48 protein-coding genes and 2 tRNA genes (1 of these 50 only partly in view) are annotated in these 56,805 nt (G+C 68.5%); 36 read left to right on the top strand and 14 right to left on the bottom strand.

The window, feature by feature from the left end:
• Positions 1 to 588 carry the 3' portion of a FadR/GntR family transcriptional regulator gene (locus ASD35_RS21455; RefSeq protein WP_056876964.1) on the top strand. It extends 111 nt beyond the left edge of the window, so the window shows 588 of its 699 coding nt (coding positions 112-699); the start codon falls outside the window, past its left edge; the stop codon is at positions 586 to 588.
• An 8-nt stretch (positions 589 to 596) separates the two neighbouring features.
• Here the strand turns inward: ASD35_RS21455 and ASD35_RS21450 are convergent, their stop codons facing one another.
• The gene (locus tag ASD35_RS21450) at positions 597 to 1,535 is read right to left on the bottom strand and encodes a MoxR family ATPase (RefSeq protein WP_056877468.1); all 939 of its coding nucleotides are present in this window, start codon (positions 1,533 to 1,535) and stop codon (positions 597 to 599) included.
• A 22-nt stretch (positions 1,536 to 1,557) separates the two neighbouring features.
• Between ASD35_RS21450 and ASD35_RS21445 the strand changes: the two genes are divergently transcribed.
• Entirely contained in the window at positions 1,558 to 2,493 is a 936-nt protein-coding gene (locus ASD35_RS21445) for a histone deacetylase family protein (RefSeq protein ID WP_056876963.1), read from the top strand.
• Positions 2,494 to 2,551: 58 nt separating this feature from the next.
• Complete coding sequence (locus ASD35_RS21440; RefSeq protein WP_056876962.1) at positions 2,552 to 3,850, top strand: mechanosensitive ion channel family protein; 1,299 nt, start codon at positions 2,552 to 2,554, stop codon at positions 3,848 to 3,850.
• 4 nt (positions 3,851 to 3,854) lie between these two features.
• Here the strand turns inward: ASD35_RS21440 and ASD35_RS21435 are convergent, their stop codons facing one another.
• From ASD35_RS21435 to ASD35_RS21420, 4 genes are read right to left on the bottom strand one after another with little or no spacing between them, the layout of a single operon-like run.
• On the bottom strand, positions 3,855 to 4,868 hold the full coding sequence (locus ASD35_RS21435) for an NAD(P)-dependent alcohol dehydrogenase (protein ID WP_056876961.1): 1,014 nt from the start codon (positions 4,866 to 4,868) through the stop codon (positions 3,855 to 3,857).
• Positions 4,869 to 4,876: 8 nt separating this feature from the next.
• Positions 4,877 to 5,734 carry a PHB depolymerase family esterase gene (locus ASD35_RS21430; protein ID WP_056876960.1) on the bottom strand — a complete coding sequence of 286 codons (858 nt, stop codon included), beginning with the start codon at positions 5,732 to 5,734 and terminating at the stop codon, positions 4,877 to 4,879.
• Between the two features lie 53 nt (positions 5,735 to 5,787).
• Positions 5,788 to 6,246, bottom strand: a complete 459-nt coding sequence (locus tag ASD35_RS21425; RefSeq protein WP_056876959.1) for a GNAT family N-acetyltransferase — start codon at positions 6,244 to 6,246, stop codon at positions 5,788 to 5,790.
• A gap of 37 nt (positions 6,247 to 6,283) precedes the next feature.
• A complete protein-coding gene (locus ASD35_RS21420) occupies positions 6,284 to 7,822 on the bottom strand; it encodes a fumarate hydratase (protein WP_056876958.1) in 1,539 nt (512 codons plus the stop codon).
• 111 nt (positions 7,823 to 7,933) lie between these two features.
• On the opposite strand from ASD35_RS21420, the gene fumC reads away from it, so the two are divergent.
• Complete coding sequence (fumC, locus tag ASD35_RS21415; protein WP_056877467.1) at positions 7,934 to 9,325, top strand: class II fumarate hydratase; 1,392 nt, start codon at positions 7,934 to 7,936, stop codon at positions 9,323 to 9,325.
• Between the two features lie 13 nt (positions 9,326 to 9,338).
• On the opposite strand, the gene ASD35_RS21410 is transcribed toward fumC, so the two are convergent.
• On the bottom strand, positions 9,339 to 9,923 hold the full coding sequence (locus ASD35_RS21410; RefSeq protein WP_056876957.1) for a TIGR00645 family protein: 585 nt from the start codon (positions 9,921 to 9,923) through the stop codon (positions 9,339 to 9,341).
• A 118-nt stretch (positions 9,924 to 10,041) separates the two neighbouring features.
• On the opposite strand from ASD35_RS21410, the gene acs reads away from it, so the two are divergent.
• Both acs and ASD35_RS21400 read left to right on the top strand, forming a co-directional pair.
• On the top strand, positions 10,042 to 12,003 hold the full coding sequence (gene acs / locus ASD35_RS21405) for an acetate--CoA ligase (protein WP_056876956.1): 1,962 nt from the start codon (positions 10,042 to 10,044) through the stop codon (positions 12,001 to 12,003).
• Between the two features lie 354 nt (positions 12,004 to 12,357).
• Positions 12,358 to 13,059 (top strand): long-chain N-acyl amino acid synthase, encoded by a 702-nt coding sequence (locus ASD35_RS21400; protein WP_157275693.1) that lies wholly within the window; start codon positions 12,358 to 12,360, stop codon positions 13,057 to 13,059.
• Between the two features lie 36 nt (positions 13,060 to 13,095).
• On the opposite strand, the gene ASD35_RS21395 is transcribed toward ASD35_RS21400, so the two are convergent.
• Both ASD35_RS21395 and ASD35_RS21390 read right to left on the bottom strand, forming a co-directional pair.
• A complete protein-coding gene (locus tag ASD35_RS21395; protein WP_056876954.1) occupies positions 13,096 to 13,839 on the bottom strand; it encodes a response regulator transcription factor in 744 nt (247 codons plus the stop codon).
• Positions 13,840 to 13,935: 96 nt separating this feature from the next.
• The gene (locus ASD35_RS21390; RefSeq protein ID WP_056876953.1) at positions 13,936 to 14,919 is read right to left on the bottom strand and encodes an NADPH:quinone oxidoreductase family protein; all 984 of its coding nucleotides are present in this window, start codon (positions 14,917 to 14,919) and stop codon (positions 13,936 to 13,938) included.
• Positions 14,920 to 15,010: 91 nt separating this feature from the next.
• Between ASD35_RS21390 and surE the strand changes: the two genes are divergently transcribed.
• The 6 genes from surE to ASD35_RS26780 all read left to right on the top strand — a co-directional run bounded on the left by surE (position 15,011) and on the right by ASD35_RS26780 (position 21,633).
• Positions 15,011 to 15,757 carry a 5'/3'-nucleotidase SurE gene (surE, locus tag ASD35_RS21385; protein ID WP_056876952.1) on the top strand — a complete coding sequence of 249 codons (747 nt, stop codon included), beginning with the start codon at positions 15,011 to 15,013 and terminating at the stop codon, positions 15,755 to 15,757.
• The gene (locus ASD35_RS21380; protein ID WP_056876951.1) at positions 15,754 to 16,554 is read left to right on the top strand and encodes a protein-L-isoaspartate(D-aspartate) O-methyltransferase; all 801 of its coding nucleotides are present in this window, start codon (positions 15,754 to 15,756) and stop codon (positions 16,552 to 16,554) included. Before surE ends, ASD35_RS21380 begins: the two co-directional genes overlap by 4 nt.
• Before the next feature lie 63 nt (positions 16,555 to 16,617).
• A complete protein-coding gene (locus ASD35_RS21375) occupies positions 16,618 to 17,505 on the top strand; it encodes a peptidoglycan DD-metalloendopeptidase family protein (RefSeq protein ID WP_056876950.1) in 888 nt (295 codons plus the stop codon).
• A gap of 42 nt (positions 17,506 to 17,547) precedes the next feature.
• Positions 17,548 to 18,558 carry an RNA polymerase sigma factor RpoS gene (rpoS, locus tag ASD35_RS21370; RefSeq protein WP_082580330.1) on the top strand — a complete coding sequence of 337 codons (1,011 nt, stop codon included), beginning with the start codon at positions 17,548 to 17,550 and terminating at the stop codon, positions 18,556 to 18,558.
• A 33-nt stretch (positions 18,559 to 18,591) separates the two neighbouring features.
• A complete protein-coding gene (rlmD, locus tag ASD35_RS21365) occupies positions 18,592 to 19,944 on the top strand; it encodes a 23S rRNA (uracil(1939)-C(5))-methyltransferase RlmD (RefSeq protein ID WP_056876949.1) in 1,353 nt (450 codons plus the stop codon).
• A 162-nt stretch (positions 19,945 to 20,106) separates the two neighbouring features.
• Positions 20,107 to 21,633: a glycoside hydrolase family 5 protein gene (locus ASD35_RS26780; RefSeq protein WP_082580329.1), complete on the top strand. Its 1,527-nt coding sequence runs from the start codon at positions 20,107 to 20,109 to the stop codon at positions 21,631 to 21,633.
• A 60-nt stretch (positions 21,634 to 21,693) separates the two neighbouring features.
• Here ASD35_RS26780 and ASD35_RS21355 read toward each other — a convergent pair whose 3' ends face one another.
• Positions 21,694 to 22,386: a Bax inhibitor-1/YccA family protein gene (locus tag ASD35_RS21355; RefSeq protein WP_056876948.1), complete on the bottom strand. Its 693-nt coding sequence runs from the start codon at positions 22,384 to 22,386 to the stop codon at positions 21,694 to 21,696.
• A gap of 92 nt (positions 22,387 to 22,478) precedes the next feature.
• Here ASD35_RS21355 and ASD35_RS21350 point away from each other — a divergent pair, with 92 nt between their 5' ends.
• From ASD35_RS21350 to ASD35_RS21325, 6 genes are all read left to right on the top strand, one after another.
• Positions 22,479 to 22,880: a heme-binding protein gene (locus ASD35_RS21350; RefSeq protein WP_056876947.1), complete on the top strand. Its 402-nt coding sequence runs from the start codon at positions 22,479 to 22,481 to the stop codon at positions 22,878 to 22,880.
• A gap of 167 nt (positions 22,881 to 23,047) precedes the next feature.
• A complete protein-coding gene (gene carA, locus ASD35_RS21345; protein WP_056876946.1) occupies positions 23,048 to 24,208 on the top strand; it encodes a glutamine-hydrolyzing carbamoyl-phosphate synthase small subunit in 1,161 nt (386 codons plus the stop codon).
• Between the two features lie 10 nt (positions 24,209 to 24,218).
• Positions 24,219 to 24,860 carry a leucine efflux protein LeuE gene (gene leuE / locus ASD35_RS21340; protein ID WP_056876945.1) on the top strand — a complete coding sequence of 214 codons (642 nt, stop codon included), beginning with the start codon at positions 24,219 to 24,221 and terminating at the stop codon, positions 24,858 to 24,860.
• A 15-nt stretch (positions 24,861 to 24,875) separates the two neighbouring features.
• On the top strand, positions 24,876 to 28,166 hold the full coding sequence (carB, locus tag ASD35_RS21335) for a carbamoyl-phosphate synthase large subunit (RefSeq protein WP_056876944.1): 3,291 nt from the start codon (positions 24,876 to 24,878) through the stop codon (positions 28,164 to 28,166).
• Positions 28,167 to 28,244: 78 nt separating this feature from the next.
• A complete protein-coding gene (gene greA, locus ASD35_RS21330) occupies positions 28,245 to 28,721 on the top strand; it encodes a transcription elongation factor GreA (RefSeq protein ID WP_056876943.1) in 477 nt (158 codons plus the stop codon).
• Entirely contained in the window at positions 28,721 to 29,167 is a 447-nt protein-coding gene (locus ASD35_RS21325) for a DUF4149 domain-containing protein (RefSeq protein WP_056876942.1), read from the top strand. Before greA ends, ASD35_RS21325 begins: the two co-directional genes overlap by 1 nt.
• Here ASD35_RS21325 and ASD35_RS21320 read toward each other — a convergent pair.
• Positions 29,145 to 29,621 carry a YhbY family RNA-binding protein gene (locus ASD35_RS21320; RefSeq protein ID WP_056876941.1) on the bottom strand — a complete coding sequence of 159 codons (477 nt, stop codon included), beginning with the start codon at positions 29,619 to 29,621 and terminating at the stop codon, positions 29,145 to 29,147. The genes ASD35_RS21325 and ASD35_RS21320 overlap by 23 nt on opposite strands.
• 20 nt (positions 29,622 to 29,641) lie before the next feature.
• On the opposite strand from ASD35_RS21320, the gene ASD35_RS21315 reads away from it, so the two are divergent.
• The 11 genes from ASD35_RS21315 to phoR all read left to right on the top strand — a co-directional run bounded on the left by ASD35_RS21315 (position 29,642) and on the right by phoR (position 41,422).
• Positions 29,642 to 30,316, top strand: a complete 675-nt coding sequence (locus tag ASD35_RS21315; protein WP_056876940.1) for an RlmE family RNA methyltransferase — start codon at positions 29,642 to 29,644, stop codon at positions 30,314 to 30,316.
• Between the two features lie 85 nt (positions 30,317 to 30,401).
• Positions 30,402 to 32,306: an ATP-dependent zinc metalloprotease FtsH gene (gene ftsH / locus ASD35_RS21310; protein ID WP_056876939.1), complete on the top strand. Its 1,905-nt coding sequence runs from the start codon at positions 30,402 to 30,404 to the stop codon at positions 32,304 to 32,306.
• A 44-nt stretch (positions 32,307 to 32,350) separates the two neighbouring features.
• Positions 32,351 to 33,193, top strand: a complete 843-nt coding sequence (gene folP, locus ASD35_RS21305) for a dihydropteroate synthase (RefSeq protein ID WP_056876938.1) — start codon at positions 32,351 to 32,353, stop codon at positions 33,191 to 33,193.
• Between the two features lie 12 nt (positions 33,194 to 33,205).
• Entirely contained in the window at positions 33,206 to 34,537 is a 1,332-nt protein-coding gene (gene glmM / locus ASD35_RS21300; RefSeq protein ID WP_056876937.1) for a phosphoglucosamine mutase, read from the top strand.
• A 288-nt stretch (positions 34,538 to 34,825) separates the two neighbouring features.
• Positions 34,826 to 35,830, top strand: a complete 1,005-nt coding sequence (gene pstS / locus ASD35_RS21295; protein ID WP_235538412.1) for a phosphate ABC transporter substrate-binding protein PstS — start codon at positions 34,826 to 34,828, stop codon at positions 35,828 to 35,830.
• 152 nt (positions 35,831 to 35,982) lie between these two features.
• Positions 35,983 to 36,942 carry a phosphate ABC transporter permease subunit PstC gene (gene pstC, locus ASD35_RS21290; protein ID WP_082580401.1) on the top strand — a complete coding sequence of 320 codons (960 nt, stop codon included), beginning with the start codon at positions 35,983 to 35,985 and terminating at the stop codon, positions 36,940 to 36,942.
• On the top strand, positions 36,939 to 37,802 hold the full coding sequence (gene pstA / locus ASD35_RS21285) for a phosphate ABC transporter permease PstA (protein WP_056876934.1): 864 nt from the start codon (positions 36,939 to 36,941) through the stop codon (positions 37,800 to 37,802). Before pstC ends, pstA begins: the two co-directional genes overlap by 4 nt.
• A gap of 12 nt (positions 37,803 to 37,814) precedes the next feature.
• On the top strand, positions 37,815 to 38,600 hold the full coding sequence (gene pstB, locus ASD35_RS21280) for a phosphate ABC transporter ATP-binding protein PstB (protein ID WP_056876933.1): 786 nt from the start codon (positions 37,815 to 37,817) through the stop codon (positions 38,598 to 38,600).
• Between the two features lie 14 nt (positions 38,601 to 38,614).
• Positions 38,615 to 39,322, top strand: a complete 708-nt coding sequence (phoU, locus tag ASD35_RS21275) for a phosphate signaling complex protein PhoU (protein WP_056876932.1) — start codon at positions 38,615 to 38,617, stop codon at positions 39,320 to 39,322.
• Between the two features lie 14 nt (positions 39,323 to 39,336).
• Positions 39,337 to 40,038: a phosphate regulon transcriptional regulator PhoB gene (gene phoB / locus ASD35_RS21270; RefSeq protein ID WP_056876931.1), complete on the top strand. Its 702-nt coding sequence runs from the start codon at positions 39,337 to 39,339 to the stop codon at positions 40,036 to 40,038.
• A gap of 16 nt (positions 40,039 to 40,054) precedes the next feature.
• Entirely contained in the window at positions 40,055 to 41,422 is a 1,368-nt protein-coding gene (gene phoR, locus ASD35_RS21265; RefSeq protein ID WP_056876930.1) for a phosphate regulon sensor histidine kinase PhoR, read from the top strand.
• Here phoR and ASD35_RS21260 read toward each other — a convergent pair.
• The 4 genes from ASD35_RS21260 to trxA form a co-directional block, all read right to left on the bottom strand.
• Positions 41,416 to 43,056: a hypothetical protein gene (locus ASD35_RS21260; protein ID WP_056876929.1), complete on the bottom strand. Its 1,641-nt coding sequence runs from the start codon at positions 43,054 to 43,056 to the stop codon at positions 41,416 to 41,418. The genes phoR and ASD35_RS21260 overlap by 7 nt on opposite strands.
• Before the next feature lie 125 nt (positions 43,057 to 43,181).
• The gene (locus tag ASD35_RS21255) at positions 43,182 to 43,436 is read right to left on the bottom strand and encodes a type B 50S ribosomal protein L31 (RefSeq protein WP_056876928.1); all 255 of its coding nucleotides are present in this window, start codon (positions 43,434 to 43,436) and stop codon (positions 43,182 to 43,184) included.
• A 130-nt stretch (positions 43,437 to 43,566) separates the two neighbouring features.
• Entirely contained in the window at positions 43,567 to 44,832 is a 1,266-nt protein-coding gene (rho, locus tag ASD35_RS21250; protein WP_056876927.1) for a transcription termination factor Rho, read from the bottom strand.
• Positions 44,833 to 45,077: 245 nt separating this feature from the next.
• Positions 45,078 to 45,407, bottom strand: coding sequence for a thioredoxin TrxA (trxA, locus tag ASD35_RS21245; protein ID WP_056876926.1), 330 nt, complete (start codon positions 45,405 to 45,407; stop codon positions 45,078 to 45,080).
• A 157-nt stretch (positions 45,408 to 45,564) separates the two neighbouring features.
• On the opposite strand from trxA, the gene ASD35_RS21240 reads away from it, so the two are divergent.
• From ASD35_RS21240 to ASD35_RS21210, 7 genes are all read left to right on the top strand, one after another.
• Positions 45,565 to 48,120 carry a PD-(D/E)XK nuclease family protein gene (locus ASD35_RS21240; RefSeq protein WP_157275692.1) on the top strand — a complete coding sequence of 852 codons (2,556 nt, stop codon included), beginning with the start codon at positions 45,565 to 45,567 and terminating at the stop codon, positions 48,118 to 48,120.
• Positions 48,117 to 51,311 carry an exodeoxyribonuclease V subunit beta gene (locus ASD35_RS21235; protein WP_056876924.1) on the top strand — a complete coding sequence of 1,065 codons (3,195 nt, stop codon included), beginning with the start codon at positions 48,117 to 48,119 and terminating at the stop codon, positions 51,309 to 51,311. Before ASD35_RS21240 ends, ASD35_RS21235 begins: the two co-directional genes overlap by 4 nt.
• A 15-nt stretch (positions 51,312 to 51,326) precedes the next feature.
• Positions 51,327 to 51,403: transfer RNA gene (locus ASD35_RS21230), tRNA-Pro, on the top strand.
• Between the two features lie 198 nt (positions 51,404 to 51,601).
• Positions 51,602 to 52,363 carry a hypothetical protein gene (locus tag ASD35_RS21225; protein WP_235538411.1) on the top strand — a complete coding sequence of 254 codons (762 nt, stop codon included), beginning with the start codon at positions 51,602 to 51,604 and terminating at the stop codon, positions 52,361 to 52,363.
• Positions 52,360 to 54,357, top strand: coding sequence for a peptidylprolyl isomerase (locus tag ASD35_RS21220; RefSeq protein ID WP_056876922.1), 1,998 nt, complete (start codon positions 52,360 to 52,362; stop codon positions 54,355 to 54,357). Before ASD35_RS21225 ends, ASD35_RS21220 begins: the two co-directional genes overlap by 4 nt.
• A 198-nt stretch (positions 54,358 to 54,555) precedes the next feature.
• Positions 54,556 to 56,538, top strand: a complete 1,983-nt coding sequence (locus ASD35_RS21215; RefSeq protein WP_082580328.1) for an OPT family oligopeptide transporter — start codon at positions 54,556 to 54,558, stop codon at positions 56,536 to 56,538.
• A 16-nt stretch (positions 56,539 to 56,554) separates the two neighbouring features.
• Positions 56,555 to 56,631 (top strand) — tRNA-Arg (locus ASD35_RS21210).
• The last annotated feature ends 174 nt before the right edge of the window (positions 56,632 to 56,805 follow it).

The raw sequence follows: 56,805 nt of genomic DNA, 5'->3' as shown, positions 1-56,805 counted from the left end.
CCGGAGCGCGAGCTGGCCCATCAACTCGGCGTGTCGCGGCCGTCGGTGCGCGAGGCGTTGATCGCGCTGGAGATCGCTGGCTGCGTGGAGGTCCGCATGGGCGCGGGCATTTTCGTGCGCGGCACGGGGGACGCGGCGGCGACGGCCGGCCTGGGCGAAAGCCCGCTGGAGCTGATGCGGGCCCGCATCGTCGTGGAGGGCGGGCTCGTCACCCAGGCCTGCGCGCGCGCCACGCCTGCGGGGCTGGCAGCGGTGCGCGAGGCGCTCAACGCGATGCGCGACGCGATGGCCGCCGGCCGGCCCGGGCTGGATGCTGACCGGCGCTTCCACCTCGCCGTGGCGGCCATGGCCGGCAACTCGGTGCTGGAGCGGCTGGTGGGCGAGCTTTTCAACGGCCGCTACAGCCCGATGTCGCTGCAGCTCAGCGCCTTCGCCGACACGCACCAGAACTGGCACGAGGCGCTGCGTGAGCACGAGCGCATCCTCCAGGCTCTGGAGGCGCACGACACGCTGGCTGCCGAGACGGCGATGCGCTCGCACCTGCTGAATGCGCAGGAGCGCTGGGCGGGCGACGCGCTCGCCAGCTGAGCAGGGGCTCAGGGCAGCGGTATGGCCTCGATCATGGCCCGCACCTGCTCGCGCGCACCGCGGCCCGCGCCGGCACGGGGCTGCAGGCGGTGGGCGATGGTCTGCGGCAGGATGGCCTGGATGTCGTCGGGCGAGACGTAGTCGCGCCCCTGCAGCAGGGCCCGCGCACGGCCGGCGCGCAGCACTGCCAAGCCGGCGCGCGGTGACAGGCCTTCGACGAACCACTGCCCCGAGCGCGTTGCGGCGATGAGGGCCTGCAGGTAGTCCAGCAGCGGCGGCGCGGCGTGGATGGCCTTCACGGCGGCCTGGGCCTCCAGCAGTTCTGCCGGCGTCATGACCGCCTTCAGCACGCGCAGTTGCTCGCGGCTGTCCTGGCCGGTCAGCAGTTCGCGCTCGGCGGCGGCGTCGGGGTAGCCCAGCGAGATGCACATCAGGAAGCGGTCCAGCTGCGACTCCGGCAGCGGGAAGGTGCCCAATTGCTCGCTGGGGTTCTGCGTCGCGATGACGAAGAAGGGCGCAGGCAGCGGGTGGCTGATGCCCTCGATGCTGACCTGGTGCTCCTCCATCGCCTCCAGCAGCGCGCTCTGCGTCTTGGGGCCGGCGCGGTTGATCTCATCGGCCAGCAGCACCTGCGCGAACACCGGGCCGGGGTGGAAGGCGAAGCCGTTCTTCTCGCGCTCATAGACGGACACGCCGAGCAGGTCGCTGGGCAGCAGGTCGGCCGTGAACTGCAGGCGCGAGAACTTCAGGCCCAGCGAGATGGCCAGCGCATGCGCCAGCGTGGTCTTGCCGACGCCGGGCAGGTCTTCGATGAGCAGGTGGCCGCCCGCGATCAGGCAGGCCAGCGAATCGGCGATCTGCGCCGGCTTGCCCTTGATGACCGTGCTAATCTGGTTTTGCAGGGACTGCAGTTGCCCCGCGAGCGTTCGTGATTGCGTTGTCGTCATGGGCGCGACCATATCAAGAGACATGCCCACCGCCTACTTCAATCCCCCCGAGTGCCGCCGCCATGACATGGGCGAAGGCCACCCCGAGTGCCCCGACCGCCTGGCGGCCATCGATGACTGGCTGATCGCCTCGGGCGTCGCGCCCGCGCTGGAATACGTTGACGCCGCGGCGGTCGACCTGAAGGACGTGGAGCTTGCCCACACGCACGGCTATGTCGCGGAGATCGGTGCCCTGTTGCGCGACTGCGAGGCCAAGGGCGAGCGGCGCGCCGTCGACCCCGACACGCTAGCCAACGCCCACACCTGGCGGGCCGCGCTGCATGCCGCGGGCGCGGCGGTGCAGGCGACGGACCTCGTCATCGACGGCCGCGCCGACAACGCCTTCTGCTCAGTTCGCCCGCCCGGCCACCACGCGACGCGCGACCAGAGCATGGGCTTTTGCTTCTTCAACAATGTGGCCATCGCAGCCCGCCATGCGCTGGACCGCCGCGGCCTCAAGCGCGTGGCCATCGTCGACTTCGACGTGCACCACGGCAACGGCACCGAGGACATCATTGCCGGCGACGACCGCGTGCTGATGGTCAGCCTGTTCCAGCATCCGCTCTATCCGTACAGCGGTGCGGTCCCGAAGGGGACCAACATGGTCAACGTGCCGCTGCCGGCCTACACGCGTGGCGCCGAGGTGCGCGAGATCGTCGAGGCCATGTGGCTGCCGGCGCTGGAGCGCTTCAAGCCGCAGATGATCTTCATCTCGGCCGGCTTCGACGCCCACCGCGACGACGACCTGGGCCAGCTCGGCCTGGTCGAGGCCGACTACGAGTGGCTGACGCTCAAGATCAAGGACGTGGCCGACCGTCACGCCCAGGGCCGCATCGTGTCGGTGCTGGAGGGCGGCTACAACCTGCACGCGCTGGCGCGCAGCGTGGGCGTGCACCTGCGCGTGCTGGCCGACCTTTGAACCTCGTTGCCTGCCCGCGGCCGCCGGCCCGCCGCGGCCCGTGTCTCTTATGAATCCGATGCATCAACCTTTGAGCCTGAACGAACTGCGGGCCTTGCTCGGCCGTGTCTTCAGCATGGACGCGCTGGCCGAATGGGGCCTGCTGCTGGGCTGCCTGGCGCTGGCGGCCCTGCTGAGCTGGGCGCTGTCGCGGGCCGTCACCCGCCGCGGGAACAGCGTGCTGTTCGGCGAGCGCGTGCTGGACGGCGCGCTCTTCCCGTTGCTGGCGCTGGCGCTGGCATTCGGTGTGCGCCGGCTGCTTCCGCTGTGGGGGCTGGCGCCGGCGCTGTTCAAGCTGGCGCTGCCGGTGCTGGTGTCGTTGGCTGTCATCCGCGTCATCGCGCGGGTGCTGGCCGCCGCGTGGCCCAACTCCGCACCGATACGGCTGGTCGAGCGCATCGGCTCCTGGGCCGTCTGGCTGGGCGCGGTGCTGTGGATCACCGGCCTGCTGCCCGTCATCCTGGATGAGCTGGACGACATCGGCTGGAAGTTCGGCACCGTCAAGCTGACGTTGCGAAACCTCATCGAGGGTGGCCTGACGGCGGCGCTGGTGCTGGTGGTGGCCCTGTGGATCTCGGCTGCCATCGAGTCGCGGCTGCTGCGGCGGGAGTCGATGGACCTGTCCATGCGCAAGATCGCGGCCAGCGCCATCCGCGCGCTGCTGCTTTTCGTGGGCCTGCTGTTCGCGCTGTCCGCGGCCGGCATCGACCTGACGGCGCTCGGCGTGCTGGGCGGTGCGCTGGGCGTGGGCCTGGGCTTCGGCCTGCAGAAGCTGGCGGCCAACTACGTCAGCGGCTTCGTCATCCTGGCCGAGCGGAGCCTGCGCATCGGCGACATGGTGAAGGTCGACGGTTTCGAGGGCCGCGTGACCGACATCAAGACGCGCTACACGGTGATCCGCTCGCTGGGCGGCAAGGAAGCCATCGTGCCCAACGAGATGCTGATCACCCAGCGCGTCGAGAACTCGTCGCTGGCCGACCCGCGCGTGCTGCTGTCCACCATCGTGCAGGTGGATTACGACTGCGACGTGGACGTCGTCATGAAGACGCTGACGGAGGCGCTCGCCAAGGTGCCGCGCGTGTTGAGCGACCCCGGCCCTGCGGTGCAGCTGACCCGCTTCGCCGACAGCGGGCTGGAGCTGACCGTGCACTTCTGGATCATGGACCCCGAGAACGGCAGCGGCGGCGTGCGCTCCGACGTGAACCTGGCGATCTTGCAGACGCTCAAGCGGCTGGGGGTCGATATTCCCTATCCGCAGCAGGTGCAGCGCCAGCCGAGGTCGACACAGGCCGCGTCGGGGAGCCCGCTGGCGCCGTGATCGCTCAGAAGTCGGCGTCCAGCACGACCCGGTAACGTGCCTTGCCGCTGCGCAGGTGGTCCAGCGCGTCGTTGACGCGGCTCATCGGGAAGCGTTCCACCTGCGGCAGGATCTGGTGCCGCGCCGAGAACTGCAGCATCGTCGCCAGCACCGACGGCGGCGGCGTGGGCGAGGCGGACAGGCCCTTCTGCCAGCTCAGCAGGCCGCCGCTCTTGACGCTCAGTGCATCGGTCACGACGCCCACCAGATGCATGCGGCCCTTGGGTGCCAACGTGCCGATCAGCGCGTCCCAGTTCAATGCGGCGCCAACGGTGATGAGCAGGAAGTCCAGGCTGCCCGCTGCGGCCTTCAGCTCGGCCTTGTCGACGCTGGACAGCGTCCTGTGGGCGCCGAGTGCCAGCGCTTCGTCGCGCTTGGAGGGCGACGACGTGAAGGCCGTCACCTCGCAGCCCCAGGCGCGCGCGAACTTGACGGCGATGTGACCCAGGCCGCCGATGCCGACGACGCCGACGCGATCCGTCGGCTTGATGGCGTGCAGCACGAAGGGCAGGAACACCGTGCCGCCGCCGCACATCAGCGGGCCGGCGGCGGCGGGGTCGAGCGCGTCGGGCAGCGGGATGGCCCAGCTCCAGTGGGCACGCAGGCGGTCGGCGAAGCCGCCGTGGCGGCCGATCAGCGTCGGCTGGCGTTGGCCGCACAGGTGCTGCTCACCGCCGAGGCAGAAGTTGCAATGCGTGCAGCTGCCGCTGTGCCAGCCCACGCCGACGCGCTGGCCGATCTGCCGGCCCTTGGCATGTGGGCCAAGGGCCGTGATGCGGCCGACGACCTCGTGGCCGGGGACGACGGGATAGCTGGCCGGGAACCACTCGCTGTCGATCATGGCCAGGTCGGAGTGGCAGATGCCGCAGTGCTCGACGGTGATCTCGACGTCCTCGTCGCCCAGCGGGCCGGGGTCGAATTCGAACGGCTGCAACGGGCCGCCGGCGGTGTGGGCAGCGTAGGCGCGGATGTTGGGCATGAGGGGTCCTACTGAAGCGGATGGGTCTTGAAAAATTGCCAGATCTCGTGGGTCGCGTCGATCTCGGCGCGGGGCCAGACGTGGCCCATGCCGTCGATGCGCAGCAGCCGCACCTCGGCGCCGCTGGCGCAGCCCGCATAGCGGACGATGTGTGCCGGCCACGGTGGGTCTTGCTGCATCAGCTTGGGCTCGCAGCGGTTGTGTGATGCCCAGCCGGCCAGGGCCTCGGGCACGCTCTCCACCCATTCGGCACCGCGGTCGCCGTGGCCTTCGTACGGGTTGGTCGTGTCCGCCAGGCCATGCACGGTGAGCACCGGCACCGCGCGGCCGGGGCAGGGCCCCGTCCAGCGCAACCCGCCCACGGGCGCGATCGACGCGATGCGGTGGTTCAGCCGGCAGCCGAGCAGCGATGACATGCGACCACCGCCCGAGAAGCCGGTGGCATGGACGCGAGCCGGGTCGATGCAGGTGCGCGCGGCGACGTGGTCGATGACGTCGGACACGTACTGCACGTCGTCGGCGCGGCCGTTCGTGACCGGGACGTTCCAGCGCGCGTCCTCGGCCTGCAGCGAGGCGACCGCGAAGCCCTCGCGTGCCGCCAGCGCCTCCATGCCGCTGGTCTTGGCCTGACCCGCGGCATTGCCGCCCGAGCCGTGCAGGTCCAGCACCAGCGGTAATTGCGCCCGGCCCGCGACGGCGGCCGGTACGAAGAGTCGATAGCTGCGCGTTCGGCCGCCCGAGGTCAGCTCGCGCGTCTCGCCGGGCACCGGTGCGAGCGTGCAGGCGGTGGGCGGTGTTTCAGCTCTTGCCTGTGGCGCCAGCGCGCACAGCGCGAACAGGACGGCGATGACAGCAAACGGGCGCACGTGGAGTCCCTCCGAAGCGCGGCAGCTTACCGCCGGTCGTTCGTGGGCCGGCGTCAGGCGACGTCGTGGCCGTAGATGATGAAGCCGTCGTGGCGCGCCAGCTTGTCGTACAGCGCGCGGGCGGTGGCGTTGGTGGTGTGCGTCTGCCAGTAGACGCGCCGGCCGCCGGCCTGGCGCACGGCCGCGTAGACGGCCTCGATCAGCGCGCGCCCCACGCCGCGGCCGCGCGATTCGGGTGTCGTGAACAGGTCCTGCAGGTAGCAGGTCGGCTCGATGCGCGTCGTGCTGCGGTGGAAGAGGAAGTGCACCAGGCCCAGCAACCGGCCGTCGTCACCGACCGCGACGAGCGCGTGAAGCGGCTCGTAGGCGTCGAAGAAGCGCGCCCACGTCATGTCGGTGATGGCGGCCGGCAGCGCGGTCTCACCTGCGCGGCCGTAGAAGGCGTTGTAGCCGTCCCAGAGCGGCTGCCAGGCGGCGCGGTCGTTGGTTTGGAGAGGGCGGACTTGGATCATGTCGGGTGGTCGTGATGACCACCCGATTGTGCGGGGCTCAGGCGGTGGCGACGGGGATGCTGACGGCCTTGCCCGAGGCGATCCGCTGCTTCCACTCGGCCGGGCCGGTGATGTGGGCGCTGGTGCCGTTGGCATCGACCGCCACGGTGACGGGCATGTCGACGACGTCGAACTCGTAGATGGCTTCCATGCCCAGGTCCTCGAAGCCGACGACCTTGGCGCCCTTGATGGCCTTGCTGACGAGATAGGCGGAACCGCCCACGGCCATCAGGTAGGCGCTCTTGTGGTTCTTGATCGATTCGATGGCGACCGGGCCGCGCTCGGCCTTGCCCACCATGGCGATCAGGCCGGTCTTGGCCAGCATCATGTCGGTGAACTTGTCCATGCGCGTCGCGGTGGTGGGGCCGGCCGGGCCGACGACCTCGTCGCGCACCGGGTCCACCGGGCCGACGTAGTAGATGACGCGGTTGGTGAAGTCCACGGGCAACTGTTCGCCCTTGGCCAGCATGTCCTGGATGCGCTTGTGGGCGGCGTCGCGGCCGGTCAGCATCTTGCCGTTCAGCAGCAGCGTGTCGCCGGGCTTCCAACTCGCGACTTCAGCCGGTGTCAGCGCATTGAGGTCGACGCGCTTGCTCTTGTTGTAGTCGGGCGCCCAGTGCACATCGGGCCACAGGTCCAGGCTCGGTGCCTCGAGGTAGCTGGGGCCGCTGCCGTCCAGCACGAAGTGCGCATGGCGCGTGGCCGCGCAGTTCGGGATCATCGCGATGGGCTTGCTGGCGGCGTGGGTCGGGAAGGTCTTGATCTTCACGTCCAGCACGGTCGTCAGGCCGCCCAGGCCCTGCGCGCCGATGCCCAAGGCGTTGACCTTCTCGTACAGCTCGATGCGCAGCTCTTCGAGCTTGTTCTGCGGGCCGCGCTGCAGCAGCTCGTACATGTCGATGTCTTCCATCAGCGCTTGCTTGGCCAGCAGGGCGGCCTTCTCGGCCGTGCCGCCGACGCCGATGCCCAGCATGCCCGGCGGGCACCAGCCGGCGCCCATGGTCGGCACGGTCTTCAGCACCCAGTCGACGATGTCGTCGCTGGGGTTGAGCATGTAGACCTTGCTCTTGTTCTCCGAGCCGCCGCCCTTGGCCGCGACGATGACGTCCACCGTGTTGCCGGGCACCACCTCCATCTGCACGACGGCGGGTGTGTTGTCCTTGGTGTTCTTGCGGGCAAAGATGGGGTCGTCCAGCACGGACGCGCGCAGCTTGTTGTCGGGGTTGAGATAACCCTGGCGCACGCCTTCGTTGATGGCGTCCTCGATGCTGCCGCTAAAGCCCTCCCAGCGCACGTCCATGCCGATCTTCAGGAAGACGTTGACGATGCCGGTGTCCTGGCAGATGGGCCGGCGGCCTTCCGCGCACATGCGGCTGTTGGTGAGGATCTGGGCGATCGCGTCCTTGGCCGCGGGCGAGGCCTCGCTCTCGTAGGCGCGGGCCAGGTGGGCGATGTAGTCGGCCGGGTGGTAGTACGAGATGTACTGCAGGGCGGCGCTAACGCTGTCGATGAGGTCTTGCTGGCGGATGGTGGTCATGTGGCGAAGCAGGCGGGATTCGGGCGGGCGGAATTATCGATGGGCTCAGGGATGGCCGGGGTTCTCGTGCTGGCTATGCTGAAAGCCAACCCGTCCTTCGTGAGAACCGTCATGAGCAGCAGCACCCGCATCGAGCGCGACACTTTCGGCCCCATCGAGGTGCCGGCCGACAGGCTATGGGGCGCGCAGACGCAGCGCTCGCTGCAGAACTTCGACATCTCCGGCGAGCGCCAGGCGCCGGAACTGATCCGCGCGCTGGCGCGGGTCAAGCGGGCATCGGCGGTCATCAACCAGGCGCTGGGCCTGCAGGACGCGAAGAAGACCGAGGCCATCGTGGCGGCGGCGGACGAGGTCATCAGCGGCCTGCATGTGGACGAGTTCCCGCTCGTGGTCTGGCAGACGGGCTCGGGCACGCAGACCAACATGAACGTCAACGAGGTGCTGGCCAACCGCGCCAGCGAGCTGCTGGGTGGCGAACGCGGGGAAGGGCGCCTGGTGCACCCCAACGACGACGTGAACCGCAGCCAGAGCAGCAACGACGTCTTCCCGACCGCCATGCACGTGGCGGCGGTGCAGGCGCTGCAGGAGCGCCTGCTGCCACCGCTGCAGGCCTTGCGCACGACGCTGCAGCAAAAGGCCGAGGCCTATGACGACATCGTCAAGATCGGCCGCACGCACCTGCAGGACGCGACGCCGCTGACGCTGGGGCAGGAGATCTCCGGCTGGGTCGCGCAGCTGGCGCACGGCGAGCGTCACGTGCTGGCCGCCCTGCCGCATCTGTACGAACTGGCGCTGGGCGGCACGGCGGTGGGCACGGGGCTGAACGCCCCCAAGGGCTATGCCGAAGCTGTCGCTGCCGAGCTGGCGCGGCTCACGGGCCATCCGTTCGTGACGGCACCGAACAAGTTCGAGGCGATGGCGTCCTGCGACGCCCTCGTGCACGCCCACGGCGCGCTGAAGACGCTGGCCGCCAGCCTGACCAAGATCGCCAACGACGTGCGCTGGCTGGCCAGCGGCCCGCGCAGTGGCATCGGCGAGATCAGCATCCCGGAGAACGAGCCAGGCTCGTCCATCATGCCGGGCAAGGTCAACCCAACGCAGAGCGAGGCGGTGACGATGCTGGCCGCGCAGGTCATGGGCAACGACGTGGCCATCAACATCGGCGGCGCGTCGGGCAACTTCGAGCTGAACGTGTTCCGCCCCATGGTCATGCACAACTTTTTGCAGAGCGTGCGGCTGCTGGCGGACGGCATGGCCAGCTTCAACAGGCATTGCGCCGCGGGCATCGAGCCCAACGAGGCGCGCATCGCCGAGCTTGTGGAGCGCTCGCTGATGCTTGTGACGGCGCTGAACCCCCACATCGGCTATGACAAGGCCGCGCAGATTGCCAAGAAGGCCCACAAGGACGGCAGCAGCCTGCGCGAGGCGGCGCTGGCGCTGGGCCATGTGACGGCCGAGCAGTTCGATGCGTGGGTGGTGCCGGGGCAGATGGTCGGGCGCTGAGGGCGCCGCTGCCCTAGTGCTTGCCGTGATCGGCCGAGGCCAGCAGCTTGTCCGTGTAGGCAATCGCCATCGCCGACAGCAGGAAGGCGACGTGGATGATGGTCTGCCACATCAGCGTCTGCTCCTTGTAGTTGTCGGCATTGATGAAGGTCTTCAGCAGGTGGATGGAGCTGATGCCGATGATGGCCGTGGCCAGCTTGACCTTCAGCACCGAGGCGTTGACGTGGCTCAGCCACTCGGGCTGGTCGGGGTGGCCGTCCAGGTCCATGCGTGACACGAAGGTCTCGTAGCCGCCGACGATGACCATGATCAGCAGGTTGGAGATCATCACCACGTCGATCAGGCCGAGCACGACCAACATCAGGATGGTCTCGTTGAGCTTGCCCAGGGCCTCGCCCTTGTAGCCAATGCTCTTGACCAGGATTTCCAGCGCATGCTGATCGCCGAACGCCGCCTCGATCAAATGCACCAGCTCGGTCCAGAACTGGAAGACATAGACGGCTTGCGCCAGGATCAAACCCAGGTAGAGCGGCAACTGCAGCCAGCGGCTGGCAAAAATCAGGCGGGGCAGGGGGCGAAGCTGGGGATCGTTGGGCATGTAGGGAGACCGAGCAGAATTGGTGGAAATTCTAGGCGGCGTGAGTGACTGCTCGGCGTCAGGGCATCGTCAGTCGTCCCAAGCACAGTCCGCGCCAAGCAACATCAGGAGACAAGCCATGAGTACGCTGAACACCTACGCGCCCAGCCCCGAGTGGGTGGCCAATGCCCACGTGAAGGGGGAGGCCGGCTACGCGGCACTGGTGGCCGAGGCCGACAAGGACTACGCCGGCTATTGGGCCCGCCTGGCGCGCGAACTGCTGAGCTGGCAGACGCCGTTCACCAAGACGCTGAATGACAGCGACGCACCCTTCTTCAAGTGGTTCGAGGACGGCAAGCTCAATGTCTCCTACAACTGCCTGGACCGCCATGTGGAGGCCGGCAAGGGCGACAAGACGGCGCTGATCTTCGAGGCCGACGACGGCACCGTGACCCGCGTCACCTATGCCGAGCTGCTGGCCAAGGTCTGCCAGCTGGCCAACGCGCTGAAGGGCCGCGGCATCCAGAAGGGCGACCGCGTCGTCATCTACATGCCCATGTCGGTCGAGGGTGTGGTGGCGATGCAGGCCTGCGCCCGCATTGGCGCGACGCACTCTGTCGTCTTCGGCGGCTTCTCGGCCCAGAGCCTGCGCGACCGCGTGCAGGATGCCGGCGCGGTCGCGCTGATCTGCGCCGACGAGCAGATGCGCGGCGGCAAGGCACTGGCGCTGAAGGCCATCGTCGACGAGGCGCTGGAAGGCGGCGCCTGCCCGACGCTGAAGGACGTCATCGTCTACAAGCGCACCGGCGGCAACGTCAGCTGGATGGACGGTCGCGATGTGTGGCTGCATGACCTGATGTCGGCCGAGTCGACGAGCTGCACGCCCGAGTGGGTCGAGGCCGAGCACCCGCTGTTCCTGCTCTACACCTCCGGCTCCACCGGCAAGCCCAAGGGCGTGCAGCACAGCACCGGCGGCTACCTGCTGCACGCGGCGCTGACGACCAAGTGGACCTTCGACCTGAAGGACGACGACATCTTCTGGTGCACGGCCGACATCGGCTGGGTCACCGGCCACACCTACATCACCTACGGCCCGCTGGCACTGGGCGGCACGGAGATCGTCTTCGAGGGCGTGCCCACCTACCCGGACGCCGGTCGCTTCTGGCAGATGATCCAGAAGCACAAGGTCACGATCTTCTACACGGCGCCGACGGCGATCCGCTCGCTGATCAAGGCCGCCGAGAGCAACGAGGCCGTGCACCCCAAGCGCTACGACCTGAGCAGCCTGCGCCTGTTGGGCTCGGTGGGCGAGCCCATCAACCCGGCCGCCTGGGAGTGGTACCACGAGCATGTGGGCGGCAAGCGCTGCCCGATCGTCGACACGTTCTGGCAGACCGAGACCGGCGGCCACATGATCACGCCGCTGCCGGGCGTGACGACGCTGGTGCCGGGCTCCTGCACGCTGCCTTTCCCGGGCATCACGGCGGCCATCGTCGACGAGACCGGCAACGACGTTCCCAACGGCCAGGGTGGCATCCTGGTCGTCAAGAAACCGTGGCCCTCGATGATCCGCACGATCTACGGCGACCCGGAGCGTTTCAAGAAGAGCTACTACCCGCCCGAGCTCAAGGGTTACTACCTGGCCGGCGACGGTGCCATCCGTGACGCCGAGACGGGCTACTTCACCATCACCGGCCGCATCGACGACGTGCTGAACGTGTCGGGCCACCGCATGGGCACGATGGAGATCGAGTCGGCGCTGGTCAGCTGCACCGAGCTGGTGGCCGAGGCGGCGGTCGTGGGCCGCCCGGACGACACCACCGGCGAGGCCATCTGCGCCTTCGTCGTGCTCAAGCGCCCGCGTCCCAGCGGCGACGAGGCCAAGGCGATTGCCAAGCAGCTGCGCGACCACGTGGCCAAGGAGATCGGCCCCATCGCCAAGCCCAAGGACATCCGCTTCGGCGACAACCTCCCCAAGACGCGTTCGGGCAAGATCATGCGGCGTCTGCTGCGTTCGGTCGCCAAGGGCGAGTCGGTGACGCAGGACACGTCGACCTTGGAGAACCCGGCCATCCTGGAACAGTTGGGCCAGGCTTACTAGCCTGGACCGGCTGTTCCAGGCCGCGTGCAGCGCAGCCGGAGGCCGGAGCGATCCTTGGCAATTGCGTCAGGCCTGTAACGGCAGGCGCTCTGCCAAGGCCTGCCCGAGACCCGATGCCAGTCAGCTCAGCCCTGACTGGCATTTTTTTGCGCGGATGTCTGCGGGCGGTGCCGCCGGGAAGGAGCGATCGGGCCTCGCATGGCAACCGCCGTGGCGCACCGCCTTGCGCCCGTGTTCGCGTGAGAAATCTCATGAACGACATGTGCCGGGTGTATCGGTCTGTGAGAGTGGGGGCCTGCCGGGGCATGCGTCCCTAGACTCGCGGCTCGCGCGCTGGGCGCTGAAGAGGCAGACATGGTCCCGACCGTTGAGACACGACGCAACCCGTCGCTGAACACCTTTGCATGCCCGTCGTTGGCGCTGGACAGCGGCTTCGGTGGTTTGGAGGGCGACGCCCTCGAACTCGTCGAGCGCCGCTACGCCGACCGTGGGCTGCGTGTCACGCGCGAGCGCTACAACAGCCGCGATCAGGACGGCGACATCGTCTGCACGGCGCGCGATGGCGACGACATCGTCGGCACGTTGTCCGTGCGTTTCGACGGCGGCGGGGGCCTGCATGCCGACCTGCTGTTCGCCGCGGAGCTGGCCGATTGGCGCGCCGATGGCGTCAGGCTCTGCGAGTTCGGTGGCCTTGCCGTCGACAAGCATTCCCACGACCCCAGGCGCGTGCTGGCCCAGATCTTTCACCTCGGCTACCTGCACGCCCACCGGCGCGCCGGGTGCGACCGCCTGGTGATCGAGGTCAATCCCCGTCACGTGCCGTTCTACCGGCGCTGCCTCGGCCTGGTGCCGCACACGGCCGCGCGTCACAACCCGCGCGTCAAGGCGCCCGCAGTGTTGATGAGCATCGATTTCGCCACCGTGCGCGAGCAGATCGCGCTGTGGGGCGGTCGGCCCGAGTCACTTGGCTCGGCGCGCAGCCTTTATCCGCTGGCCTGGGACGAGGCGACGGAGACGACGATGCTGGCCCAACTGCCTGGCTGGCGCGCGAACTGAGGGTCATTTCGCGCGCTCCAGCCTTTCATCGGCTCATCAGACCAGGCCCTGCTTGGACGCCAGCACGGCCGCTTCGGCGCGGCTGCTGACGTTGAGCTTCTTGTAGATGCTCTTGATGTGGTCGTTGACCGTGAACCACTTGATGCCCATCAGGTTCGCGATCTCCTTGATCGTGAAACCCTTGCTCAGGTAGGTCAGCACTTCGCTTTCGCGCGGCGTCAGGCGCTCCCATTCGGGCGGCGGGTCCAGCGCCACGCCGCGGCTGTTGCTGAAGGGCGCGTGAGAGGAGGACAGCGAGCCGAAGCCCGAATTCAGCGGCATGGTGCCGCTGTCACTCGACGCGGGGCGGAAGTGCGACAGCAGCCGACGCGCAATGGCGGGCGACAGCGGCGGCTGGCCGCGCACGATGCGCTGGAGTTCTTCCACCAGCACTTCGAAGCGGTCTTCCTTGAGCAGATAGCCGTCCGCGCCGCACTGCAGCGCCGGGAAGAGGTGGTCGTCGTCGGAGTACAGCGTCGTGACGATCTTGATGGCCGCGGAGCCGGTGAGTTCGGCGAGGAACTCCATGCCGTTGCCGTCGGGCAGTTCAAGGTCGACGAGGATGAGCTTGAAGCCGCTTTCCGGCGCGCCACCCGCGAACTTGCCAACTTGGCGGCGTGCGTTCTCGAGATCGCCGACCTCGGTGATCTCCATCGCGTCGCTGAAGCTCTCTCGCACCACGCGGCAAAGGAAGCTGCGTGCAACGGGGTTGTCTTCGATGATGAGGACTTTGACGGTCATGGCGGGAGAGGCGCGGCGGCTGTCGATTTGACGGACGAATGTAGCGCACCATCCTGGACGTAACGGGACGAGACTGCGGGGGGGCACGCCCCCGTTTCAGGCTTCACGGTTGGTAAGAACTACCTTGCCCACCACCTCGCGTGCCGCCATGCGCGCGAAGGCTGCGGGCAATTCCTCCATGGGCAGCACGCGATCCAGCACCGGCTTGATCCTTCCCTCGGCATACCAGCCGGCCAACTGCCCCAGCATCTTGGCGTTGCGGGCCGGCTCGCGCTTGGCGAATTCGCCCCAGAACACACCGACCAACGAGGCGCCTTTCAATAACGCCAGATTCAGCGGCAGCGCCGGAATGGCGCCTTGTGCGAAGCCGATGACCAGGTAGCGACCACGCCAGGCGATGGAGCGGAAGGCGGCCTCGGCGAGGTCGCCGCCGACCGGGTCGTAGACGACGTCCGGACCCTTGCCCTGTGTGAGCGTCTTCAACTCGTCGCGGAGGTTCTGCGTCGCGTAGTTGATGGTGGCATCAGCACCCAGGGACTTGCAGGCGTTGCACTTGGCGTCGCTGCCCGCGGCTGCGATGACGCGGGCGCCAGCGGCCTTGGCGATCTGCAGGGCGGCCGTGCCGACACCGCCTGCCGCACCGAGGATGAGCACCGTCTCGCCGGCCTGCAGCGCAGCGCGGTCCATCAGCGCGTGATGGCTGGTTGCGTACGTGCAGATGAACGCGGCGGCGTCCTCGAAACTGAATGCATCGGGAAGCGGCATGGCCAGCATGGCCGGGATACAGACCTCGGTGGCGAAGCCACCCAGTCCGCCGAAGGCCGCGACACGCTGGCCGACGGCAAAGCCGTTCACACCCTCGGCGACCTCGGTGACGACGCCGGAGAACTCCGTGCCGGGCACGAACGGCAGAGGCGGCTTCATCTGGTACTTGTTCTGCACGATGAGCAGGTCGGGGAAGTTCAGGCTGGCCGCCTTGATCTGCACGCGGATCTGACCGGCGCCCAAGGCCGGCGCCGGTTCCTCGCGCCACTGCAAAGCTTCCACCCCCACCGGGTTTTCGCAGACCCATGCCTTCATCGTCGTCTCCTCGTTATTGAAGCGGCCATGATAGGAATCAAGGGGGTTACACCCGGTCTCACAGGTGACGCCCTCCCTACAATCCACACCCATGCGCATCCTCATTTCCAACGACGACGGCTACCTCGCTCCGGGCCTCGCCGCCCTCGTTAAAGCTTGCGAAGGTTTGGGCGAGATCGACGTCATCGCCCCCGAGCAGAACGCCAGCGGCACCTCCAATTCACTGACGCTGAACCGGCCGCTGAATGTGTACCGTGCCGCCAACGGATTCCGTTACGTCAGCGGCACGCCGTCCGATGGCGTGCACCTGGCCCTGACGGGCCTGCTGGGCTACCGGCCCGACTTGGTGCTCTCGGGCATCAACAACGGCGCCAACATGGGCGACGACACGCTCTACTCGGGCACCGTCGCCGCCGCCACCGAGGGCTACCTGTTCGGCATCCCGTCCATCGCCTTCTCGCAGGCCGAAAAGGGCTGGGGCGAGTTGGAGGCCGCGGCGCGCCTGGCCCGCAGCCTGGTGGAGCAGGTCATCGCCGGCGGCCTGGGCCAGGGCTTCCTGCTCAACGTCAACATCCCCAACCGGCCCGATGCCGACACGCTGCCGCGCCGCATCACGCGCCTGGGCCGGCGCCATGCCAGCGAAGGCATCATCGAGCAGGTCAACCCGCGTGGCGAGACCATCTACTGGATTGGCCCGGCCGGCGACGCCCGCGAGGCCGGCGAAGGCACGGATTTCCATGCGACGTCCAACGGCCAGGTCTCCATCACACCACTGCAGGTCGACCTGACCGACCACGCGCACCTGGGTGACTGGCGCCAGCGACTCCAGCTTCCATGAGCGTCAAGCGCTTCCCGGCGTCGCTGAAGTCAGGCATCGCGCCGCAGCGCGAGCTTTTGATGCCGCAGCGCCATCTGCACCAGGCCACCGTCGATGCGGCGCGGCTGGCGCGGCCCAGCGGCACCGGCCTGGACAGCGGGGCAGTGCGCCAGCGCATGGTGGGGCGGCTGCGCGCCGAGGGCAAGTTCGACGAGCGTGTGCTGGCCGCGATGGCCACGGTGCCCCGCCACGAGTTCGTCGACAGCGCGCTGGCAGCGCAGGCGTATGAAGACACGGCCCTGCCCATCGGCCATGGCCAGACCATCTCCAAGCCCTCCGTCGTGGCCCACATGTTGGGCCTCTTGATGGCGGGCAGCGGGGCGCGCCAGCGTGGCTCGCTGGGGCGGGTGCTGGAGATCGGCACCGGCTGCGGCTACCAGGCCGCGGTCATCGCGATGCTGGCGCGGCATCTCACGTCGATCGAGCGCCTGCAGGGCCTGCACGACAAGGCCAAGCTGAATCTGCAGCGCATCGTGCTGCCGCGCGCGCCGCGGCTGATCTGGGGTGACGGCCGCATCGGCCATGCCGCCAGCGGGCCTTTCGACAGCATCATCGCCGCAGCGGGCGGCGAGGACATTCCGCCCGCCTGGACGGAGCAATTGGCGCCGGGCGGCCGGCTGGTTGCGCCCACCGCGGCAGGCAGTCGCGGCCAGGTGCTGGTGGTGCTCGATCACGTCATCGACGGGGGCGTCAGCCGCTGGCTGCGCAGCGAGCACGAGGCCGTGCTGTTCGTCCCCCTAAAATCTGGCGTTGTCTGACGGGGCCGCAGGCGCACCGCGCCACACAATCGGGGCGGCCTTTCAACGTGGATCAGCCACACGATGCCCACTAGCTTGCGCCTAATTTTCGTCACCGTCACCACCTCGCTGCTGCTCAGCGCCTGCGGCACGTCGCTGCATCAGGCCCCCGTCGAGGATCGCAATCCCCAACCGCCCAAATCTGCCGCGCCAGCGCCGGCCGCAGCGTCTTCAGCGCCTGCGGTGGCCGAGGCCAAGCCGCTGCCGGGCATCGAAAACGCAGGCAAGCCCGGCTACTACACCGTCAAGCCCGGCGACGCGTTGATCCGCATTGCGCTGGACAACGGACAGACCTGGCGCGATGTGGCCAAGTGGAACAACCTCGACAACCCGAACCGCATCGAGGTCGGCCAGGTGCTGCGCATCCTGCCGCCAGGCGTTGATGCGAGCGCCGTGACGGCCAAGCCGATCGCGAGCGCGGCCAAGGTGGAGACCCGGCCGCTGGAGGCCAAGCCGCCGGGTGCCTCGGCGAGCGCCGCATCGCAACCTGCGCCAACCGCGGCACCGGCCAAGGAGTCGCCGAAGGAAGCGACGACCGACGACGACAACCTCGCCTGGGGTTGGCCCGTGACGCATCCCGTCACGGCGGGTTTTGACGAGCAGCGCAACAAGGGCCTGGACTTCGCCGGCAAGCCGGGCGACCCGGTGCTGGCTGTCGCCGATGGTCGCGTTGTTTACGCAGGTTCAGGCTTGCGCGGCTACGGCAACTTGGTCATCATCAAGCACAACAACACCTACCTGACGGCGTATGCCCACAACCGGGCGATGCTGGTCGAGCAGGATCAAGTCGTACGCAAAGGTCAGAGGATTGCCGAGATGGGTTCCACCGAGAGCGACACCGTGAAGCTGCACTTCGAAGTGCGCAAGCTCGGCAAACCCGTCGACCCGGCCAAGCTGCTGCCGTCGCGCTGAGAGCGCCCACGGCACATCCTCCTAACGGGCCAGCCACACGCCATGAAACGCGCTGCGCCCAAGACCAACGGCCATGACGGCGTGGCCCACGAGCCGGGCGTGCTGCTGTCGGCCATGAATGGCGGCGGCGCGGATGCCGAGCCCGGCCCCGAGGCGCCCGATGAAGACGTCCAGGTCCTGCGCAGCACGGGCGGGGAGGTGGAGCTGGGCAATGCGCTGCAGGCCTATCTGCGCGACATCCGCCGCACGCCGCTGCTGACGCCGCAGCAGGAGTTCGACACTGCACAGGCCGCGCGCGCGGGCGATTTCGACGCCCGCCAGGCCATGATCGAACACAACCTGCGCTTGGTCGTCAGCATTGCCAAGAACTATCTGGGCCGCGGGTTGCCGATGAGCGACCTCATCGAGGAAGGCAACCTCGGCCTGATGCACGCGATCAGCAAGTTCGAGCCGGAGAGAGGCTTCCGCTTCTCGACCTATTCGAGCTGGTGGATCCGCCAAAGCATCGAGCGCGCGCTGATGCACCAGGCCCGCCTCGTGCGCCTGCCGGTGCATATCGTGCGTGAGCTCAACCAGGTGCTGAAGGCGCGTCGCGCGCTGGAGGCGCTGCAAAGCGCCAGTGGCGCCGAGGGCCGCGTGCGGGCCGAGGACATCGCCCAGGCGCTGGGTCGGCCGGTCGACGAGGTGGCGGAGCTGCTGGCTTATGCCGAGCTGCCGAGTTCGCTGGATTCGCCGGTGGACCGCAACGGCGAGGGCGGCGAGTCGATGTTGGACCTCGTCGCCGACGACCAGGCCATCGACCCGATGGGCCTGCGCCTGTCGCATGAGGTCGAGCTGCTGCTGCAGCATGGCCTGGCGAGCCTGAACGATCGCGAGCGGGAGGTGCTGGCCGGTCGCTACGGCCTGTCGGATCGCGAGCCCGAGACGCTGGACGTGCTGGCCATCCGCTTGAAGCTGACGCGTGAGCGCATCCGCCAGATCCAGATCGAGGCGCTGGCGAAGTTGAAGCGCAACATGATGCGGCACGGCGTGGATCGGGACTCGATCTTCTGACGGGCTCTGGCCTGCCGGGATAATCCCGGCCCTATGACTCAGACAACGGATTGGCTCAAGGTCGAGAGCATCGAACTTGAGGCGCAGGGCGTGGCGCACAACGCCGAGGGCAAGGTGGTTTTCATCGACGGTGCCTTGCCAGGCGAGATCGTGAAGGCGCAGATCTCCCGCCGCAAGAACAACTGGGAGCAGGGCCAGCTCACCGACATCAAGAAGGAAAGCCCGCTGCGCGTGACGCCGGGCTGCCCGCATTTCGGCCTGCATGCCGGCGCCTGCGGCGGCTGCAAGATGCAACACCTGCATGCCGGCGCTCAAGTGGCCGTCAAGCAGCGCGTTGTCGAGGACAACCTCTGGCATCTCGGCAAGGTCAAGCCCGAGGTGATGCTGCGGCCCATCGAGGGCCCGACCTGGGGTTATCGGTACCGCGCGCGCTTCTCGGTGCGCTACGTCCAGAAGAAGGGCGTCGTGCTGATCGGCTTTCACGAGCGCAAGAGCCGCTACGTGGCCGACATGCAGGTCTGCAAGGTCGTGCCCAAGGTGGTCAGCGACCTGCTGATGCCGATGCGCGCGCTCATCATGGGCATGGCCGAGCGCGACCGGCTGCCGCAGATCGAACTGGCCATGGGCGACGAGGTCATCGCGTTGGTGCTGCGCCACCTGAACCCGCTGCCGGACGGTGACCTCGCGCTGCTGCGCGAGTTTGCTGCGAAGCACGGCGTGCAGTGGTGGCTGCAGCCCAAGGGGCCCGACACCGTCAGGCTGCTGGACGAAGGTGGCCCGCAGCTCGCCTACCGGCTGCCCGAGTTCGGCGTGACGATGCCGTTCAAGCCGACCGACTTCACGCAGGTCAATCCGCACATCAACGCGTCGCTTGTCGGCCGCGCGCTGCGCTTGCTGGCGGTCCAGCCGGGCGAGCGCGTCATCGACTGGTTCTGTGGCCTGGGCAACTTCACGTTGCCGCTTGCGACGCAGGCGCGCGAGGTGCTGGGCGTCGAGGGCAGCGAGACGCTGGTGCAGCGCTCGCGCGAGAACGCGGCGGCCAATGGCCTGGCGCACAAGACGAGCTTCGTCACGCGCAACTTGTTCGACATGACACCGGAGCTGCTGGCGGCCGATGGCGTCGCGGACCGCTGGCTCATCGACCCGCCGCGCGAAGGCGCTTTCGCGCTGGCCAAGGCGGTGGCCGACATCGCCCAGGACCCGTCGCTCGCACCGGGCTGGACGCCGCCCAAACGCATCGTCTACGTCAGCTGCAATCCGGCGACGCTGGCCCGCGACGCGGGCCTGCTCGTCAACGTGGCGGGCTACCGCTGCACGGCGGCGAGCGCCGTCAACATGTTCCCGCACACGGCCCACGTCGAGAGCATCGCCGTCTTCGACCGCTGAGCGGCCTGCGCAACCGGGCCACGCGCTGCGCCCGTCCGGTCTGCAGACAGCTGGCGCACGTCTCCGCGTAAGTCCGGGGTGCCGGCTGCGACAAGGTCGACAAAATAGATAAACAGAGTTGTTTAGCTCTGTTTATCTACAACATCGACCGGAGACAACGGCATGCTCGACCGATCCCATCTCGCCCGTCTGCTGAGCCTGAGCTGGCTCGCGCTCTGTCTTGCGGTGCCCGCGCCGGCCCTGGCCCAGGCCGATGCAGCGCCCGCACTGAAGCGTGGCGTCAACATCGTCGGCTACGACCCGCTGTGGACGGAGCCCGCCAAGGCGCGCTTCCAGCCCCGCCACATGCAGGCCATCCGTGACGGTGGGTTCGACCATGTGCGGCTCAACCTGCACGCTTTCGCCCATATGGATGGCGAGCAACGGTTGTCCGCGCAGTGGCTGAAGACGCTGGACGAGCTGGTGGACGCCGGCCTGAAGGCGGGCCTGCAGGTCATCCTGGACGAGCACAACTTCAACGAATGCGCGAAGCCGGCGGACATCGACGCCTGCCGCGTGCGGCTGAAAGCGTTCTGGCGCCAGATTGCGACGCGCTACAAAAGCGCGCCGGACGCGGTGGTGTTCGAGATCCTGAACGAGCCCAACGGCGCCGCCGACGCGGTCTGGAACGACATGCTGGCCGAGAACCTGGCCATCATCCGCGAGTCCAACCCGACGCGCCGCGTCGTCGTCGGGCCGAAGTTCTGGAATTCCCTGGACCGCCTGGACAGCCTGCGCCTGCCCGAAGGAGACCGGCGCCTCATCGTCACGTTCCACTACTACACGCCGATGGAGTTCACCCACCAGGGCGCATCGTGGACGCCGCAGTTCCAGAAGCTGTCGGGCGTGACCTGGGGCAGCATCGCCGATCGCGAGAAGCTCCAGAAGGACATGGATCGCGTCAAGGCCTGGGCGGACAAGGCGGGCCGGCCCATCCTGATGGGCGAGTTCGGAGCGCTGGAAAGCGCCGGCATGGCGCAGCGCGTGGTCTGGACGTCAGCGGTGGCGGGCGCCGCTGAGTCGCGCGGCTTCGGCTGGTCCTACTGGCAGTTCGACTCCGACTTCGTGCTGTGGGACATGAAGGCCGACGGCTGGGTCAAGCCCATCCATGGCGCGCTGGTGCCGGAGAAGGCCGCGGCCGCTGCGCCCGCCGCATCGGCTGCCGCACGGCAGAGCGACCCGGCGCTGGACTACCTCATCAACACGCCACGCGTGACGACCTGGTCGGTCTACGGCGACGGCCAGTCCAGCCAGCAGGTGCCGTGCGCGGCAACCGGCAAGGTTTGCCTGCGCATCGCGCTGGCATCGAGCAAGCCCAACGTCTGGGACATCGGCGCCGTCGCACCGCTGCAGGGCAGCATCTCCAAGGGCGACAAACTGCAGGTTGTCGCCTGGGCGCGGCTGGACACCGAGGACGCCAAGGCCCAGGTCGTCGTGCCCATGCTGCTCCAGGTGGGCGCGCCGCCCTACACGGCGGTGGTGTCCGGTTCCGTGACGCTGACCAGCAAACTCGAGGCCATCGCCATCGGCGGCGTGGCAGCGGAGAGCTTCGCAGGCGGCACGGTCAACCTGGCGCTGCAACTGGGCCAGGTCGGCCAGCCTGTCGTGCTCAGCGCACCCTTCGTGCTGAAGAATTACAAGCCGCAGTAGGCGGCTGCCGCCGAAAAGAAAGGCGGCCGAGGCCGCCTTTTTCATGGTGGTTGGCCTTGCTCAGTCGCGGTCACCGCCGAAGATGCCGAGCAGCGACAGCAGGCTCTGGAACACGTTGTAGATGTCCAGGTAGATGGCCAGCGTCGCACTGATGTAGTTGGTCTCGCCGCCGTCGATGACGCGCTTGATGTCGTACAGCATGAAGGCCGAGAACACGCCCAGCGCCAGCACCAGGATGGTCAGCATCAGCGCCGACGACTGCAGGAAGATGTTGGCGATGCCGGCCACCATCAGGATGACGGCGCCGACGAGCAGGAACTTGCCCATCGAGGACAGGTCGCGCTTGATGACGGTGGCCAGGCTGGCCATCGTGAAGAACACCACCGCGGTGCCGCCGAAGGCCGTCATGACCAGCGAGGTGCCGTTCTTGTAGCCCAGCACGTGGCCGACCAGGCGCGACAGCATCAGGCCCATGAAGAAGGTGAAGCCGAGCAGGGCGGCGACGCCGACGGCGCTGCCCTTCGTTTTCTCGACGACGAACATCAGCCCGAAGGCGCCAACGAAGAAGACCAGCGCGCTCATGCCCGGGCTCATGGTGGCGAACAGGCCGGTCGCGACGCCGATCCAAGCGCCCAGCACCGTGGGTACGAGGGACAGGGCCAGCAGCCAGTAGGTGTTGCGCAGCACGCGCTGACGGTCGGCAGCAAGGCCCGCACTGGCATAGCCGTATTGGGTTTGCAGGCTTTCGTTCATGGCGATCCTCCGAAGGACGAATGGGAAACTGGCGCCGATTCTAGGCCGGTGCCGGGCAGCTACATTGGGATTCCCTCCTCGAAAGCAAGACCATGAAACAGCAACTCCAACTCGAATTCGCCGACGTCAAGCGCATTGCTGCGGCTGCCGAGGCTCACGCCCAGAGCAAGGGCTGGGCGGTGACGATTGCCATCGTCGATGCGGGCGGCCATCTGCTGTCGCTGCAGCGGCTCGACGGTGCTTCTCCCAGTTCGGCTTTATTTGCGCCCGCCAAGGCGCACACCGCGGCACTGGGCCGGCGTGAGTCCAAGGTGTACGAAGACATGATCAACGGCGGTCGCCAGTCCTTCCTCAGCGTGCCCGGCATGCATGGCCTGCTGGAGGGCGGCGTGCCGATCCTGGTGGATGGCCAGTGCGTCGGTGCGGTGGGTGTGAGCGGCGTCAAGTCCAGCGAAGACGCCGAGATCGCCAAGGCGGGCATCGCGGCACTTTGAGCCGTCACGAGCCGGTCACGAAGCCTCGGTACTAACCCCAGTCGGCTATACTCGATGGGTTTACCTGAACCCCATCGCTGCCCGGCGCCAAACCCCTCGGTTTCTTCAAGTTGATCCGTCTTCAGACGGGTTGATGCTGGGCACGCGCCCCACTTGCGGAGACCTTTGTGCTGGCTGACCTGCTCCACCCCCCTCAAGCAATCCTGGCATTGGCGGATGGGACGGTGTTCCGAGGCCAGTCCATCGGCGCGACCGGCCAGACCGTCGGCGAAGTGGTGTTCAACACCGCGCTGACCGGCTACCAGGAAATCCTCACCGACCCCAGCTACTGCAAGCAGATCGTCACGCTGACGTATCCGCACATCGGCAGCTACGGCATCAGCGAAGAGGACGTCGAGGCGAGCAAGGTCTTCGCCGCCGGCCTGGTCATCAAGGACCTGCCGCTGCGTGCGTCCAACTTCCGCTCCGGCAAGACGCTCGACGCCTACTTGCGTGACCAGGGCACGGTGGCCATCGCCGGCCTGGACACCCGCCGCCTGACGCGCGTACTGCGCACGAAGGGTGCACAGAACGGCTGCATCCTGGCACTGCCCGCGGGCCAGGCCCTGACGCAGGCGGACATCGACGAAGCGGTCGCCCAAGCGAAGGCCGCGCCGTCGATGGCGGGCCTTGACCTGGCCAAGGTCGTCAGCCGCACCGAGAGCGAAGCCTGGACGCAGACCGAGTGGAAGCTCGGCAGCGGCTACGGCGAGCAGACGACGCCGAAGTACCACGTCGTCGCCTACGACTTCGGCGTCAAGAGCAACATCCTGCGCATGCTGGCCGAGCGGGGCTGCAAGGTCACCGTCGTGCCGGCGCAGACGCCTGCCAGCGCAGTGTTCGACCTGGAGCCGGACGGCGTGTTCCTGTCCAACGGCCCCGGCGATCCGGAACCCTGCGACTACGCCATCAAGGCCACGGCCCAGTTGATCGAATCCGGCATCCCGGTCTTCGGCATCTGCCTGGGCCACCAGATCCTGGCGCTGGCCTCGGGCGCCAAGACCTTCAAGATGAAGTTCGGCCACCATGGTGCCAACCACCCGGTGAAGGACCTGGACAGCGGCCGGGTCGGCATCACCAGCCAGAACCACGGCTTCGCGGTCGACCCCGAGACGCTGCCGGCCCAGCTGCGCGCCACGCACATCAGCCTGTTCGACGGCACGCTGCAGGGCATCGCCCGCACCGACAAGCCGGCCTTCAGCTTCCAGGGCCACCCGGAAGCCAGCCCCGGCCCGCACGACATCGCCTACCTGTTCGATCGCTTCATCGGATTGATGGCCAAGGCCTGAGGACGCGCAGATGTTCGGCATCACCGACCTCGGCACCTTCCTGGCGGCTGCGATCTTCATCATCCTGCTGCCGGGGCCCAACTCGCTGTACGTGCTGTCCGTCGCCGCCCAACGCGGCGTGCGTGCCGGCTACACGGCGGCGTGCGGCGTGTTCGTGGGCGACACGGTGCTGATGACGGCCGCGGCCGCGGGCGGCGCGTCGCTGCTGATGGCCAGCCCGCAGATCTTTTTCGTCGTGAAGATGGTCGGCGCCGTCTACCTGGGCTGGATCGGCCTGCAACTGCTGCGCGGCGCGGTGAGCAGCTGGCGCGGTGATGCCAAGGCCGACGCGGCGCCGCGCGCCGTCGACGCGAGTCAGCCCTTCCGCAAGGCGCTGGTCGTCAGCCTGCTGAACCCCAAGGCCATCGCCTTCCTGCTGTCCTTCTTCATCCAGTTCGTCGATCCGGCCTACCCGCATCCCGCGCTGACCTTCCTGATCCTGGGTTCCATCATCCAGGGCTTCAGCTTCCTCTATCTCTCGACGCTGATCTTTGCCGGCGCCCGCCTCGCAGCGGCCTTCCGCGCGCGGCGTCGACTCTCCGGCGCCGCCAATGCCGGCGTCGGTGCACTTTTCGTTGGGTTCGGGGCCAAGCTGGCCACGGCCACGCTCTAAGCAGACTCGCAAGCCATGCCAAAACGTACAGACCTCAAGAGCATCCTCATCATCGGCGCCGGCCCGATCATCATCGGCCAGGCCTGCGAGTTCGACTACTCCGGCGCCCAGGCCTGCAAGGCGCTGCGCGAGGAGGGCTACAAGGTCATCCTGGTCAACAGCAACCCGGCGACCATCATGACGGACCCGGACACGGCGGACGTCACCTATATCGAGCCCATCACCTGGCAGGTGGTCGAGAAGATCATCGCGAAGGAGCGCCCGGACGCGGTGCTGCCGACCATGGGCGGCCAGACCGCGCTGAACTGCGCGCTGGACCTGCACAAGCATGGTGTGCTGGCCAAGTACGGCGTCGAGATGATCGGCGCCAACGAGACGGCCATCGAGAAGGCCGAGGACCGCCTGAAGTTCAAGGACGCGATGACCAAGATCGGCCTGGACTCGGCCAAGTCGGGCATCGCGCACACGCTGGAAGAAGCCTGGGCCGTGCAGAAGCGCATCCACGCCGAGATCGGCGGTGCCGGCTTCCCGATGGTCATCCGCCCGAGCTTCACGCTCGGCGGCTCCGGCGGCGGCATTGCCTACAACCCGGAAGAATTCGAGACCATCTGCAAGCGCGGCCTGGACCTGTCGCCGACCAACGAGCTGCTCATCGAAGAGAGCCTGATCGGCTGGAAGGAGTACGAGATGGAAGTCGTCCGCGACAAAGCGGACAACTGCATCATCGTCTGCTCCATCGAGAACCTGGACCCGATGGGCATTCACACCGGTGACTCCATCACCGTGGCGCCGTCACAGACGTTGTCGGACAAGGAATACCAGCTGCTGCGCAACGCGTCCCTCGCCGTGCTGCGCGAGATCGGCGTGGATACCGGCGGCTCCAACGTGCAGTTCTCGATCAACCCGAAGAACGGCCGCATGATCGTCATCGAGATGAACCCGCGCGTGTCGCGTTCGTCGGCGCTGGCATCCAAGGCCACCGGCTTCCCCATCGCCAAGGTCGCGGCCAAGCTGGCCGTCGGCTACACGCTGGACGAGCTGAAGAACGACATCACCGGCGGCGCCACGCCGGCGAGCTTCGAGCCCAGCATCGACTACGTCGTCACCAAGATCCCGCGCTTCGCCTTCGAGAAGTTCCCGATGGCCGACTCGCGCCTGACGACGCAGATGAAGTCCGTTGGCGAGGTGATGGCCATGGGCCGCACCTTCCAGGAGTCGTTCCAGAAGGCGCTGCGCGGCCTGGAGACCGGCATCGACGGCCTGACCGAGCGCTCGACCGACCGCGAGGAGATCGTGCAGGAGATCGGCGAAGCCGGCCCCGAGCGCATCCTGTTCCTGGCCGACGCCTTCCGCATCGGCATGACGCTGGACGAGATCTACGAAGAAACGGCAGTGGACCCGTGGTTCCTCGCGCAGATCGAGCAACTGATCCAGATCGAAGGCGACCTGAAGGGGCGCAGCATCGAGTCCATCACCGAGGCAGAACTGCGCCTGCTGAAGAGCAAGGGCTTCTCGGACAAGCGCCTGGCCAAGCTGCTGGCCACCCACCAGCATGCCGTGCGCGAGCGCCGCCATGCGCTGAACGTGCGGCCGGTCTACAAGCGCGTGGACACCTGCGCCGCCGAGTTCGCCACGCAGACCGCCTACATGTACTCGACCTACGAGGGCGCTTTCGTTGGTGATCAGGCCGAGTGCGAGGCCAACCCGACGGACAAGAAGAAGATCATGGTGCTGGGCGGTGGCCCGAACCGCATCGGCCAGGGCATCGAGTTCGACTACTGCTGCGTGCACGCCGCGCTCGCCATGCGCGAGGACGGCTACGAGACCATCATGGTCAACTGCAACCCCGAGACCGTGTCGACCGACTACGACACGTCGGACCGCCTCTACTTCGAGTCGGTCACGCTGGAAGATGTGCTCGAGATCGTCGACAAGGAAAAGCCGGTCGGCGTCATCGTGCAGTACGGCGGCCAGACGCCGCTGAAGCTGGCGCTGGACCTGGAGCGTGCCGGCGTACCCATCATCGGCACGACGCCTGATTCCATCGACATCGCCGAGGACCGCGAGCGCTTCCAGAAGCTGCTGCACGCGCTCGGCCTGCGCCAGCCACCCAACCGCACCGCGCGTACCGAGGAGCAGGCCGTCACGCTGGCCAACGAGATCGGCTATCCGCTGGTCGTGCGCCCCAGCTACGTGCTCGGCGGCCGCGCGATGGAGATCGTGCACGGCGACAAGGACCTGGAGCGTTACATGCGCGAGGCCGTGCGCGTCAGCGAAAAGTCGCCCGTGCTGCTGGACCGCTTCCTGGAAGACGCGGTCGAGGTCGACGTCGACTGCATCGCCGACGCGGCGGGCGACGTGATGATCGGCGGCATCATGGAGCACATCGAGGCGGCGGGCATCCACAGCGGCGACTCGGCCTGCTCGCTGCCGCCCTACACGCTGGCGGCCGACCTGCAGGACGAACTGCGCCGCCAGACCGCCGCGATGGCCAAGGCGCTGAAGGTCGTCGGCCTGATGAACGTGCAGTTCGCCATCCAGGGCGACGTGACCGCCGGCCTCGCGGCCTGCACGGTCTACGTGCTGGAAGTGAACCCGCGCGCCTCGCGCACGGTGCCCTACGTGAGCAAGGCCACCGGCCAGCAGCTCGCCAAGATCGCCGCGCGCTGCATGGCCGGCCAGAAGCTGCAGGACCAGCGCGACCGCAAGGGCCGCGTGCCGGCCGAGGTCATCCCGCCGTACTTCAGCGTCAAGGAAGCCGTCTTCCCGTTCAACAAGTTCCCGGGCGTGGACCCCATCCTCAGCCCCGAGATGCGTTCGACGGGTGAGGTGATGGGCGCCGCCCGCACCTTTGGCGAGGCGATGCTGAAGAGCCAGATCGGCGCCGGCTCGCGCCTGCCGCGCCAGGGCAACGTGCTCATCACCGTGAAGAACAACGACAAGGCCCGAGCGGTCGCCATCGCCAAGGACCTGCACGCGCTGGGCTTCGGCATCGTCGCGACGCGCGGCACGGCCGCCGCCATCACGGAAGCCGGCGTGCCGGTCAAGCTGATCAACAAGATCAAGGACGGCCGCCCGCACATCGTCGACGCGCTCAAGGGTGGCGACATCCAGCTCGTCTTCACGACGGTGGACGAGACCCGCACGGCAATAGCCGACAGCCGCTACATCCGCCAGGCGGCATTGGCCAGCCGCGTGACCTACTACACGACGATGGCCGGCTGCGAAGCCGCGGTCGAAGGCATGAAGCACCGTGACGGCCTGACCGTGCAATCCCTGCAGGAACTGCACGCCGAGCTGGCTTAAACTACAGGCCATCGATTCCGCCGCAGCAGCCCGACCGGGCCGCAGCGGCGGAACTCTTTTTGCCTATCGAGTTTTGACATGACGACCATTCCCCTGACCAAGCGCGGCGCCGAGGCGCTCAAGGCCGAGCTGCACCGCCTCAAGACCGTCGAGCGTCACGCCGTCGTCCAGGCCATTGCCGAGGCGCGCGCCCAGGGTGACCTGAGCGAGAACGCCGAGTACGACGCTGCCAAGGACAAGCAGGGCTTCATCGAAGGCCGCATCCTCGAGATCGAAGGCAAGCTCGCCGCGGCGCAGATCATCGACCCGTCGACGCTGGATGCCGGTGGCCGCGTGGTCTTCGGCGCGACGGTGGACCTCGAGGAAGAGGCCAGCGGCACCGAGGTGACCTACCAGATCACCGGCGACGACGAGGCCGACATCAAACTGGGCCGCATTTCCGTCGGTTCGCCCATCGCGCGCGCGCTGATCGGCAAGGAAGCCGGCGATGTGGCGGAAGTCCAGGCGCCCGGCGGTATCAAGCGCTACGAGATCGTCGAAGTCCGCTACGAGTGATGTTGGCCCGCGTTCAGGCGCTGCTGGCCGCCCTGTGGGGCGGCTTTTTGCTGTGTGTGGCCTTCGGCGCCGCGCCCAGCGCCTTCGCGGTGCTGGAGCGGGCGCAGGCCGGCGCGCTGGTCGCGCGGCTGTTCAACATCGACGCCCAGGTCAGCCTCGCGGCAGCGCTGATCCTGATGCTGCTGGAGCGCCGCCGCCAGCGTGATGCCGCCGAAGCGGGTGCCGCGGGTGGCATCTTCTCCGCGGCACTGCTGCTGCCGGCCGTGGCGTTGTTCTGCACCATTGCCGGCTACTACGGCCTGCAGCCCTTGATGGCACAGGCGCGGACCGGGGCGGGCGTGGCCTCGTTCGCGGCGCTGCACGGCGCCTCGCTGGCCTTCTTCGCGGTCAAGGGCCTGGCCGTGCTGGCCCTGGCCTGGCGCCTTACTCCGCCGCGTTCTTCTTGACGCTGACCATGCGGCGCTTCTTGGCGCGCTTGATCTCGCCGCCCTGGGTCACGCGCTGGTTGCCCATGACCTTGACCTTGTTCACCTGGGGGCGGCCATTGCCGCTCTTGGAGAACTTGACGATCTTGACGACGCGCGGACCGGGCATGGTGTCGCTGCGCTCGGCGGCGGCTTTTTCCGGGATCGGGCGCCACAGCACCAGCAGCTTGCCGATGTGCTGGATGGGCGCGGCATTCAGCTCGTCGCAGAGCTGGGCGAACATGGCTTCGCGGGCCGTGCGGTCGTCGCCCAGCACCCGCACCTTGATCAGGCCGTGCGCATTGAGCGCGGCATCGGTTTCCTTGACGACGGCGGGGGTGAGGCCGTCGCCGCCGATCATCACGACCGGGTCGAGATGGTGAGCATCGGCGCGCTTGTCCTTGCGCTGGGCAGGAGTCAGGTTGATTTGGGGCATCTGCCTATTATCGTTTCCGCATGAAAACTCAGACCAAAAGCAAAAAGCTCAACAAGGCGTGGTTGAACAACCATGTGTCGGATCCCTATGTGCAGCAGGCGCAGAAAGACGGTTATCGGTCTCGCGCGGCTTACAAGCTCAAGGAGATCGACGAAGAGCTGAAGCTGATCCGCCCGGGCCAGGTCGTCGTCGACCTCGGGGCGACGCCGGGGGCCTGGAGCCAGTACCTGCGCCGCAAGTTCGCACCCAAGGAGGCGGGGCAGGGCGGCGCGGCAGTGGGGCAGCTGAACGGCTCCATCATCGCGCTGGACCTGCTGGAGTTCGAGCCCATCGAGGGCGTGCATTTCATCCAGGGCGACTTTCATGACGAAGCCGTCTACGCGCAGCTCGAAGCGGCGCTCGCCGGCCGGCCGGTGGATGTGGTGGTGTCGGACATGGCGCCCAACCTGTCGGGCATTGCTTCCACCGATGCCGCCCGCATCTCCGGCCTGGTGGAACTGGCGGTGGACTTTGCCGGTCAGCACCTCAAACCCGACGGCGCGCTGGTTGCCAAGGTCTTCCATGGCAGTGGTTACAACGAGCTCGTCCAGCTGTTCCGGGAGCGCTTCAAAACCGTCAAGACGGTCAAGCCCAAGGCCTCGCGGATACGGTCTTCCGAGACATTCTTGGTCGGCCTCGGGCTGAAACACCCCTGATTACAGGGTCGGACCCCTTGCCGACCCTAAAATCGCCCCCACTGTCCTGAAACCCGCGCTGGGCCATCAGGGCCAAGGAGTCGTAGTGAACAATCAATGGTTTTCGAAGTTCGCCGTCTGGATCGTGATCGCCCTCGTGCTGTTCACGGTCGTCAAGCAGTTCGGTGGAGCGACGGCGCCGGGCAATCAGATCGGTTACTCGGAGTTCCTGGATGAGGTGCAGGCGCGCCGCATCAAGCAGGTCACGCTGACCGAAGGCGGCGCCAGCGGCGCCGAGATCATGGCCGAGACGACCGACGGCAAGAAGCTGCGCGTCACCGCCACCTACCTCGACCGCGGCCTCATCGGCGACCTGCGCAACAACGGCATCAAGTTCGACGTCAAGCCGCGCGAGGAGCAGAGCTTCCTGATCAGCATGCTGATCAACTGGACGCCGATGCTGCTGCTGATCGGCGTCTGGGTCTACTTCATGCGTCAGATGCAAGGCGGCGGCAAGGGCGGGGCGTTCAGCTTCGGCAAATCCAAGGCCCGCATGCTGGACGAAGCCAACAACACCATCACCTTCGCCGATGTCGCCGGTTGCGACGAAGCCAAGGAAGAGGTGAAGGAACTGGTCGACTTCCTGAAGGACCCGCAGAAGTTCCAGAAGCTGGGCGGCCGCATCCCGCGTGGCGTGCTGATGGTCGGCCCTCCCGGCACCGGCAAGACGCTGCTGGCCAAGTCCATCGCCGGCGAGGCGAAGGTGCCCTTCTTCACGATCTCGGGTTCCGACTTCGTCGAGATGTTCGTCGGCGTCGGCGCGGCGCGCGTGCGTGACATGTTCGAGCAGGCCAAGAAGAGCGCCCCCTGCATCATCTTCATCGACGAAATCGACGCGGTCGGCCGCCATCGCGGGGCCGGCCTGGGCGGTGGCAACGACGAGCGCGAGCAGACGCTGAACCAGATGCTGGTCGAGATGGACGGCTTCGAGACCAATCTCGGCGTCATCGTCATCGCGGCGACCAACCGCCCGGACATCCTCGACCCGGCCCTGCTGCGCCCCGGTCGCTTCGACCGCCAGGTCTACGTGACGCTGCCGGACATCCGCGGCCGCGAGCAGATCCTGAACGTGCACATGCGCAAGGTGCCCATCGCCCAGGACGTCAACGCGTCCATCCTGGCCCGCGGCACGCCCGGCATGAGCGGCGCGGACCTGGCCAACCTGGTGAACGAGGCGGCGCTGTTCGCGGCGCGCCGCGGTGGTCGGCTGGTCGAGATGATCGACTTCGAGCGCGCCAAGGACAAGCTCTACATGGGCCCCGAGCGCAAGAGCATGGTCATGACCGAGGACGAGAAGCGCGCCACCGCGTATCACGAGTCCGGCCACGCCATCGTCGCGGAGATGCTGGAAGGCACCGATCCGGTCCACAAGGTCACCGTGATGCCGCGCGGCCGCGCGCTGGGCGTGACCTGGCAGCTGCCCGAGCGCGACCAGTACAGCAAGTACTACAAGCAGATGCTCAACGAGATCAGCATCCTGTTCGGCGGCCGCGTCGCTGAGGAACTGTTCCTGAAGGACATCTCCACCGGTGCGTCCAATGACTACGAGCGTGCGACCCGCATCGCCCGCGACATGGTCACCCGCTACGGCATGAGCAATGTGCTGGGCCCCATGGTGTATGCCGAGAACGAGGGCGAGGTCTTCCTCGGCCGCAGCATGACCAAGACGGCCAACATCAGCGAGAGCACGCAGCAGAAGGTGGATGCCGAGATGCGCCGCATCCTCGACGAGCAGTACGCCGCCGCCAAGAACATCCTGGAAGTCAACCGCGACAAGGTTGAGGCGATGACCGACGCGCTGATGAAATGGGAAACCATCGACCGCGACCAGGTGCTGGACATCATGGCCGGCCGTCCGCCGCGTGCGCCGGACGACAAGCCGTCGACGCCCAGCGGCCCCGCTGGTGGCACGCCCCCGGTCAGCACCGACGGCGCACCGGCCGCAGCCTGATCCTCACCCAACCGACGGGCCCGGCTTCCACCGGGCCCTTTTTTATGCACTGGCAGACCCGCCGCTTCCGCATCGACCTGGGCAGCCCCCGGGTGATGGCCATCGTCAATGTGACCCCCGACTCCTTCTCGGACGGTGGCCGGCATGACGACACACGCGCGGCCATCGCGCATTGCGAGCGCCTGGTGGCAGAGGGCGCAGACATCCTGGACATCGGCGGCGAATCCACGCGCCCGGGCGCGCCGCGCCTCGACGCTGACGCCGAATGGGCGCGCATCGCCGGCGTCCTCGCCGCTGCCGTGACGCTCGGCGTGCCCGTCTCGGTCGACACCTACAAGCCGGAGATCATGCGGCGCGCGCTGGACGCCGGCGCGGACATCGTGAACGACGTGCAGGCCCTGCAGATGCCCGGCGCGCTGGCGGCCGTCGCGGGCAGCGGCGCGGGCGTCTGCCTGATGCACATGCGCGGCGAGCCGGCGTCCATGATGGACCTGGCGGTCTATGACGACGTCGTCGCCGAGGTCGGCGCCTTCCTGGCGCAGCGCGCCCAGGCGGCGCGGGGCTCGGGCATCCCGGCCGATGCCATCGCGCTGGACCCCGGCTACGGCTTCGCCAAGAACGCCGGGCACAACCTGCGCTTGCTGGCCGGCCAGCAGCGGCTGACCGGGCTGGGGTACCCGCTGTTGGTGGGCTGGTCCCGCAAGCGCACGCTGGGCGACATCACCGGCCGGCCGGTGGACCAGCGCCTGGCCGCCAGCCTGGCCGCGGCGCTGCGGGCCGTCAGCTCGGGCGCCAACGTGCTGCGTGTGCACGATGTCGCCGCGACGGTGGACGCCCTCAAGGTCTGGGCTGCCGTCGATGCGGCGAAAATCGCGTCCATCGAATAAAGGAAGAGTTCAATGGGCCGCAAGTATTTTGGAACCGACGGCATCCGAGGCACGGTCGGCCAGGCGCCAATCACACCGGACTTCATGCTGCGCCTGGGCCATGCCGTCGGCCGCGTGCTGCGCAAGGCCGGCAACCGCCCGACCGTGCTGATCGGCAAGGACACGCGCATTTCCGGCTACATGATCGAGTCGGCGCTGGAAGCCGGCTTCGCCTCTGCCGGCGTCAACGTCCTGCTGACCGGCCCACTGCCCACGCCCGGCGTGGCCTACCTGACGCGTGCGCTGCGCCTGGACCTCGGTGTCGTCATCAGCGCCTCGCACAACCCCTTTGCCGACAACGGCATCAAGTTCTTCTCCGCCAAGGGTGAAAAGCTGCCCGACGCCTGGGAGCTGGCGGTCGAGGCCGCGCTGGACGAGGAACCCCAATGGGTGGACTCCGCCAGCCTGGGCCGCGCCAAGCGCCTGGAGGATGCACGCGGCCGCTACATCGAGTTCTGCAAGAACAGCTTTGGCTCCGACCTGACGCTCAAGGGCCTGAAGATCGTCGTCGATGCGGCCCATGGCGCGGCCTATCACGTCGCTCCGGACGTCTTCCACGAGCTGGGCGCCGAGGTCGTCGCGATCGGCTGCAAGCCGGATGGCTTCAACATCAACGCCGGTTTCGGCGCCACCTCGCCTGGCGCGCTCGTCGAGGCCGTCAAGGCCAACGGCGCCGACTACGGCATCGCACTGGACGGCGACGCCGACCGCTTGCAGCTGGTGGACGCCAGTGGCCGCCTCTACAACGGCGACGAGCTGCTCTATGCGATGGTCACCGACCGCCTCAGCCAGGGCCTGCGCGTGCCCGGCGCGGTCGGCACGCTGATGACGAACATGGCCGTGGAGCTGGCGTTGCGCTCGCGCGATGTCGAGTTCGTACGCGCCAAGGTTGGCGACCGCTACGTGCTGGAGGAACTGGCTGCGCGCGGCTGGCAGCTGGGCGGCGAGGGTTCGGGCCACCTGCTGGCGCTGGACAAGCACACCACCGGCGACGGCATCGTCAGCGCGTTGCTGGTGCTGCAGTCCGTCTGCCGCAGCGGGCGCAGCCTCGCCGAACAGCTGCAGGGCGTCGACATGTTCCCGCAGACGCTGATCAATGTGCGCCTCGCCGCCGGCCAGGACTGGAAAGGCAGCACCCGCCTGGCTGAGGAGCAGGCCGCCGTCATTGCCGAACTGGGCAACAAGGGCAGGGTGCTGATCCGTGCCTCGGGTACCGAGCCGTTGCTGCGCATCATGGTGGAGGCGTCGGATGCCGCACAGGCCCAGCGCTGCGCGCAGCGCCTGGTGGACGCGATCGCCGCCTGAGGCTGGTCGCACACGATTCAAGCCGCCCGAGGGCGGCTTTTTCGTGGCCGGTCGACGTTGAAGGCCAACATGACGCCGCCGTGAATCACAGATGACGTTGTCACAAAGCCCTTCCAACGCCTTCACAGAGCGTGTTGGGCGCGCTCCAATGCCCGGATGCGAGACGGCGGTGGTCACGCGGACGTCACATTCGATCCCTAGGATGCCGCTCATTGTCAAAACCGCTTGCGGAAGGTGTCTCAGATGAACTTTGTCCAGGTCAGCAGGTCCCTCGCCCTCGTTGCCACCATGGCTGGTCTTTCCAGCGCCCAGTTGGCCCATGCCCAGGACGTGACCGGCGCCGGCGCCACCTTCCCCGCGCCCATCTACGCCAAATGGGCCGATGCCTACAACAAGGCCAGCGGCGCCCGCATCAACTACCAGTCGGTCGGCTCCGGCGCCGGCATCCGCCAGATCAAGGCGAAGACGGTCGACTTCGGCGCCTCCGACATGCCGCTGAAGGACGAAGAGCTGGCCAAGGATGGCCTGGTGCAGTTCCCCACCGTCATCGGCGGCGTCGTGCCGGTCGTCAACATCAAGGGCATCGCCCCGGGCCAGATCAAGCTGACCGGCGCCGTGCTGGCCGACATCTACCTCGGCAAGATCACCAAGTGGAACGACGCGGCCCTCACGGCGTTGAACCCTGGCGTCCCGCTGCCTGACGCCGCCATCGCCCCGGTGGCCCGCGCCGACGGCTCGGGCACAACCTTCATCTTCACCAACTACCTCTCCAAGGTCAGCGAGGACTGGAAGAGCAAGGTGGGCGAGGGCACGACGGTCAAGTGGCTGGCTGGCACGGCCGGCAAGGGCAACGAGGGCGTCGCCGCCTTCGTGCAGCGCCTGCCCAATGCCATCGGCTACGTCGAGTACGCCTATGTGAAGCAGAACAAGATGACCTATGTCCAGCTGAAGAACAAGGACGGCCAGTGGGTCAACCCCAGCGACGACGCCTTCAAGGCCGCCGCGGCCGGTGCCGACTGGGCCAAGAGCTTCTACCAGATCACCACCGACCAGCCCGGCAAGGCCGCCTGGCCGCTGACCAACCCGACCTACATCCTGATGTTCAAGTCGCAGGACAAGGCCGCTCAGGCCAGCGCCGCGCTGAAGTTCTTCGACTGGGCCTACGCCAATGGCGACAAGATGGCCGACGACCTCGATTACGTGCCGCTGCCCGACAGCGTGAAGAACCTGGTGCGCAAGCAGTGGGCCGACCAGATCAAGGACACGGCCGGCAAGCCGGTCGCCTTCAAGTGAACCCAGGGCGCTGACCGCATGGCCCGGCATCGCCGGGCTTTGCCTTTGTCGCCGCGCCCTCTCTTCTGACCCGTCCTTCCGGAGGTTCCTTGGCAGCCATCCTTCCCGCCGGTGATGCCGGCATCGACCGAAGCCAACCGCAGACCGCGCCGATGAGCCCCAAGCCCCAGCGCCGCCGCGTCGCCCCCTGGGCCGACGCGCTGTTCGCCGCCCTGTCACAGGGGGCGGCCTGGCTGACGCTGGCGCTGATGGCCGGCATCATCGGCTCGCTCATCATCGGCGCCACGCCGGCCCTCAAGGCATTCGGCCTCGGTTTCCTGACCAGTGCGGAATGGGACCCGGTGCAGGAGAAGTTCGGCGGCCTGGTGATGATCTACGGCACGCTGGCCAGTTCGTTCATCGCGCTGGTCATCGCCGTGCCGGTCAGCTTCGGCATCGCCATCTTCCTGACCGAGCTGTCGCCCAGCTGGTTGAAGCGCCCGCTGGGCATCGCCATCGAGCTGCTGGCCGCCGTGCCCTCCATCGTCTACGGCATGTGGGGCCTGCTCGTGTTCGGCCCCATCCTCGCCACCTTCGTGCAGCAGCCGCTGCAGGCGCTGTTCGGCAGCGTGCCTTATCTCGGCGCGCTGTTCTCCGGCCCGCCGGTGGGCATTGGCATCCTGTCGGCCGGCATCATCCTGGCAATCATGATCATTCCCTTCATCGCCTCGGTGATGCGCGACGTCTTTGAAGTCACGCCGCCGATGCTGAAGGAAAGCGCCTACGGCCTGGGCGCGACGACCTGGGAGGTCGTCTCCAAGGTGGTGCTGCCCTACACCAAGACCGGCGTGGTCGGCGGCATCATGCTGGGCCTCGGGCGGGCGCTGGGCGAGACGATGGCGGTCACCTTCGTCATCGGCAACATGAACCAACTCAACTCGCTGTCGGTCTTCGAAGCGGCCAACAGCATCACGTCGACGCTGGCCAACGAGTTCGCCGAAGCCGGCGAAGGCCTGCACCAGGCCTCGCTGATGTACCTCGGCCTGGTGCTCTTCCTGATCACCTTCGTCGTGCTGACGATCTCCAAGCTGCTGCTGCTGCGCCTCAAGCGCAATGAAGGAGCACGTTCATGAGTGCCGCCCTCGACGCCCGCCGCCTGGCGATGCACAAGAAGCGCAAGCGCACCAATGCCGTCGCGCTGACGCTGTCCCTCGGCGCCATGGCTTTCGGCGTGTTCTGGCTGATCTGGATCCTGTTCGAGACCATCTACCTCGGCATCGGCGGCCTCAACCTGGCCACCTTCACCGAGATGACGCCGCCGCCGCAGGGCGAGGGCGGCGGCCTGGCGAACGCCATCTTCGGCAGCTTCGTCATGGTGGGCCTGGCCACGCTGGTGGGTACGCCCGTGGGCATCCTGGCCGGCGTCTACCTGGCCGAGTACGGCCAAAAGACCTGGCTGGGCGGCGCGGTGCGCTTCATCAACGACATCCTGTTGTCGGCGCCCTCCATCGTCGTGGGCCTGTTCGTCTACGCCGTCGTCGTCGCGAAGATGCACACCTTCTCCGGCCTGGCCGGCTCGCTGGCGCTGGCGCTGCTGGTCATCCCGGTCGTCATTCGAACGACCGAGAACATGCTCACGCTGGTGCCCAACGCGCTGCGCGAGGCGGCCTACGCGCTGGGCACGCCCAAGTGGAAGGTCATCCTGACCGTCACGCTGAAGGCGGCCCGTGCCGGCGTCATCACCGGCATCCTGCTGGCGCTGGCCCGCGTGTCGGGCGAGACCGCGCCGCTGCTGTTCACGGCGCTGTCCAACCAGTTCTGGACCAGCGACGTCAGCGCCCCCATGGCGAGCCTGCCGGTGACGATCTTCAAGTTCGCGATGAGCCCCTACGAAAACTGGCAGAAGCTGGCCTGGGCCGGCGTCTTCCTGATCACCATGGGCGTGCTGCTGCTGAACATCCTGGCCCGCGTGCTCTTCAAGAACAAACACTAAGGACCCGATCTCATGGACGCCAAGATCGAAACCCCGTTGAGCGAGCGCGCCAAGCTCTCGGTGCGCAACCTGAACTTCTTCTACGGCAGCTTCCACGCGCTGAAGAACATCAACCTCGACATTCCCCAGAACAAGGTCACCGCCTTCATCGGCCCGTCGGGCTGCGGCAAGAGCACCTTGCTGCGCACGCTGAACCGCATGTTCGAGCTCTACCCCGAGCAGCGCGCCGAAGGCCAGATCCTGCTGGACGGCGAGGACATCCTCTCCAGCAAGGACGATGTCTCGCTGATCCGCGCCAAGGTCGGCATGGTCTTCCAGAAGCCCACGCCGTTCCCGATGTCCATCTACGACAACATCGCCTTCGGCGTGAAGCTGTTCGAGACGCTGCCGCGCGTGGAGATGGACGAGCGCGTCGAGTGGGCGCTGAAGAAGGCCGCGCTGTGGACCGAGGTGAAGGACAAGCTCAACCAGAGCGGCTCGGGCCTCTCCGGCGGGCAACAGCAACGCCTGTGCATCGCACGCGGCATCGCCATCAAGCCCGAGGTGCTGCTGCTCGACGAGCCCTGCTCGGCGCTGGACCCGATCTCCACCGGCAAGATCGAAGAACTGATCCACGAGCTCAAGAGCGACTACACGGTCGCCATCGTGACCCACAACATGCAGCAGGCGGCGCGCTGCTCCGACTACACGGCCTACATGTACCTGGGCGACCTGATCGAGTTTGGCCCCACGGCCGAGCTCTTCATGAAGCCCAAGCGCAAGGACACCGAGGACTACATCACCGGCCGCTTCGGCTGATCCAGGAGAACGGAATGGTCGACAAGCATCTCTCCACCCAATTCGATGCCGAACTGAGCGGCATCTCGACCCGCGTGCTGGAAATGGGCGGTCTCGTCGAGGCCCAGGTGGCCCAGGCGGTGCAGGCCCTCAGCGACTTCAGCCCCGAGTCGGCCGACGAAGTGCTGGCCCGCGAGGGCCGCGTCAACACGATGGAAATCGAGATCGACCGCGATCTCTCGACCATCATCGCGCGCCGCCAGCCCACGGCCCGCGACCTGCGCCTGCTGATCGCCATCAGCAAGAGCATCGCCAACCTCGAGCGCGTCGGCGACGAGGCCGCGCGCATCGCCCGCACCGTGCAGCGCCTGGTCGCCAGCGGCGTCTCCAGCCGCCTGCGCGTGCCGATGTCCGACCTCAGCTTCGAGGCCGAGCTGGCCACCGGCCAGCTGCGCAAGGCGCTGGACGCCTTCGCGCGGCTTGACGTCGAGCGGGCGCTGGACGTGCTCAAGCACGACGACGAGATCGACAAGGAGTTCGACGGCCTGCTGCGCAAGCTCATCACCTACATGATGGAAGACCCGCGCACCATCTCCTCGTCCATCGACCTGGTCTTCGTCGCCAAGGCCATCGAGCGCGTCGGCGACCATGCCAAGAACCTGGCCGAGGTCGTCATCTACGTGGTCAAGGGGACCGACGTCCGGCACAACTCGCCGGAAACCGTCGAAACCATGGTCCGCTGAACGGGAGCGAGCGAATGAGTCGAATCCTGGTGGTGGAAGACGAATCGGCGATCGCCGAGCTGATCTCCATCAATCTGCGTCACGCCGGCTTCGAGGTCACGCTGGCGGCCAGCGCGAACGCGGCCCAGTATGAAGTGGACCGTGTGCTGCCCGATCTCGTCGTGCTGGACTGGATGCTGCCCGGCCAGAGCGGCGTGGCGCTGGCGCGCCAGTGGCGCGGCGCGGCACGCACCAAAGAGCTGCCCATCATCATGCTGACGGCCCGCGCCGAGGAGGGCGACAAGATCGCCGGCCTGGATGCCGGCGCCGACGACTACATCACCAAGCCGTTCTCGACCAACGAGCTGCTCGCGCGCATCCGCGCGGTGCTGCGCCGCAAGGCGCCCGAGGCGCTGGACAGCGCGGTCGAGGTCGGCCCGCTGCTGCTTGACCCGGGCACGCGCCGTGTCAGCCGCGATGGCATGGAGGTCAAGCTCGGCCCCACCGAGTTCCGGCTGCTGCATTTCCTGATGACGCATCCCGAGCGCGTGCACAGCCGCTCGCAGCTGCTGGACCGCGTCTGGGGCGACCATGTCTTCATCGAAGAGCGCACCATCGACGTTCACGTCAAGCGGCTGCGCGAGGCGCTGGAGCGCGTGCAATGCGCCCGCATGATCGAGACCGTCCGCGGGGCCGGTTACCGCCTGACCCAGCAGAGCAGCGCGCTCTCGGCCTGAGCCGGGTCCGCAGTACATGACCTGGCTGCTGTCTCGACTGCTGAAGGCCTTCGGCGCTGTACTTTTCGGGTTCGTCGTCGGTGTGGTGGTGCGCAAGCTCACGGGCGCCGACGGCCTGGGCCTGGCCCTGGGTATTGCCAGCGGCGTCAGCGTCGTGCTGCTGGTCGACGTGGTGCGCGGCAACCGGCTGCTGACCTGGTTGCGCGGCAACCAGCTCGACAACGCGCCGCGCGACACCGGGCTGTGGGGCGAGCTGGGCTACCGCGTCGAGCGCGCCATGCGCGACCGCGACCGCGCTGTGGCCCGCGGCCGGCTGGAGCTGGACCAGTTCCTGTCCGCCATCGAGGCCTCGCCCAACGGTGTGCTGATGCTAGACTCGCACGAGCAGATCGTCTGGTGCAACCGTGTCGCGGCCGATCATTTCTCGCTGGACCCGCAACGCGACCTGCGCCAGCGCATCACCAACCTCGTGCGCGCGCCGGCCTTCGTGGCCTACCTGCAGGCTGGGCGTTTCGACGAACCCTTGGTGCTGGGCACCGGCCGGGCGCCAAGCACGCTGTCCATCGTCGTGCGCGAGTACGGCGAGGGCATGCGCCTGGTGCTGTCGCTGGACATCACCGAGCGCGTGCGCTCGGAGGCCATGCGGCGCGACTTCGTCGCCAACGTCTCGCACGAGATCCGCACGCCGCTGACCGTGCTGGCCGGTTTCATCGAGACGATGCATTCCCTGCCGCTGACGGCGGTCGAGCGCGAGCGCGTGCTGGTGCTGATGACCCAGCAGACGCAGCGCATGCAGACGCTGGTCGCCGACCTGCTGACGCTGGCCCAGCTCGAAGGCAGCCCGCGCCCGGCGCCCGACCGATGGACCAGCCTCGACGGCCTGCTGCTGCGCATCGCCGCCGATGCCGAGGCGCTGTCCGCCGGCCGCCACCGGCTGCGCCTCAAGCCCGCCACCGGCGTCGAGCTGGCCGGCATCGAGAGCGAATTGCTCAGCGCCATCGCCAACCTCGTCACCAATGCCGTGCGCTACACGCCGGACGGCGGCGAGGTGGAGGTGGCCTGGCGGCAACTGGAAGACGGCAGCGGCGAGCTGACCGTCATCGACACCGGCCTGGGCATCGCGCGCGAGCACATCCCGCGGCTGACCGAGCGCTTCTACCGCGTCGACGGCAGCCGCTCGCGCGAAACCGGTGGCACGGGCCTGGGCCTGTCCATCGTCAAGCACGTCATGCAGCGCCATGGCGGCGAGCTCATGATCCAGAGCGAGGTCGGCAAGGGCTCGCGCTTCCGCCTCGTCTTCCCTGCTGCGCGCGTGCGCCAGGCCAGCGATTCAGCGCTGGGCGACGAGGCCGCCTTCAACGCGGCCGCGCTGTCGGATCACTGACGCCTGAGCAGCACCAGGCCGGCGCTGCCGCTGCGGTCGGTCGGGCGCTTGACCTGTGCAACCACCTGCCAGCCGCGCGGCGCGGGTTGGCCCGCGCTGATGACAGCGTGTGTGCAGGGCGTGGTGCCGAGCGACCCGCGGCCCTGCACCTGCCAGCCGCCATGCCATTCCAGCGCGGCCAGCGTAGGCAGGCTCTGGCCCGGCGCCGCCAGGCAGCGCACGTCGCCAGGCATGCGCGCCTCCAGGCGCGACACCAGCGGCGCCAGGCTGCGGGCGTAGTCCAGCGGCGGCAGCAGCAGGCTCATGACCAGCAGCCAGCCCAGCGACACCCCGCCGGCGGGCAGCGCCAGGCTCTTCCACAGGGCATGGCGATGCCGCGCGGTGCGCCAGCGCACGAGGGCCAGCCAGGCGGTGGTCGCGGCGACAGCGAACACCAGGGCGACCAAGCTGAACTGCGGCTCGAAGCCCTCGGCCAGCCGGCGCAGGTTGGCCAGCGGCCGGGGCGGCCAGCCGGTGTGCATGGACAGGTAGTAGAGCCAGAAGAACAGCGCTGCGGCACTGAAGAAGAACACCGAGAACCAGTCCACGGCCGCCGCGAAACCACGGCTCAGCGTCGGCAGCGCGAACGCCGCCAGGATGGCCAGCGACGGCAGGGCCAGCAGCAGCGCGCGGTCTGCGCCGTCCATCGCGATGCAGGCCACCAGCGGCACCAGCAGCGCGATCGACGGGACGGTGATGTGGCGCCGCAAGCCGTGGCGCCGCCAGCGCCACAGCGTCCACAGCGCCAGCGGCCCGGCCGGCCAGCAGAACCAGGCCAGCAGGCTCAACAGCGAAGCGGCGTCGATGCTCGCATGCACGCGCCACGCCCAGCCATGGAAGGCCCAGGCGGCCAGCAAGGCCATTGCCAGCGAGCCCAGCAGCCAGATGCGCTGCGCCTTCGCCTCGGCATAGCTGGAGCGGTGGTTCAGCAAAACGCCCAGCAGGCCCAGCGCACAGGCGACTGCCGGCGCGTCGCTGGCCGCCAGCACCGGCAGGGCCACCAACACCGCCAGCCGCGAGCGCCTGCGGCGAAAGGGCGCGGCGGCCAGGCCGTAGAGGTAGACGGACACGGCGAGCAGCTGCAGCAGCTCCGGTGTCGTCTCGTGGCCCAGCTGCAGCAGGCCCAGGGAGGCCATCAGCGCCAGCAGCGCACCATCGGCGAGCGCACGCGCGTAGTCCACCGCCTGGGCCTCGCCGCCGAAGGCGAACGCCACCGGCTGAGCGGCCTCGGTGCGGGCGAGGTGGAAGCTGGCATACCAGACCGCGACGAACACACCGGCCAGCACCAGCGCATAGGGCAGCCGGGCGGCGACGGGGGCGTCCAGGAAAGGCAAGGCCTTGATGGCCAGCGCGCCCAGCCAGTAGGGCAGGGGGCCGCCCTCGGCCGGGATGCCGGCGATGGCCGGCTGCCACCACGGCGCGCGGCCGTCGGCGATGCTGGCCATGAAGCCGAAGGCCGTCAGGTCGGCATTGCGCCACGGCGCGCGGCCGAAGATGCCGGGCAGCAGGTAGGCCGCGCACAGCAGCAGCAGCGCCAGGCGCGGCAGGCGCTCGACACCGCGCTCGGCGACGATGGCAGGGGTGGGGAGATTCACGCGGGAAAGTTCGATCGGACGGCCGGCATGATGCCGCAGAACCGGTGGCAAGGCCCCGGGCCACCAATGACAAAGGGCAGCCTAGGCTGCCCTTGCGTACCCAGCGGCGCGAGCCGCCGTGCCAATTACTTCTTGATGCCGACGCGGAACTTGTTGCGGAACTTCTCGACGCGACCGCCCAGGTTGTCCACGCTCTTTTGCGTGCCGGTATAGAAGGGGTGCGATTCGCTGGTGGTTTCCAGCTTCACCAGCGGCAGCTTCTTGCCGTCCAGCTCGATCATTTCCTTGGTCTGGACGGTGGAACGCGTCACGAACTGGAAACCGTTGGACTGGTCGACGAAGACGACGTCGCGGTAGTTGGGGTGAATGCCTTCTTTCATGGGAACCTCTTGGCTAGGTCGGGAGCCACGCCGGCCAGGTTTGGCGGGCGCACTTTCCGGGGTGTCTGGGCGGAAAACCCGCGATTCTAGCGCGCTTCCCGGCGGTTTGGCTAGTTGGGGCCGGGAAGGGTCAGCCGCCGCGCCGCATCATGTCGAAGAAGTCCAGGTTGTTCTTCGACGCCTTCATCTTGTCGAGGATGAACTCCATCGCCTCGATTTCGTCCATGTTGTAGAGCAGCTTGCGCAGGATCCAGCTCTTTTGCAGGATCTCGGGCTTGAGCAGCAGCTCTTCACGGCGCGTGCCGGACTTGTTGATCAGGATGGACGGGTAGACGCGCTTCTCGGCCATGCGGCGATCGAGGTGGATTTCGCAGTTGCCGGTGCCCTTGAATTCTTCGTAGATCACCTCGTCCATCTTGGAGCCGGTGTCGATCAGCGCGGTGCCGATGATGGTCAGCGAGCCGCCTTCCTCGATGTTGCGCGCCGCGCCGAAGAAGCGCTTGGGGCGCTGCAGCGCGTTGGCGTCCACGCCGCCGGTCAGCACCTTGCCGGAGCTGGGCAGCACGTTGTTGTAGGCGCGGGCCAGGCGGGTGATCGAGTCCAACAGGATGATCACGTCCTTCTTCAGCTCCACCAGGCGCTTGGCGCGCTCGATGACCATCTCGGCCACCTGCACGTGGCGGGCGGCGGGCTCGTCGAAGGTGGAGCTGATGACCTCGCCGCGCACGGTGCGGATCATCTCGGTCACTTCCTCGGGGCGCTCGTCGACGAGCAACACGATGAGGTGGCAGTCCGGATGGTTGGCCACCAGCGCGTGCGCCAGGCTCTTCATCATCTCGGTCTTGCCCGTCTTGGGCTGCGACACGATCAGGGCGCGCTGGCCTTTGCCGATGGGGGCGATCAGGTCGACGATGCGGCCGGTGATGTTCTCTTCGCCTTTGAAGTTCTCACGTTCGAGACGGAACTGTTCCTTCGGGAACAGCGGCGTCAGGTTCTCGAACATGATCTTGTTCTTGCTCTCCTCGGGCGTCTGGTTGTTGACGCGGTCGACCTTGACCAGGGCGAAGTAGCGCTCGCCGTCCTTGGGCACGCGCACTTCGCCTTCCACCAGGTCACCGGTGTGCAGGTTGAAGCGGCGGATCTGGCTGGGCGACAGGTAGATGTCGTCGGTCGACGCCATGTAGCTGGCCTCGATGGAGCGCAGGAAGCCGAAGCCGTCCGGCAACACCTCGAGGACGCCATCGCCGAAGACCTGCTCGCCCGCCTTGGCGCGCTTCTTCATGATGGCGAACATCAGCTCCTGCTTGCGCAGGCGCGTGACGTTGTCGATCTCCAGCTCTTCGCCCATCTGGATGAGGGCGGAGACGTGGAGCGCTTTGAGTTCGGAAAGATGCATGGGTGAGTACCCGTCAGGGGTCGCAGCGCCAGCCAAGGCACAACGACGATTCCACGGCCGCCCCGGAACAGGACCGAATGTCTATCGCTCCAACGACGAGCGACGCGATTCGACAACTAACTCAGTGGAGGGAGGGGGAGCCGAGTCCACGCTGGCTAAGTTCCTTGGAACTCGGGGCGTGTTGGCTTTCGCTGCTGCGGCGCGGCGCCGGGAGGCGCGGGGAGCACCGCAGCAGTTGGGCGCGATTATAGGTTCGCGTCGAGGAAGGCGGTCAACTGGGCCTTGGAGAGGGCACCCACCTTGGTGGCGGCCAGCTGGCCGTCCTTGAACAGCATCAGCGTCGGGATGCCGCGGATGCCGAACTTGGCGGGCACTTCGCGGTTCTCGTCGACGTTCATCTTGGCGACCTGCAGCTTGTCACCGTAGCCGGTGGCGACTTCGTCCAGGATGGGCGCGATCATCTTGCAGGGGCCGCACCATTCGGCCCAGTAGTCCACCAGCACCGGCTTGCCGGACTGGATCACGTCGGCGTCGAAGGACGCGTCGGAAACATGCTTGATCAATTCGCTGCTCATGGGAGGATTCCTTGGCCTGAAAGGGTTGGCGGTCGCCGCGAAGGCACCGTCCGAGTAGGCAAAATCATTGTGACATAGCAGTTTTGCCCGGACGGTCGCGAGGGTGACCGAAGCGGTGGCAGGCAAAGAACGTCAGGGCGGGAGGCCCGCTTTACAAGTGCTGCAATCCTTGAAGCTGGGCCTCGTCCCCGGTGAAGACATCGACGCCTTCTGGCGCCGCGTGGCGGGTGCCTGCGCGGACTGGCTGGCCGGGCAGGGGGCCAGCCCGCGCGACGCCGTGCTGCTGCTGCCGTTCGCCCAGCACCTGGCGCCGGCCCGACGGGCCTTCCTGGCGCGCGGTGGCTGGCAGCCGGTGCTGGCGACGACGCGCAGTCTCGCCTCGGCCCTCGGGCCATCGCCTCTGGCCCAGCCGGGGCAGATCAGCGGCGACGCGCCGGTGGATGCCCTCGCCGCGGACGCGCTGATCGCCCAGCAGAGCTGGGCCCAGGGCTTGAAACGCGAGGACCCGCGCGCCTACCGCCTGGCCCTGGCCCGCCTCGTCGAGACGGCCCATGCCTTCACCCGCGCCGCCGGCCAGCAGGACCCGGCCGCGCGTGGCGCCTGGTTCGAAGCCGCACGCCAGCACCTCACCGACGACCCGGTCGGCGGCACCGAACGGGCGCTGGCGCTGGTGGCCCTGGCCTGGGCGGCGTCCGACGACCGCACGCCGGCCACCGACGCGCTGTTCCGCCACCGCCCCAACGCCTGGATCGCATTGCAGGCCGGCGGCCCCGATCCGCTGGCCCAAGCGCTGCTGGCGGGCGGCGATGTGCCGGCCCTGTGGCTGGACACCGACCTCGACCTGGACCAACTGGCCGAGCCGGTCGCCCATGTCGAAGAGGCCTTGTGCGCCGATTTCGAAACGCTGGCGCAGGCCAGCGCGGTCGCCGTGCTGCAGCACCTGGCCGCCGGCCGCGCACCGGTGGCGCTGATCGCCCAGGACCGCGTCGTCGTGCGCCGCGTGCGGGCGCTGCTGTCCCGCCAAGGCCTGCCGATGCATGACGAAACCGGCTGGACGTTGGCAACCACGCCGGCCGCGTCGACGCTGATGGCGCTGCTGCGCGCAGCGCTGGGCGGCGGCGCGGTGGACGATTGGCTGGCCTGGCTCAAGCTCAGCGCCGAGCCGTCGGCGGCGCTGGATGCGCTGGAGGCCCTGTGCCGGCGCCGCCGCATCCGCCGCGCCGAGGTGCTGGACGCGATGGACAAGCTGCCGGCGCGGGCGCTGTGGCAGGCGCGGCGGCAGGCACTCGCGCCGCTGGCCGGCGGCGGGCGGCGGTCGCTGCTGCAGTGGCTGTTCGACCTGAAACGCGCCCTCGGCCCCGAGCCGCTCGCGGGCCTGGAAGGCGGCGCCGGCGTGTTGGAGGCGCTCTGGCTGTCGCGCAACCCCTGGCCGGGGAGTGCGCACGAGGCGGTGCTGAGCGATGCGAGGCTCGATGGCGCGGGCTTTCTGGCCTGGGTCGGCGAGGTGCTCGAGGCGGGCCAGTACGTGCCCGAGGACGCTGGCCAGGCGCCGGTCGTCATCACGCCGCTGGTGCGGGCGATGCTGCGGCCCTTCGGCGCGCTGGTGCTGCCGGGTGCCGACGCAGACACGCTGGGCCGCGGCGGCCGCGGCTTGAGCCTACTCAGCGAGGCCGACGCCGCCGCATTGGGCCTGCCGACGCAGGCCCGGCAGCGCGAGGCCGAGGCCCAGGCCTTTGCGCAGGCGCTGCGTGCGCCGGTGCTGACCCTGCTGCGCTGCACCCGCGCCGGCGCCGAGCCGCTACCCGCCAGCCCGCTGATCGAACGCCTGGCCGTCGCCGCGCGTCGCGCCGGGCGCGAATCGCCGCTGCGCCACTGGGTCGACGATCGCCTGCCGCAAAGCATCACGCCGCAACCCCTGCCCCGCGCAAGCGTGGCCGCCGCGCGGCTGCCGGCGGCCCTCAGCGCCAGCGCCGTCGAGTCGCTGCGCCGCTGCCCCTACCAGTTCTTCAGCCGGCATCTGCTGGGCCTGCAGGAGGCCGACGAGCTGGAGGCCGAGCCCGAAAAGCGCGACTACGGCACCTGGCTGCACGCGGTGCTGCACCGCTTCCACACCGCACGCCAGCCGGGCGACGCGACGGCCCAGCTGCGCGCCGCCGCCGCGGCGGAAAGCCTCGGCCTGGACGAGGCCGACTTCCTGCCGTGGCAGGCCAGCTTCGAGCGCCTGCTGCCACGCTATGTCGACTGGCTGGCGGCCGCGGAAGCCCAAGGCCAGGCCTTCAGCGAAGGCGAGCTGGATCGGCAATGCCGTCCCTTCGATGGCGCGCTGGCCGACCTGGTGCTGCGTGGGCGCATCGACCGCGTCGACACGACGGCCGAAGGCAAGCGCCTGCTGCTGGACTACAAGACCGGCAGCGTCAAGGGCCTGAAGGATCGCGTCGCCGAGCCTTTGGAAGACACGCAGATGGCCGTCTACGCGCTGTTGATGGATGCGACGCCCGATCTTGCCGCCGCATACCTGGCGTTGGACGACCCGGGTGGCGTCGTCGCCGTCGAGCATCCCGATGTCGCGGCGACCGCGGGCCAGCTCAGGGAAGGCCTGCAGTCGGACCTGCTGCTGATGCTGCAAGGCGCGCCGCTGCCTGCACTGGGGGAGGGCAGCGCCTGCGAGTTCTGCGAGGCCCGCGGGCTGTGCCGCAAGGACGACTGGTCATGAGCGCCTATGCCTACTACGCCGATGGCGCCCTGGTTCCGCGTGAGCGCTTTTACGCGCTGGCCTGCGACCCCGCCCGCAGCGCTGTCGTCGAGGCCTGCGCCGGTGCAGGCAAGACCTGGATGCTGGTCTCGCGCATCCTGCGCGCGCTGCTGGCGGGCGCGGCGCCGCAGGAGATCGTTGCCATCACCTTCACGCGCAAGGCCGCCGGCGAGATGCGCGAGCGGCTGCAGGAATGGCTGGCCGGATTCGCCGCCGCGGGCGAGGCCCAACGCGTGGCCGAGCTGGTCGCCCGCGGCATGGCCCAGCCGGTGGCGCGCGCCGCCGCACCGCGCTTGGCCGCGTTGCAGGACGAGCTGCTGCGCGGCGGGCGGCCGGTGGAGATACGCACCTTCCATGGCTGGTTCTCGCAGCTGCTGCGCGCGGCGCCCCTGTCGGTGCTGCAGGGCGAAGGCCTGTCGGCCGACCTGCAGCTCGTCGAGGACGAGTCGGAGCTGATGCCCCAGCTCTGGCGGCGCTTCCATGCCCGCGTGCTGGCGGACGCGGAGCTGGCCGCGGCCTTCCAGGCGCTGACCGAGACGCGCGGCCGGCACAACCTGCGTGAATGGCTGCTGGCGGCCTTCAACAAGCGCGTCGAGCTGCGGCTGGCCGCGCGTGCCGGCGTGCTGGAGGGCAGCATGCCGGACGTGGGCGAGCCGCTGGCCCCGCTGGCCGCCCTGCGCCCCGGCTTGGCTTCATTGGCCGTCCAGCTGGGCTGCGCCAAGGGCGCGAAGGCGCGCGACGCGGCGACATGCATCGAGCAGGCGCTGGCACTCGCCGACGAGGCGGCCTTCCCCGCGCTGTGGGCGGCGCTCTTCACCAAGACCGGCACCGCCAAGAAGGGCCTGGGCGACTCGGCCGCGCAGCTCGACGCCTGCGCCGCGCTGGAGGCCATCGCGGCCAACATCGCCCAGCACGAGGCGGCCATCGAGCATGGGCGCATGGCCCGGCTGGCCGAGGTGCTGGTCGGTGAATTCGAGGCGCTCAAGCGCGAGCGCGGCCTGGTCGACATGAACGACCTGGAGCGCGGCGCGCTGGCACTGCTGTCCAAGCCGGAGCTGGCCGGCTGGGTGCAGCAGCGGCTGGATGCGCGCGTGCGCCATCTGCTCATCGACGAGTTCCAGGACACCAGCCCGCTGCAATGGCAGGCCCTGCACGGCTGGCTCAGCGCCTATGCCGGCGCGGGGGGCGGCCAGATCTCGGTCTTCATCGTCGGCGATCCCAAGCAGAGCATCTACCGCTTCCGTCGGGCGGAGCCGCGCGTGTTCGCCGCCGCGGGCGAGTTCGTGCGCGAGGGCCTGGCAGGTGTCGGCCTCGCCTGCGATCACACGCGGCGCAACGCGCCCGAGGTGCTGGCCGCCGTCAACGCGGCCTTCGAGGCGCAGATGCCCGGCTTCAGGCCGCACACGACGGAGCAGGGCTCCGATGACGCGGCCGGGCTGTTCTCGCTGGACGGTGACCTGGCCGAGGCCGATGCGGCCGAAGCGCGGGATGCCGGACGTTGGCGGCCCAGCCTGACCGAGGCCAAGGTGGAGGCCGAGGTGGCCCGCCGTGCGCCGGAATGCCAGCGCGTGGCGAGCGCCATCCGCGCGCTGCTGGCCGATGAAGGCTTGCGGCCGCGCGACATCTTCGTGCTGGCGCGCAAGCGCGAGCCGTTGCGCCAGATGGCCCAGGCGCTGCTGGCCGCCGGCGTGCCACATGTCGCGCCGGAGGACAACCGCCTGGCCGACCTGCCCGACGCGCAGGACCTGATCGCGCTGCTGGATGCGCTGGCCTCGCCCGGCCACACGCTGTCGCTGGCCCGCGCGTTGCGCAGCCCGCTTTTCGGCGTCGACGAGGCCGACCTGCTGCAACTGGCCGAGGCCGCCGGCACGGCCATCTGGCTGGGCACCGCGCCGCGCGAACGCCGCAGCTGGTGGGACGCGCTGGCCGACATCGCCAACCCCAGCCCGGCGTTGGCCCGTGCTCGCACGCTGCTGGTCGCCTGGCGCGAGGCGGCCATGCGTTGCACGCCGCACGAGCTGCTGGACCGCATCGTCCATGAAGGCGAGCTGCTGCCGCGCCTGATCGCCGCCGCGCCGCCGTCCGAGGCGCCGAACCGGCTGCGCACCGTCAACGCGCTGCTGCAGGCCGCGCTGGAGCTGGACGGTGGGCGCTTCGCCGAGCTCTATGGTTTCGTGCGCGCGCTGAAGGCCCGCTCGCCCAAGCTCGCACCGGCGCCGGCCGACGACGCGGTGCAACTGCTGACCGTGCACGGCGCCAAGGGGCTGGAGGCCGAGGTCGTCATCCTGCTGGACGCCGATGCCGCGCCGCCGCGCGCCGAGACGCTGGCGCTGGCCTGCGACTGGCCGGTGGCCGCACCGGCGCCGGCGCGGCTGGCCTTCCTGGTCTCCGAACGCCGCCCGCCGCCCGCCTTGAAGCCGCTGGTCGAAGCCGAGCAAACGCTGCGCGAGCGCGAGGAGCTGAACGCGCTGTATGTGGCAATGACGCGCGCGCGGCGCCGGCTCATCGTCAGCCGCACGCCGCCCAGGCGGGGCGCGTCGGATGCGAGCTGGTGGGCGCGGCTGGCGCCGCTGGCGCTGCCCCTGGTGTCGGCCGCGGCGGGCGACGAGATGCCGCTCGCGCTGGCACCGCCGGTGCACCTGCCGTTGCCCATCTGGCAGGCGCCCCCCGTGCAGCCGCGCTACGGTGCAGCCGACGACGCGGCCAACGCCAACCTCGGCGAGGCCCTGCACCGCGTGCTGGAATGGGCCAGTGCCGCCGGCCAGACCCAGCCGCTGGCCGTGCTGGTCGCGGCATCGGGCCAGGCCTTCGGCCTCGATGCCGCCGCGCGCGAGCGCCTGGCCAGCGCCGCCGATGCCATCCTGCACAGCCCCGATTGCCGCCTCTTCTTCGACCCTGCGCGGCTGCGCTGGGCGGGCAACGAGGTTGCGATCAACGCCGCGGGCGAGGACCGCCGCATCGACCGCCTCGTGCAACTGGACGACGGCACCTGGTGGGTGTTGGACTACAAGCTCGGCGCCTCGCCCGAGCGCGAGCCGACCTACATCGAGCAGATGCGCAGCTACGTTGCGGCAGTCCAGAACCTGCAGCCTGGCGAGCCGGTGAAGGCCGCCTTGATCAGCGGCACCGGGCGCTTCATTTCTGTCAGCTAGAATGGCCGGCTTGATCGGGGCGTAGCGCAGCCTGGTAGCGCATCTGCTTTGGGAGCAGAGGGTCGCGAGTTCGAATCCCGCCGCCCCGACCAAACCTACTCATCCAGCCGCCATGGCGTTCGCCCTGGCGGCTGGATTCATTTCCGGGCCTCGCTTTCCTCACCTTCGCCCGCCTTCGCCTCACCTAGACTCCGCGCCGGCGGAGGGAGGCCGCATCGATGGAGGAATCGCAACGACGCCGCAGCGCACGTCTGCGCTGCGCCGCCGGCATCTTGCTTTGGACGGTCAGCGTGCTCGCCCATGCCGCCCCGCATTTGGCAGCCGAACCCGCAGCCAGATCAGCGTCGCCAGCCGAAGTCGCCGCATCGCTGGCGCGTGGCGCCGCCTGGATCTGGCCCGACAGCAACGGCCCCCATCGCCCACGCACCACGTCGGCCGCCCCTGCTTATCGTGACGCCGCGGTGCTGGTCGAGTCGCTGGTGCTGCGCGGCGTCCGCGTCGAACGCGGCGGCCGCACCCAGCCCTTGGCCCTGCCGGTCGGCGTGCGCCTGATGCCCGTCGTGCATGTCGAGTCCGCCGCCGACGCACCCGACGACTTCACGCCCGCGCAGCGCGCCGCCGTCCTCGCGGCCGTGCGCCGCCATGGCCAGCGGGCCGCCGGCCTGCTGCAGCTCGACTTCGAGGCGCCGCCGCGCCAGCGCGAGGCCTACCGCGCACTCGTTGCCGCCGCGCGCGCCGCATTGCCCGCCGGCGTGCGCCTGAGCGTGACGGCGCTCGCGCATTGGTGCACGCAGGGCGACTGGCTGGACCGCCTGAGCGTCGACGAGGTCGTGCCGATGCTCTATCGCCTCGGGCCGCACGCCCAGGACTGGCGCCGGCGCTTCGAACGCGGCGACGCCAGCCTGGCGCGCCGCTGCCGCGGCCCCGCCCTGGGCTTTGCCACCAACGACCCGCCATCACCCGTGCTGCTGGCCCGCGCAGCGCGTCCTTACTGGTTCGACGAGACCGCCTGGTCGAACCCGTCCCGTCCTCCTTCCCACCTGATTCCATGAAGAAAAAGATGAGCTTGCCGCTGCGCCGGCTGGGCTGCGCCCTGGCTGCCCTGGCGCTGATGCCCTCGGGCCACGCCGCGCCAACCGATGACACCGACCTGCCCGAGACCCTGCGCCGTGGCTACGTGGGCCCCATCGTCGGCCCCGCCAACGACGGCGCCTACGCGCGCGGTACGCTCGGGCTGATCCGGCCGAGCTATGGCCGTGCGTCGCTTTACGTGGCCTGGCGCGTCATGCACCTGCCCGTCGGTGCCGTCGCCAAGGAGAGCCACGAACGCAAGGGCAGCTGGCTCGAGGGCAGCGCCGTGTCTCAAACGGGCGCCGACGAGATCGACGCCTGGCTCGCCGCCCGTGGCGCGCTGCAGCAGCGCGCTCCGGCCGTGCGCCCGGACTACTTCCGCCCGGGCAAGCTGACAGTGGCGGGTGCGGGCGAAATCGACACCGTCGAGGGGCAGTGCGGCCCGGACGCCTTTGCGTTCGCGACGCGCACGCTGCGCGAACTCGTGGCCGATGCGTCATTGAAGGCGGCCGACCGCCTGGCGTGGATCGCCGGCCAGGACGCCGTCTTCGCACGCTGCACCTGGGCGCCCGGCAAGACGGCGGCGCCGCCGCTGCCCGCCTTGTTGCCCGCCAGCGCGCCGGCCCGGCTGAAGGCGCTCAACGCCTACCAGCGCGCCGCAGCGCTCTTCTACGGTGATGACTACGTCGCCGCGCGCCAGGCCTTCGATGCCATCGCCGCCGTACCGGACCATCCGATGCGCCCCTGGGCCACGCTGGGTGCATTGCGCAGCCTGGTCCGCGACGCGGTGCGCGACGCCGACTGGGACGCCGCCGTGGCGGACGCATGGACAAAGCGCCAGCTGCGTGGCGCCGAATTCAGCGCCGCCGTCGCCGAGCCGGCAGTCCGCCACCGCGCCCGCGCCGATGCCGCGCTGACCGAGATCAGCGCCCGCGCCCAGGCGGCCGCGGCCGACGCAGCGCTCGCGCCGGTTCAAGCGGCCATCGGCTACACGCTGCGGCGGGCGCTGCTGCAGCTCGGGCCCATGGCGCCGCTGCGCCTGGCGATGGAGAAGCTCGACCGCGTCGAAGACAACCCCTATGCGATGGGCACGCTGGACCTGTTCCAGCAGCTCTATCCGCAGGTCGCACCCGACCGTCCGCTGGGTGAACTCGCCGCCGTGCTGCGCCGGCATGCATGGTTCGACTTCATCGCCACGGTGCAGGCCTGCAGCGATGCGCCCAAGGCCGCGGATGCCGCGGCCTGCGATGCCGAGCATGGCCATGCCCTCGCGCGCTGGCAGGAGAGCAAGGACAACGCCTGGCTGCTCGCAGCCTTGATGACGGCCCGCCAGCCGGCGGCGAAAGACCTGCCGGCTGCCGAAGCGGCGCGCGCCGTGGCCGCCGGGCGGCCCGAGTGGGCCAGCCTGCAGTTCTATGCAGCCCGCGTGCTGCGCGCGCAAGGCCGTGGCGTGGATGCCCGCGCCGCGGTGGAAGCGGTGGCCGCCTCGCGGGTCGTACACAGGCGTGACCGGGCGCTGCTGGAGGCCGACGAGCCCGGCCTCGCTCGCCAGCCCGCGGTCACCGAGGCGCAGGTGCGGGCCGAGTACGACCGCTTCGTCGCCCTCGGGTCGACGGAGTACCGGGTCAGGCACCTGCTGGTACAGACGCGCGAACTGGCCCACGCGGCGCTGGCCCGCATCCGCGGCGGCGAGCCCTTCGAGGCCGTGGCGGCAGCGGTCTCGGCGGACTCCGGCTCGCGTGCGAAGGGCGGGGACCTCGGGTGGAGCCTGCCGGTGTACTTTGCCCCGCCCTTCGCCGACGCGGTCAAGCGCCTGGCGCCGCGCGGCCTCAGCGAGTCGCCCGTGCAGACGCAGTTCGGCTGGCATGTCATCGAGGTCAGCGAGGTGCGGCCGCGCCTCGTGCCGCCCTTCGAGCAGGTGAAGGCACGCATCCATGAGGGGTTGGAGCGACGGGCCGGCCAGGGGCAGAAATAGCCGGCCAGCGCCGCGCCGAAAGGCAGTGATAATTGCCGTTCGCCCACCCGCCGCCGGCCGCAAGCCGCGGCGGGTTTGTTTTTTGTGAGGCCCCGCGACCCTGGGGCATCTCCCGAAGGCCGACCGCTCGGTCGGCCGAGACAATAGCGGCACCTTCGCTGCAACACTGGGCCGGCCACAAGCCAGGTCCGAGATTTCATGGCCATCCAACACCTGACCGACGAGCAGATCGCCACCTGGACCCGCGCCCAAAAGGACGAGTGGTGGTTCAAGAACGTCTTCCGCGGCGACATGGCCCAGCTGACGCTGCGCTCCGGCCTCACGGGCTTCCTGCTTGGCGGCATCCTGTCGGCCACGGGCCTGTACATCGGCGCGAAGACCGGCATCTCGCTGGGCGTCGGCCTGACGTCGGTGATCCTCGCCTTCGCGCTGTTCCGCGCGCTGCACTCGGCGGGCCTGGCGCAGGACTACACCATCCTCGAAAACAACTGCACGCAGTCCATCGCGACGGCGTCCGGCTACGTGACGACGGCGCTGATCTCCAGCCTGCCGGCCTACATGTTGGTGACCGGCCATGTGCCGAAGTGGTGGCACATCGCGGTGTGGATGTTCCTGGTCGCATTGATCGGCGTGCTGCTGGCCTTCCCGCTGAAGCGCCGCTTCATCAACGAAGACCAGGCGCCCTTCCCGGAAGGCCGCGCCTGCGGTGTCGTGCTGGATTCGCTGTACCACGGCAAGGGCAGCGAGGGCATGTTCAAGGCCAAGCTGCTGGGCTGGGTCGGCGCGGGCGCGGCCTTGCTGCAAGCCATCTGCGGCGAAGGCTGGATGAAGCTGGTGCAGTTCAAGCTGCTGGCGATGGACAAATGGGCCGGCATGGCCGAACCCTGGCACCTGCACGACCGCATTGACGACTACTACTACGCCTGGGCCGTCAAGGCGCACGGCTTCATCCCGAGCATCCTCGGCACCGACTTCCGCACGCTGGGCCTGCGCGTCGTCGTGGACGCGGCGCTGATCGGCACAGGCGGCCTGATGGGCCTGGCCGTGGCCGCCAGCTGCTTCGTCGGCGTCATCGTCAACTTCGTGATCCTGGCGCCGCTGATGATCCAGGCCGGCGACATCGCGCCGCGCCTGGGGCCCAACGGCGTGCTGATCCCGCTGAACCGCGTCGAGATCGTCAACCAGTGGTCGCTGTGGTGGGGCGTGACGATGATGGTCGTCGGTGCGCTGGTGTCGCTGCTGGCCAAGCCCGAGATCTTCACCAGCGCATTCAAGCGCAAGACGCCGGCTGCCAAGGCCGATGCCAACAGCGACCTCCTCAAGGACATCGAGGTGCCGCTGTGGATCTCCTGGGTCGGCGTGCCCATCGTCAGCCTGTTGGGCTGCTACGTGACGCATGCCTTCTTCGGCGTGCCGCTGTGGCTGTCCATCGTGTCGCTGCCGTTGATCTTCGTGCTGACGGTGATCTGCACCAACTCGATGGCGCTGACGTCGTGGACACCCACAGGCTCGCTGTCCAAGATCACGCAGTTCACGATGGGCGCGCTGGACCGCACCAACCCCGGCTCCAACCTGCTACCGGCCGGCATGACCGCCGAGGTCGCATCCAACGCCGCCAACCTGCTGTCCGACATCAAACCGGGCTACATGCTGGGTGGCAAGCCGCGCCACCAGGCGATCGGCCACGTCATCGGCAACCTCGCTGGCGTGCTGGCCAGCGTGCCGCTGTTCTTCCTGCTGTTCGTCAAGACCGACGCCAACGGCGTGTCCACCGTGGCCAACATGGTGTCCGACCAGTTCGGCTTCCCCGCCGCGCTGCAGTGGAAGGGCGTGGCCGACATCATCGCCAAGGGCCTGACGAGCCTACCGACGTCGGCGTTGATCTCCATGGCCGTCGCCGCCGTCGCTGCCATCGTCATCGAGGGCATGCGCATCGCCACCAAGGGCCGTTCGGGCCTGTCGGCGGTGGCCATCGGCCTGGGCGTCACGCTGCCGCCGCAAGCCACCTTCACGATGTTTGTCGGCGCGCTGCTGTTCTTCTACATGGGCCGCCGCCACAAGCAGCCCGGCACGCGCGGCCATCGCATCTGGGTCGAAGGCATGGAGCCCATCTGCGCCGGCCTGATCTCCGGGGCTGCATTGATGGGCATCGGCGACGCCATCATCAACGTGCTCATCTGATAATCACGCGTTCTGTCTGCCCGTAGCTCAACTGGATAGAGCAGCTGCCTTCTAAGCAGCAGGTCGGGGGTTCGAGTCCCTCCGGGCAGGCCACATCACTGGGCAAGGAGCCTGGGCCGTTCAAGCGGCCCAGGCTTTTTTGTCTCAATCGAACGCGCGGGCACGCTGTAAAGCAATGTGATTGGCATCTAGTCCTACAAGCGCATGCGAAACGCCAGGCTACATTGCCCTCGGGCTTCGGCCCCCTGCTGTTCCTCCCTGAGCAGG

It is taken from the genome of Pelomonas sp. Root1444 (assembly GCF_001426885.1).
In the GTDB taxonomy this organism is placed as follows: Bacteria; Pseudomonadota; Gammaproteobacteria; order Burkholderiales; family Burkholderiaceae_C; genus Pelomonas.
The sequence above is the reverse complement of the archived record's forward strand: the minus strand, read 5'-3'. Positions and strand labels throughout refer to the sequence as shown.

Bases quoted from the DNA above. Each gene is read 5' to 3' on its own strand.
- fumC (WP_056877467.1), top strand. From the start codon at position 7,934: ATGAGCAGCAGCACCCGCATCGAGCGCGACACTTTCGGCCCCATCGAG.
- ASD35_RS21410 (WP_056876957.1), bottom strand. From the start codon at position 9,923: ATGCCCAACGATCCCCAGCTTCGCCCCCTGCCCCGCCTGATTTTTGCC.
- ASD35_RS21420 (WP_056876958.1), bottom strand. From the start codon at position 7,822: ATGACCACCATCCGCCAGCAAGACCTCATCGACAGCGTTAGCGCCGCC.
- ASD35_RS21440 (WP_056876962.1), top strand. From the start codon at position 2,552: ATGCATCAACCTTTGAGCCTGAACGAACTGCGGGCCTTGCTCGGCCGT.
- ASD35_RS21255 (WP_056876928.1), bottom strand. From the start codon at position 43,436: ATGAAAGAAGGCATTCACCCCAACTACCGCGACGTCGTCTTCGTCGAC.
- pstB (WP_056876933.1), top strand. From the start codon at position 37,815: ATGGACGCCAAGATCGAAACCCCGTTGAGCGAGCGCGCCAAGCTCTCG.
- pstA (WP_056876934.1), top strand. From the start codon at position 36,939: ATGAGTGCCGCCCTCGACGCCCGCCGCCTGGCGATGCACAAGAAGCGC.
- ASD35_RS21395 (WP_056876954.1), bottom strand. From the start codon at position 13,839: ATGACCGTCAAAGTCCTCATCATCGAAGACAACCCCGTTGCACGCAGC.
- ASD35_RS21350 (WP_056876947.1), top strand. From the start codon at position 22,479: ATGAAACAGCAACTCCAACTCGAATTCGCCGACGTCAAGCGCATTGCT.
- ASD35_RS21215 (WP_082580328.1), top strand. From the start codon at position 54,556: ATGGCCATCCAACACCTGACCGACGAGCAGATCGCCACCTGGACCCGC.
- folP (WP_056876938.1), top strand. From the start codon at position 32,351: ATGCACTGGCAGACCCGCCGCTTCCGCATCGACCTGGGCAGCCCCCGG.
- ASD35_RS21390 (WP_056876953.1), bottom strand. From the start codon at position 14,919: ATGAAGGCATGGGTCTGCGAAAACCCGGTGGGGGTGGAAGCTTTGCAG.
- ASD35_RS21445 (WP_056876963.1), top strand. From the start codon at position 1,558: ATGCCCACCGCCTACTTCAATCCCCCCGAGTGCCGCCGCCATGACATG.
- pstC (WP_082580401.1), top strand. From the start codon at position 35,983: ATGAGCCCCAAGCCCCAGCGCCGCCGCGTCGCCCCCTGGGCCGACGCG.
- phoR (WP_056876930.1), top strand. From the start codon at position 40,055: ATGACCTGGCTGCTGTCTCGACTGCTGAAGGCCTTCGGCGCTGTACTT.
- leuE (WP_056876945.1), top strand. From the start codon at position 24,219: ATGTTCGGCATCACCGACCTCGGCACCTTCCTGGCGGCTGCGATCTTC.
- ASD35_RS21435 (WP_056876961.1), bottom strand. From the start codon at position 4,868: ATGCCCAACATCCGCGCCTACGCTGCCCACACCGCCGGCGGCCCGTTG.
- greA (WP_056876943.1), top strand. From the start codon at position 28,245: ATGACGACCATTCCCCTGACCAAGCGCGGCGCCGAGGCGCTCAAGGCC.
- ASD35_RS21320 (WP_056876941.1), bottom strand. From the start codon at position 29,621: ATGCCCCAAATCAACCTGACTCCTGCCCAGCGCAAGGACAAGCGCGCC.
- ASD35_RS21375 (WP_056876950.1), top strand. From the start codon at position 16,618: ATGCCCACTAGCTTGCGCCTAATTTTCGTCACCGTCACCACCTCGCTG.
- ASD35_RS21220 (WP_056876922.1), top strand. From the start codon at position 52,360: ATGAAGAAAAAGATGAGCTTGCCGCTGCGCCGGCTGGGCTGCGCCCTG.
- acs (WP_056876956.1), top strand. From the start codon at position 10,042: ATGAGTACGCTGAACACCTACGCGCCCAGCCCCGAGTGGGTGGCCAAT.
- ASD35_RS21355 (WP_056876948.1), bottom strand. From the start codon at position 22,386: ATGAACGAAAGCCTGCAAACCCAATACGGCTATGCCAGTGCGGGCCTT.
- ASD35_RS26780 (WP_082580329.1), top strand. From the start codon at position 20,107: ATGCTCGACCGATCCCATCTCGCCCGTCTGCTGAGCCTGAGCTGGCTC.
- pstS (WP_235538412.1), top strand. From the start codon at position 34,826: ATGGCTGGTCTTTCCAGCGCCCAGTTGGCCCATGCCCAGGACGTGACC.
- ASD35_RS21315 (WP_056876940.1), top strand. From the start codon at position 29,642: ATGAAAACTCAGACCAAAAGCAAAAAGCTCAACAAGGCGTGGTTGAAC.
- rlmD (WP_056876949.1), top strand. From the start codon at position 18,592: ATGACTCAGACAACGGATTGGCTCAAGGTCGAGAGCATCGAACTTGAG.
- phoB (WP_056876931.1), top strand. From the start codon at position 39,337: ATGAGTCGAATCCTGGTGGTGGAAGACGAATCGGCGATCGCCGAGCTG.
- ASD35_RS21325 (WP_056876942.1), top strand. From the start codon at position 28,721: ATGTTGGCCCGCGTTCAGGCGCTGCTGGCCGCCCTGTGGGGCGGCTTT.
- carB (WP_056876944.1), top strand. From the start codon at position 24,876: ATGCCAAAACGTACAGACCTCAAGAGCATCCTCATCATCGGCGCCGGC.
- surE (WP_056876952.1), top strand. From the start codon at position 15,011: ATGCGCATCCTCATTTCCAACGACGACGGCTACCTCGCTCCGGGCCTC.
- ASD35_RS21425 (WP_056876959.1), bottom strand. From the start codon at position 6,246: ATGATCCAAGTCCGCCCTCTCCAAACCAACGACCGCGCCGCCTGGCAG.
- phoU (WP_056876932.1), top strand. From the start codon at position 38,615: ATGGTCGACAAGCATCTCTCCACCCAATTCGATGCCGAACTGAGCGGC.
- rho (WP_056876927.1), bottom strand. From the start codon at position 44,832: ATGCATCTTTCCGAACTCAAAGCGCTCCACGTCTCCGCCCTCATCCAG.
- trxA (WP_056876926.1), bottom strand. From the start codon at position 45,407: ATGAGCAGCGAATTGATCAAGCATGTTTCCGACGCGTCCTTCGACGCC.
- rpoS (WP_082580330.1), top strand. From the start codon at position 17,548: ATGAAACGCGCTGCGCCCAAGACCAACGGCCATGACGGCGTGGCCCAC.
- ASD35_RS21235 (WP_056876924.1), top strand. From the start codon at position 48,117: ATGAGCGCCTATGCCTACTACGCCGATGGCGCCCTGGTTCCGCGTGAG.
- ASD35_RS21400 (WP_157275693.1), top strand. From the start codon at position 12,358: ATGGTCCCGACCGTTGAGACACGACGCAACCCGTCGCTGAACACCTTT.
- glmM (WP_056876937.1), top strand. From the start codon at position 33,206: ATGGGCCGCAAGTATTTTGGAACCGACGGCATCCGAGGCACGGTCGGC.
- ASD35_RS21380 (WP_056876951.1), top strand. From the start codon at position 15,754: ATGAGCGTCAAGCGCTTCCCGGCGTCGCTGAAGTCAGGCATCGCGCCG.
- ASD35_RS21450 (WP_056877468.1), bottom strand. From the start codon at position 1,535: ATGACGACAACGCAATCACGAACGCTCGCGGGGCAACTGCAGTCCCTG.